At 70.8% G+C, this 55605-nt stretch carries 52 protein-coding genes, 1 tRNA gene and 3 pseudogenes (1 of these 56 only partly in view); 21 read left to right on the top strand and 35 right to left on the bottom strand.

The window, feature by feature from the left end; translation table 11 throughout:
* Positions 1-479, top strand: partial view of an ABC transporter permease gene (locus UW392_RS02605; RefSeq protein ID WP_320773179.1) — the 3' portion only. The gene continues 316 nt to the left of window position 1, outside the view; 479 of the gene's 795 nt are visible here — the last part of the coding sequence; its start codon lies off the left edge, out of view; it ends in the stop codon at positions 477-479.
* Positions 480-555: 76 nt separating this feature from the next.
* On the opposite strand, the gene UW392_RS02600 is transcribed toward UW392_RS02605, so the two are convergent.
* Both UW392_RS02600 and UW392_RS02595 read right to left on the bottom strand, forming a co-directional pair.
* Positions 556-3822 (bottom strand): ATP-binding protein, encoded by a 3267-nt coding sequence (locus tag UW392_RS02600; protein WP_320773178.1) that lies wholly within the window; start codon positions 3820-3822, stop codon positions 556-558.
* Between the two features lie 9 nt (positions 3823-3831).
* Positions 3832-4413, bottom strand: coding sequence for a helix-turn-helix domain-containing protein (locus tag UW392_RS02595; protein ID WP_320773177.1), 582 nt, complete (start codon positions 4411-4413; stop codon positions 3832-3834).
* 82 nt (positions 4414-4495) lie between these two features.
* Here UW392_RS02595 and UW392_RS02590 point away from each other — a divergent pair, with 82 nt between their 5' ends.
* Both UW392_RS02590 and UW392_RS02585 read left to right on the top strand, forming a co-directional pair.
* Entirely contained in the window at positions 4496-5413 is a 918-nt protein-coding gene (locus tag UW392_RS02590) for an alpha/beta hydrolase (RefSeq protein ID WP_320773176.1), read from the top strand.
* Positions 5414-5484: 71 nt separating this feature from the next.
* Complete coding sequence (locus tag UW392_RS02585) at positions 5485-6387, top strand: type II CAAX endopeptidase family protein (protein ID WP_320773175.1); 903 nt, start codon at positions 5485-5487, stop codon at positions 6385-6387.
* Here the strand turns inward: UW392_RS02585 and UW392_RS02580 are convergent.
* Positions 6329-6673, bottom strand: coding sequence for a MerR family transcriptional regulator (locus tag UW392_RS02580; RefSeq protein ID WP_320773174.1), 345 nt, complete (start codon positions 6671-6673; stop codon positions 6329-6331). The genes UW392_RS02585 and UW392_RS02580 overlap by 59 nt on opposite strands.
* A 134-nt stretch (positions 6674-6807) precedes the next feature.
* Here UW392_RS02580 and UW392_RS02575 point away from each other — a divergent pair, with 134 nt between their 5' ends.
* A complete protein-coding gene (locus UW392_RS02575) occupies positions 6808-7179 on the top strand; it encodes a hypothetical protein (RefSeq protein WP_320773173.1) in 372 nt (123 codons plus the stop codon).
* Between the two features lie 79 nt (positions 7180-7258).
* On the opposite strand, the gene UW392_RS02570 is transcribed toward UW392_RS02575, so the two are convergent.
* From UW392_RS02570 to UW392_RS02560, 3 genes are all read right to left on the bottom strand, one after another.
* On the bottom strand, positions 7259-8740 hold the full coding sequence (locus UW392_RS02570; protein WP_320773172.1) for a DEAD/DEAH box helicase: 1482 nt from the start codon (positions 8738-8740) through the stop codon (positions 7259-7261).
* 245 nt (positions 8741-8985) lie between these two features.
* Positions 8986-9189 carry a cold-shock protein gene (locus tag UW392_RS02565; RefSeq protein WP_320773171.1) on the bottom strand — a complete coding sequence of 68 codons (204 nt, stop codon included), beginning with the start codon at positions 9187-9189 and terminating at the stop codon, positions 8986-8988.
* Positions 9190-9815: 626 nt separating this feature from the next.
* Positions 9816-12146, bottom strand: a complete 2331-nt coding sequence (locus UW392_RS02560; protein WP_320773170.1) for an esterase-like activity of phytase family protein — start codon at positions 12144-12146, stop codon at positions 9816-9818.
* 171 nt (positions 12147-12317) lie between these two features.
* On the opposite strand from UW392_RS02560, the gene UW392_RS02555 reads away from it, so the two are divergent.
* Entirely contained in the window at positions 12318-13283 is a 966-nt protein-coding gene (locus tag UW392_RS02555; RefSeq protein ID WP_320773202.1) for an ion transporter, read from the top strand.
* A gap of 195 nt (positions 13284-13478) precedes the next feature.
* Here UW392_RS02555 and UW392_RS02550 read toward each other — a convergent pair whose 3' ends face one another.
* Positions 13479-14780, bottom strand: coding sequence for an LCP family protein (locus UW392_RS02550; protein ID WP_320773201.1), 1302 nt, complete (start codon positions 14778-14780; stop codon positions 13479-13481).
* 231 nt (positions 14781-15011) lie between these two features.
* Here UW392_RS02550 and UW392_RS02545 point away from each other — a divergent pair, with 231 nt between their 5' ends.
* From UW392_RS02545 to UW392_RS02535, 3 genes are all read left to right on the top strand, one after another.
* On the top strand, positions 15012-15278 hold the full coding sequence (locus UW392_RS02545) for a GlsB/YeaQ/YmgE family stress response membrane protein (RefSeq protein ID WP_320773169.1): 267 nt from the start codon (positions 15012-15014) through the stop codon (positions 15276-15278).
* 122 nt (positions 15279-15400) lie between these two features.
* Positions 15401-15976, top strand: coding sequence for a TerD family protein (locus tag UW392_RS02540; RefSeq protein ID WP_320773168.1), 576 nt, complete (start codon positions 15401-15403; stop codon positions 15974-15976).
* 199 nt (positions 15977-16175) lie between these two features.
* A complete protein-coding gene (locus UW392_RS02535) occupies positions 16176-17453 on the top strand; it encodes an acyltransferase (protein ID WP_320773167.1) in 1278 nt (425 codons plus the stop codon).
* 124 nt (positions 17454-17577) lie between these two features.
* On the opposite strand, the gene UW392_RS02530 is transcribed toward UW392_RS02535, so the two are convergent.
* From UW392_RS02530 to UW392_RS02515, 4 genes are all read right to left on the bottom strand, one after another.
* Positions 17578-18270, bottom strand: a complete 693-nt coding sequence (locus UW392_RS02530) for a response regulator transcription factor (protein ID WP_320773166.1) — start codon at positions 18268-18270, stop codon at positions 17578-17580.
* Positions 18267-19457: a sensor histidine kinase gene (locus tag UW392_RS02525; protein WP_320773165.1), complete on the bottom strand. Its 1191-nt coding sequence runs from the start codon at positions 19455-19457 to the stop codon at positions 18267-18269. The genes UW392_RS02530 and UW392_RS02525 overlap by 4 nt, the downstream gene beginning before the upstream one ends.
* Positions 19454-20287 carry a type II CAAX endopeptidase family protein gene (locus tag UW392_RS02520; protein WP_320773164.1) on the bottom strand — a complete coding sequence of 278 codons (834 nt, stop codon included), beginning with the start codon at positions 20285-20287 and terminating at the stop codon, positions 19454-19456. The genes UW392_RS02525 and UW392_RS02520 overlap by 4 nt, the downstream gene beginning before the upstream one ends.
* 236 nt (positions 20288-20523) lie before the next feature.
* Positions 20524-22170 carry a CocE/NonD family hydrolase gene (locus UW392_RS02515; protein WP_414495462.1) on the bottom strand — a complete coding sequence of 549 codons (1647 nt, stop codon included), beginning with the start codon at positions 22168-22170 and terminating at the stop codon, positions 20524-20526.
* A 100-nt stretch (positions 22171-22270) separates the two neighbouring features.
* On the opposite strand from UW392_RS02515, the gene UW392_RS02510 reads away from it, so the two are divergent.
* The gene (locus UW392_RS02510; protein WP_320773162.1) at positions 22271-23185 is read left to right on the top strand and encodes an MBL fold metallo-hydrolase; all 915 of its coding nucleotides are present in this window, start codon (positions 22271-22273) and stop codon (positions 23183-23185) included.
* Positions 23186-23250: 65 nt separating this feature from the next.
* Here the strand turns inward: UW392_RS02510 and UW392_RS02505 are convergent, their stop codons facing one another.
* The 6 genes from UW392_RS02505 to UW392_RS02480 form a co-directional block, all read right to left on the bottom strand.
* Entirely contained in the window at positions 23251-24189 is a 939-nt protein-coding gene (locus tag UW392_RS02505; protein ID WP_320773161.1) for an alpha/beta hydrolase, read from the bottom strand.
* Positions 24190-24193: 4 nt separating this feature from the next.
* Complete coding sequence (locus tag UW392_RS02500) at positions 24194-25312, bottom strand: NAD(P)/FAD-dependent oxidoreductase (RefSeq protein ID WP_320773160.1); 1119 nt, start codon at positions 25310-25312, stop codon at positions 24194-24196.
* A gap of 12 nt (positions 25313-25324) precedes the next feature.
* Positions 25325-26281, bottom strand: coding sequence for a phosphotriesterase (locus tag UW392_RS02495; protein ID WP_320773159.1), 957 nt, complete (start codon positions 26279-26281; stop codon positions 25325-25327).
* Positions 26282-26286: 5 nt separating this feature from the next.
* Positions 26287-27378, bottom strand: coding sequence for a phosphotriesterase (locus tag UW392_RS02490; RefSeq protein WP_320773158.1), 1092 nt, complete (start codon positions 27376-27378; stop codon positions 26287-26289).
* 307 nt (positions 27379-27685) lie between these two features.
* Positions 27686-28429 (bottom strand): GntR family transcriptional regulator, encoded by a 744-nt coding sequence (locus UW392_RS02485; protein ID WP_320773157.1) that lies wholly within the window; start codon positions 28427-28429, stop codon positions 27686-27688.
* Between the two features lie 93 nt (positions 28430-28522).
* Positions 28523-29176 (bottom strand): hypothetical protein, encoded by a 654-nt coding sequence (locus UW392_RS02480; protein ID WP_320773156.1) that lies wholly within the window; start codon positions 29174-29176, stop codon positions 28523-28525.
* On the opposite strand from UW392_RS02480, the gene UW392_RS02475 reads away from it, so the two are divergent.
* Both UW392_RS02475 and map read left to right on the top strand, forming a co-directional pair.
* Positions 29175-29858 (top strand): hypothetical protein, encoded by a 684-nt coding sequence (locus UW392_RS02475; protein ID WP_320773155.1) that lies wholly within the window; start codon positions 29175-29177, stop codon positions 29856-29858. The genes UW392_RS02480 and UW392_RS02475 overlap by 2 nt on opposite strands.
* A 54-nt stretch (positions 29859-29912) precedes the next feature.
* Positions 29913-30686 carry a type I methionyl aminopeptidase gene (gene map / locus UW392_RS02470; protein ID WP_320773154.1) on the top strand — a complete coding sequence of 258 codons (774 nt, stop codon included), beginning with the start codon at positions 29913-29915 and terminating at the stop codon, positions 30684-30686.
* 73 nt (positions 30687-30759) lie between these two features.
* On the opposite strand, the gene UW392_RS02465 is transcribed toward map, so the two are convergent.
* The gene (locus tag UW392_RS02465; protein WP_320773153.1) at positions 30760-31212 is read right to left on the bottom strand and encodes a hypothetical protein; all 453 of its coding nucleotides are present in this window, start codon (positions 31210-31212) and stop codon (positions 30760-30762) included.
* Between the two features lie 156 nt (positions 31213-31368).
* Between UW392_RS02465 and UW392_RS02460 the strand changes: the two genes are divergently transcribed.
* Complete coding sequence (locus UW392_RS02460) at positions 31369-32436, top strand: Yip1 family protein (RefSeq protein ID WP_320773152.1); 1068 nt, start codon at positions 31369-31371, stop codon at positions 32434-32436.
* Between the two features lie 219 nt (positions 32437-32655).
* Complete coding sequence (locus UW392_RS02455; protein WP_320773151.1) at positions 32656-32982, top strand: hypothetical protein; 327 nt, start codon at positions 32656-32658, stop codon at positions 32980-32982.
* 20 nt (positions 32983-33002) lie between these two features.
* On the opposite strand, the gene UW392_RS02450 is transcribed toward UW392_RS02455, so the two are convergent.
* From UW392_RS02450 to UW392_RS02440, 3 genes are all read right to left on the bottom strand, one after another.
* Positions 33003-33509: a phosphoribosyltransferase gene (locus UW392_RS02450; RefSeq protein ID WP_320773150.1), complete on the bottom strand. Its 507-nt coding sequence runs from the start codon at positions 33507-33509 to the stop codon at positions 33003-33005.
* 60 nt (positions 33510-33569) lie between these two features.
* Positions 33570-34145, bottom strand: a complete 576-nt coding sequence (gene dcd / locus UW392_RS02445) for a dCTP deaminase (RefSeq protein WP_320773149.1) — start codon at positions 34143-34145, stop codon at positions 33570-33572.
* Positions 34146-34226: 81 nt separating this feature from the next.
* Positions 34227-34433, bottom strand: a complete 207-nt coding sequence (locus tag UW392_RS02440) for a hypothetical protein (RefSeq protein ID WP_320773148.1) — start codon at positions 34431-34433, stop codon at positions 34227-34229.
* A 249-nt stretch (positions 34434-34682) separates the two neighbouring features.
* On the opposite strand from UW392_RS02440, the gene UW392_RS02435 reads away from it, so the two are divergent.
* The 3 genes from UW392_RS02435 to UW392_RS02425 all read left to right on the top strand — a co-directional run bounded on the left by UW392_RS02435 (position 34683) and on the right by UW392_RS02425 (position 38412).
* Positions 34683-34756, top strand: a tRNA-Gly gene (locus tag UW392_RS02435).
* Positions 34757-34853: 97 nt separating this feature from the next.
* On the top strand, positions 34854-37043 hold the full coding sequence (locus UW392_RS02430; protein WP_320773147.1) for an McrB family protein: 2190 nt from the start codon (positions 34854-34856) through the stop codon (positions 37041-37043).
* 4 nt (positions 37044-37047) lie between these two features.
* On the top strand, positions 37048-38412 hold the full coding sequence (locus UW392_RS02425; protein ID WP_320773146.1) for a 5-methylcytosine restriction system specificity protein McrC: 1365 nt from the start codon (positions 37048-37050) through the stop codon (positions 38410-38412).
* A 327-nt stretch (positions 38413-38739) separates the two neighbouring features.
* Here UW392_RS02425 and UW392_RS02420 read toward each other — a convergent pair whose 3' ends face one another.
* The 5 genes and pseudogenes from UW392_RS02420 to UW392_RS02400 form a co-directional block, all read right to left on the bottom strand.
* The gene (locus UW392_RS02420) at positions 38740-39078 is read right to left on the bottom strand and encodes an XRE family transcriptional regulator (protein WP_320773145.1); all 339 of its coding nucleotides are present in this window, start codon (positions 39076-39078) and stop codon (positions 38740-38742) included.
* On the bottom strand, positions 39075-39461 hold the full coding sequence (locus UW392_RS02415; protein ID WP_414495460.1) for a type II toxin-antitoxin system RelE/ParE family toxin: 387 nt from the start codon (positions 39459-39461) through the stop codon (positions 39075-39077). Before UW392_RS02415 ends, UW392_RS02420 begins: the two co-directional genes overlap by 4 nt.
* Before the next feature lie 145 nt (positions 39462-39606).
* Positions 39607-39930, bottom strand: coding sequence for a hypothetical protein (locus UW392_RS02410; protein WP_320773143.1), 324 nt, complete (start codon positions 39928-39930; stop codon positions 39607-39609).
* Positions 39927-41144 (bottom strand): Shedu anti-phage system protein SduA domain-containing protein, encoded by a 1218-nt coding sequence (locus UW392_RS02405; protein WP_320773142.1) that lies wholly within the window; start codon positions 41142-41144, stop codon positions 39927-39929. Before UW392_RS02405 ends, UW392_RS02410 begins: the two co-directional genes overlap by 4 nt.
* A 654-nt stretch (positions 41145-41798) precedes the next feature.
* A pseudogene (locus UW392_RS02400) lies at positions 41799-42582 on the bottom strand (GntR family transcriptional regulator).
* Between the two features lie 108 nt (positions 42583-42690).
* On the opposite strand from UW392_RS02400, the gene UW392_RS02395 reads away from it, so the two are divergent.
* The gene (locus tag UW392_RS02395; protein ID WP_320773141.1) at positions 42691-43098 is read left to right on the top strand and encodes an NUDIX hydrolase; all 408 of its coding nucleotides are present in this window, start codon (positions 42691-42693) and stop codon (positions 43096-43098) included.
* Positions 43099-43131: 33 nt separating this feature from the next.
* Positions 43132-43527: an ATP-binding protein gene (locus tag UW392_RS02390; protein ID WP_320773200.1), complete on the top strand. Its 396-nt coding sequence runs from the start codon at positions 43132-43134 to the stop codon at positions 43525-43527.
* Between the two features lie 845 nt (positions 43528-44372).
* Here UW392_RS02390 and UW392_RS02380 read toward each other — a convergent pair.
* A complete protein-coding gene (locus UW392_RS02380) occupies positions 44373-44684 on the bottom strand; it encodes a hypothetical protein (RefSeq protein WP_320773139.1) in 312 nt (103 codons plus the stop codon).
* Between UW392_RS02380 and UW392_RS02375 the strand changes: the two are divergent.
* Positions 44659-44940: pseudogene (locus tag UW392_RS02375) on the top strand (DUF1152 domain-containing protein); the annotation flags it as partial. The gene UW392_RS02380 and the pseudogene UW392_RS02375 overlap by 26 nt on opposite strands.
* Before the next feature lie 427 nt (positions 44941-45367).
* Here UW392_RS02375 and UW392_RS02370 read toward each other — a convergent pair.
* Both UW392_RS02370 and UW392_RS02365 read right to left on the bottom strand, forming a co-directional pair.
* The gene (locus UW392_RS02370) at positions 45368-45937 is read right to left on the bottom strand and encodes a flavoprotein (protein ID WP_320773138.1); all 570 of its coding nucleotides are present in this window, start codon (positions 45935-45937) and stop codon (positions 45368-45370) included.
* The gene (locus tag UW392_RS02365) at positions 45934-46878 is read right to left on the bottom strand and encodes a heavy metal transporter CzcB (RefSeq protein ID WP_414495444.1); all 945 of its coding nucleotides are present in this window, start codon (positions 46876-46878) and stop codon (positions 45934-45936) included. The genes UW392_RS02370 and UW392_RS02365 overlap by 4 nt, the downstream gene beginning before the upstream one ends.
* A gap of 527 nt (positions 46879-47405) precedes the next feature.
* On the opposite strand from UW392_RS02365, the pseudogene UW392_RS02360 reads away from it, so the two are divergent.
* Positions 47406-47726, top strand: a pseudogene (locus UW392_RS02360) (ATP-binding protein); the annotation flags it as partial.
* A gap of 233 nt (positions 47727-47959) precedes the next feature.
* Here UW392_RS02360 and UW392_RS66900 read toward each other — a convergent pair.
* From UW392_RS66900 to kdpF, 5 genes are all read right to left on the bottom strand, one after another.
* Entirely contained in the window at positions 47960-49216 is a 1257-nt protein-coding gene (locus UW392_RS66900) for a cytochrome P450 family protein (protein ID WP_414495442.1), read from the bottom strand.
* Between the two features lie 313 nt (positions 49217-49529).
* On the bottom strand, positions 49530-50216 hold the full coding sequence (locus tag UW392_RS02350) for a potassium-transporting ATPase subunit C (protein WP_320773135.1): 687 nt from the start codon (positions 50214-50216) through the stop codon (positions 49530-49532).
* Between the two features lie 23 nt (positions 50217-50239).
* On the bottom strand, positions 50240-52378 hold the full coding sequence (kdpB, locus tag UW392_RS02345) for a potassium-transporting ATPase subunit KdpB (RefSeq protein WP_320773134.1): 2139 nt from the start codon (positions 52376-52378) through the stop codon (positions 50240-50242).
* Positions 52378-54039 (bottom strand): potassium-transporting ATPase subunit KdpA, encoded by a 1662-nt coding sequence (kdpA, locus tag UW392_RS02340; RefSeq protein WP_320773133.1) that lies wholly within the window; start codon positions 54037-54039, stop codon positions 52378-52380. The genes kdpB and kdpA overlap by 1 nt, the downstream gene beginning before the upstream one ends.
* 8 nt (positions 54040-54047) lie before the next feature.
* The gene (kdpF, locus tag UW392_RS02335) at positions 54048-54137 is read right to left on the bottom strand and encodes a K(+)-transporting ATPase subunit F (protein WP_320773132.1); all 90 of its coding nucleotides are present in this window, start codon (positions 54135-54137) and stop codon (positions 54048-54050) included.
* A gap of 374 nt (positions 54138-54511) precedes the next feature.
* On the opposite strand from kdpF, the gene UW392_RS02330 reads away from it, so the two are divergent.
* On the top strand, positions 54512-54943 hold the full coding sequence (locus UW392_RS02330) for a hypothetical protein (protein ID WP_320773131.1): 432 nt from the start codon (positions 54512-54514) through the stop codon (positions 54941-54943).
* A 148-nt stretch (positions 54944-55091) separates the two neighbouring features.
* Here the strand turns inward: UW392_RS02330 and UW392_RS02325 are convergent, their stop codons facing one another.
* Positions 55092-55361 carry a winged helix-turn-helix domain-containing protein gene (locus UW392_RS02325; RefSeq protein WP_320773130.1) on the bottom strand — a complete coding sequence of 90 codons (270 nt, stop codon included), beginning with the start codon at positions 55359-55361 and terminating at the stop codon, positions 55092-55094.
* Positions 55362-55605 lie beyond the last annotated feature (244 nt).

Below are 55605 nucleotides of genomic sequence, written 5' to 3'. Positions count from 1 at the left end.
TCCACCGCGGCTCCGTGATCGTCGGCCATGTCATCGGCAGTGTGCTGCAGTCCGTCGTCAGCGTGGTCCTCGTCGGCGCGGTCGGCGTGGCCATCGGCTTCCGCTCCACCGACGCCACCGCCCTGGAGTGGCTCGCGGCGCTCGGCCTGCTCGTGCTCTTCGCCGTGTCGCTCACCTGGATCGCGGTCGGCATGGGACTGGTCAGCCCGACCGCCGAGGCCGCCAGCAACAACGCCACGCCGCTGATCCTGCTGCCGCTGCTGTCCAGCGCCTTCGTGCCGCTCGACACGATGCCGGGCTGGTTCCGGCCGATCGCCGAGTACCAGCCGTTCACGCCCGCCATCGAGACCCTGCGCGGTCTGCTGCTCGGCACCGAGATCGGCCACAACGCGTGGCTCGCCGGCGCCTGGTGCGTGGGCCTGACCGTCCTCGGCTACTTCTGGTCCAAGGCCCGCTTCGACCGCGAGCCGCAGCGGTGAGGGCCTGTGGATGACACGGGCTCCGCAGTCACGAGGCTCTGCGGTCACGAGGTTCCGCGGTCACGAGGTTCCGCGTTCACGACGTGGCCGGCGCGCCCCGCAGTATCCGCACCGCCGCGTCCCGCAGCTCCTCCCGTCCCAGGGCGGCGTACTCCGACCTCGCGTCGGCGTAGGCCGCCCTGTCGGCGTTCTCGGCGGCCTGGCGGGACCGGGCCGCCGACAGCGCCGGGAACTGCCGGATGACCGGCATCCGCTCCGCCAGCGCCACCAGCCGCACCGCCCCCGCGTCCCCGGTGCCCATGGCGTTCCCGGCCGCGATCCCCGCCAGCCCGACCGCCAGCAGCACCGTGCCGTACAACGGCAGGTCCACGGGACCGGCATCCGGGGCCGCGCCCCCCGCTTCCGGGGCCGCGCCCTCCGCATCCGGCCCCGGTCCCGCATCCGGCCCCAATCCCAGTCCCGGCCCCGGCCCCGACAACATCCCCAGCGCCCTCTCCCGCAACCCCTCCGCCAGTCCCGCCACCGGCTCCAGCCGCCCGTGGAACGCGTGCGCCGCCAAGGCCGCCGAGCGCAGCTCCAGCGACCAGGGGTCGAGGAACGGGTCACCGGCGTGGAGCGCGCCGTCCTGCCGGGACCGCTCCAGCGCCTGCCGCCACAGCCCGAGCCCCAGTTCGGTCAGTCCTCGGCTCAGCGCGATCTCCGCGCGGGCCGCGAGGTCGGGGGTGTAGATCAGGGTGGCCTCCGCCGGCTGGTCCAGGGCGGCGAGCCGCAGCCAGTGCTCCGCCTCGTCGACGGCCCCGCGCTGGAGGCAGGCCAGCACCAGTCCCCAGCGGACCCCGATCGCGTCGGACCAGCCCCCGGCCCCGGACTCGCCGATCGCGTCCAGCGCGGACCGCAGATGTCCGTACGCCTCCTCGCCGCGCTCCGCCTTGAGGCAGAGTTCGCTGATCCGCCCGTGGCTGAGCAGCCGTAGCGCCGGACTGCCGTGCGGCCCGAGGGCGTCCAGCATCCGGCGGGCGAAGGCGAGCGCCCGCTCCGGCTCGTGCCCGGCCTCCCACACGTAGCTGGCGACGCCGGAGGCGAGACACGCGAGCAGCGGCGCGTCCGACGCGCTCAACTCCGTGAGCTGCTCGAACTCCGGCGGCCGGACGTCCGGTACGGCGCACACGACGACGGCGAGCGCCCGCAGCGCCGTGTCCGGCGGCGCGGCCGGCAGCCGGCGCAGGACGGCGAGGTGGCGGCCGGCGCGCGGCCCGTAGCCCATGAAGTCGCTGGCCGTGCAGACCGCCGCCGCGCTGCGGACCGGTTCGACGTCCTCGGGTCCCGGCCGGAACCTGGAGAGCGGCGCGCCGGTGTCGGCGGTGAGCGAGGCCAGCCGTTCGTAGTGGTTGTCGGTGGCCCACAGGGAGGCCAGGACGGCGGTGACGGCGGCGGTCGCGGGCCCGTCGGACCGGGCGAGGGCGTACCGCAGGGCGAGGACGAGGTTGTCCTGCTCCGCCCGGATGTGGTGCCAGGAGGAGACCGGGTCGGTGCCGAACAGCATGTCGTGCCTGGCCCGCCCGAACTCCCGCGCCCACACCAGGAACCGGCCGGTCACCGCCTCCTCCTCACCGGCCTCCGCGCGCCGGGCGGCGCTGAACTCCCGCAGCGTCTCCAGCATGTGGAAGCGGACCCCGGCCGGTCCGTCGCCCACCTTCACCAGGGACTGCCCGGCGAGGCTCTCCAGCAGCGCCAGCGGATCGTCGTCGCCGTCCAGCAGGTACCCGGCCGACTCCTCGGTGAAGCCGCCGGGGAAGACCGACAGCGCGCGCAGCGCCGCCCGGCCGTCCTCCTCCAGCAGGTTCCAGCTCCAGTCGACCACCGCGCGCAGGGTCCGGTGCCGCTCGGGCGCGTCACGGGCGCCGCCGCGCAGCAGCGCGAAGCGGTCGCGCAGGCGCCGGGATATGTCCGCGACGGAGAGCACCCGGACGCGGGCGGCGGCCAGTTCGACGGCGAGCGGCAGTCCGTCCAGGTGGCGGCAGAGGTCGGCGACGGCTGCCGGGTCCAGCGCCACGCCGGGCCGCGCCGCCCGCGCCCGCTGCTCGAACAGCTCGACGGAGGTGGCGAGGGAGAGTTCGGGCAGGGCGTAGAGGGCCTCGGAGGTCAGGCCGAGCGGCGCGCGGCTGGTGGCCAGGACACGGAGGCCCTTCGTACGGGAGACCAGCGCCTGGACGAGGGCGGCGGCGCCGGCGACGACCTGTTCGCAGTTGTCAAGGACCAGCAGGACCGGTCCCGGGCCGAGCGCCGCGACGATGCCGCCCACGACGTCCGCGCCGCCGCCCGCGAACTGCCGTCCCTCGCCCGTGCCCACCGCCGAGGCGACCTCTCCGGCCACGTCCTCGTCGGCGGTGACACCGGCGAGCGGCACGAAGTGCACCACGGGCTGCGCCGCCGCCCGGCCCACAGCGTGGGACAGCCGTGTCTTGCCCAGCCCGCCGGGTCCGACGACGGTGACGACGCGCGAGGTGCCGAGGAGCCCGGTGACGGCGGCGATGTCGGCGTCGCGGCCGAGCAGTTCGTTGGCGTCGTGCGGCACCCCGTGGCGCACCGCCGGGCGGTCCGCGCTGAGCAACTCCTGCTGTACGGCCTTGAGCGCGCGGCCCGGGTCGGTGCCCAGCTCTTCGCGCAGGCGCCGGCGGTGGGTCTCGTAGCGGGTGAGCGCGGCGGCCCGGCCCGCACCGGCCGCCTCGCAGCGCAGCAGCTCCGCCAGCACCTCCTCGTCGTACGGCGCCCCGTCGGCCAGTTCGGTCAGCGGCGCCGTCGCCTCCGCGCGGCGCCCGGTCCGCGCGAGGGCCAGCGCGCGCAGGCGGACCAGGGACCGGTACGGGGCGAGGCGTGCCGTGCGCAGCGCCGCCACCGGGTCGTGGAGGTCCTCGCCGGCCCCGGTGTCCACGGTGCCGTCCCAGAGCGCGAGCCCCGCCTCGGCCTCCCGCAGCGCGCCCGCGTGGTCGCCCGCGGCGGCCCTCTGGGCGCTCGCCGACTCGTGCAGGGCGAGCGCGGCGGCGTCGATCAGGGTCTCGTCCAGCGCCAGCCGGTACCCGGTCGGGGTGCTCGCTATCAGGTCGGCGCCGAGCTGCGACCGGAGCCGTGACACGAGGACCTGCACCGCCTTGCCCGGCCGCTCCGGCTGCTCGTCCGGCCAGAGTCCCGCCACCAGCCGGCCGGTGCTGCACCCGGTGCGCGGCTCGGCGGCGAGGAGCGCGAGCAGGCCGCGCAGCCGCGGTGCGGTGATCTCCCGGCCGCGGCAGGCGACTTCGGACAGCAGGATCAGCTCGGTCGTCGCGCGGGCGGACTCGGTGGTCATGCGGGCAGACTAACCAGCGGCGGGCGGAGGGGTGTCTTCCGTGTCTTCCGCCCCATCGGCGGTGTGCGCCTTGTCGGGTACGAGGGCGAGGCTGATGATGTGCCGCGTCCGGCCGTCGCCCGCGCTGTGCCCGGTGCGGCGCGCGACGACGGCCTCCAGCTCCTCCACCAGTTCGGTGAACTCCTCCGGCGTCACCCACACCGCGCCCTGCCGGTACAGGACACCCTCGCCCGGGGGGTCGGCGTCGTCGCGGGAGAGGTAGCGGTCGAAGTCGGCCATCATCGCCCCGGTGAAGACGGTGAACGCCTGCCGGTGGTCGTCCTTGGTCATGGCGGCGCGGGCGTCCTGGTCGACGAGGGCCTCGTCCTGCCGGACCCGGTAGCTGCGCTCGACGGTGCCGCGGACGCGGCGTTCGTGGACCACTTCCAGGATGCCCGCCTGGGTGAGCGTGCCCACGTGCCGGTACATGCTCGCGGCCGAGACGTCCGGGAGCCGCTCGCGCAGCTGCGCGGTGGTCAGTTCGCCGGCGCCCACCAGGGTCTGGAGGATGCGCATCCGGACGGGGTGGAGGAGGAGGTTCGCGGTGGCCATGAATCCAATGATCTCACATCTGATAACGTTCTCGCAGTTGAGAGCAATCGCTGCTCGAAAGCGACCGAGAGAGGCGACAGCTGTGCCCGAGATCGACATGACGGTCACCGCGGACGACGGGACCCCCCTGGCCGGGACGCTGACGCTGCCCGCCGGCCCCGGCCCGCACCCGGCCGTCCTGCTGCTGCACGGCTCCGGGCCGCTGGACCGCGACGGCAACACCCCGAAGCTGCCGGTGGACCTGGCGCACCCGGTGGCCGGGGCGCTCGCGGCCCGGGGGATCGCCACCCTGCGCTACGACCGCCGCGGCACCGGCGCCACCCCCGGCGACTGGCGGACCGCCGGGTTCACCGACAACCGCCGGGACGCCGCGGCGGCCGTCCGCGCCCTGGCGGCCAGGACCGACATCCGCGAGGACGGGATCGGCGTGGTCGGCCACAGCGAGGGCGCGCTGCACGCCATGGCCCTGGCGGCCCGGACCGACGTACGGGCGGTGGTCCTGCTGGCCGGGTTCGCCGGGCCGGGTGAGGACGCCTTCCGCCGGCAGGGCCGCTCGATCGTGTCGAGTCTGCCCGCCCCCGTCCGGCTGCTGCGCCGTCCGCTCGCGGGGATCGGCGACCGGGTCCTCGCCCGGGTGAAGCGGACCCGTACGGACGTGGCGCGCGTGGCCGGGGCCAAGGTCAACGCCCGCTGGATGCGGGAGATGCTCGTCCACGACACCCGGGACGACCTCGCCGTCATCGACGCCCCGGTCCTCGCCGTCACCGGCGACAAGGACCTCCAGGTCGACCCGGAGGACCTCAAGGAGATCGCCCGGCTGGTCCCCGGCGGCGCGGAGACCCACAGCGTCGACGGCCTCACCCACGTCCTGCGGCGCGATCCCGGGCGCCCGTCCCTGAGCGGCTACCGCCGCCTGCTGCGCGAGCCGGTCGACGCGGGTCTGCTCGACCTCGTGGGCGAGTGGCTCGCCCGCCACCTGACCGCGACGACCCGGGTGTGACCACCCCCTGAGTCCCCCCTGAGTCCCTCCTGAGCCCGCCCTCCCGGACCTCCGACGAAGGATGCTTTGGCATGCCCACATCAGAAACGGCACTGACGGCCCCCGCGCCGCACCCGGCCCCCGTGCCGCACCCGGCCCCCGCCCCCGACCGCCGCCGCGCCGACCTGATCCTCTTCATGGTCGTCGCCTTCGCCGTCAGCTGGGCCTCCTGGGGCGCGGCCATCGCGATCGGCGGCGACGCGAAGGCCGGCGAGGCCGCCTACGCGCCCTTCCTCCTCGGCGCGTTCGGACCGCTGATCGGCGCCCTGGTGATCCGGATACGCCGCCGCCGGCGCGGCGAACCCGTGCCGCCGCACGCGGTCCGGTTCCGGGCGGCGACGGCGCTGCGCTGGACGCCCCTGCTGCTGGTCGTCGCCTCGGCGACCGTACTGGCCGCGGGCGCCCTCGGCCAGGCGGCGGGCGGGCCCGCGCTGAGCTGGGCGGACGCCCGGGACGTCATGGACGGCATGGGCGGCCCCGCGGCCTTCCTCGTCAGCATGCTGGTCTCCGGACCGCTCTCCGAGGAGCCCGGCTGGCGCGGCACCGCGTACCCGAGGATGCGGGCGAAGGCGGGCAGCCTCCAGGTCGCCACCGCGCTGGGCGTGATCTGGGCGGTGTGGCACCTGCCGCTGTTCTTCATCGACGGCACCGTCCAGAACGGCCTCGGCCTCGCCAGTCCCAGCGGTGTCCTCTTCGCCGCCGCCAACATCCCGATGGCCATGCTCGTCACCTGCGCCTACGAGCGGGCCGGTGTCGTCGCCTCGATCGCCGTGCACTTCGCCGTCAACACCACGATGGTGCTGCTGGGGGTGGAGACCCCCGCCGTCCAGGCACTGATCATCGGGATTCAGCTGATCGCCGTACTGGTGCTGTGGGCTACGGGCCCGGGTCGGGCGCCGTCCCGTCCGCCGCGCGCCGCCGGTACTCCTCGTTGATGCGCTGCGCCTCCTCCAGCTGGTCCTCCAGGATGACGATGCGACAGGCGGCATCGATCGGGGTGCCCTGGTCGACGAGTTCTCTGGCCCGCGCGGCGATCCGCAACTGGTACCGGGAGTAGCGGCGGTGGCCGCCCCCGGACCTGAGCGGTTTGATCAGGCGGGCCTCGCCCAGGGCCCGGAGGAACCCGGGCGTGGTGCCGGTCATCTCGGCGGCCCTGCCGATGGTGTACGCGGGGTAGTCGTCGTCGTCCAGCCGTTCGCTGAGCGGATTGCCTGCTGTCATGTCACCTCGTAGCGCAACGCGTCCAGGGGCCCCGGTGCCGTACGGCACCGGGGCCCCTGGACGATTCAACACCATCCGCCCCGGCCGTCGCTGCGGTGGCCGGGGTGCGACAGGCGCACCATAGACTCGCTCCCATGCCGAACCCTGATGAGCTGCTCGTCTCCATCGCCGCCATGGTGGAGTCGGAGCCGAGCAATCAGATGTCACTGACCGTGGTCGCTCAAGGAGCCGTCATCACGGGCCGACTGGCCCCGGAGGACACCTGGCGGGAGCGGGTGGCGGAGGTGCTGCGGTCCTCGGACCGGCTGAGCCCGTTCTCCGACACCTTCGTACGCCGGCGGAAGCGGGACCGGCCCGACGACCAAGACCCCACCCACCTCCACTTCCATCTGGCGCGCATCCTCCAGGGCAGCGTCGGCATCCCGGACACGGGAGGCATGTTCCGCGTGGCGATCACCGACGTCAGCGCGTGGACCGTGGGGGACTTCAGCTACTCCGACCAGTAGGCACCGACCGCAGAACGAGCAGAACGAGAAGGCCCCGCCGCCCGGACCGGGCGGCGGGGCCGTGCTGTTCCGCTGGGGATCAGCGCGTGCCGCCGGTCCCCTGGCGGCGGGGCGCTCCGCCGCCGGTCCGGCCGGACGCGGGACGGCGGCGCCGCTTGCCCGGGTTGCCGGACGCGGACGCCGAGCGCCGCGGGCGCTCCGGGGCCGCCGGGGCGGGGATGACGACGGGGACGCCGGAGGGCTCCTGGGCGCCGGTGATCCGGGCCAGCTCCTCCTCGCCGGGACGGACCCGGGTGACCTGCGGGACGATCCCGGCCGCCGACAGCAGCCGGTTCACGCCGCGCCGCTGGTCGGGGGTGACCAGCGTGACGACGCTGCCGGACTCGCCCGCGCGGGCGGTACGGCCGCCGCGGTGCAGGTAGTCCTTGTGGTCGGCCGGCGGGTCGACGTTCACGACCAGGTCGAGGTTGTCGACGTGGATGCCGCGGGCGGCGACGTTGGTCGCGATCAACACCGTCACCTGCCCGTCCTTGAACTGGGCGAGGGTGCGGGTGCGCTGCGGCTGGGACTTGCCGCCGTGCAGGCCGGCCGCGCGGACGCCGTTCTTCAGCAGGTGCTTCACCAGCCGGTCCACCGCGTGCTTGGTGTCCAGGAACATGATGACCCGGCCGTCGCGGGCGGCGATCTCGGTGGCCGTGCGCTGCTTGTCGTCGTCGTTCACCTGGAGCAGGTGGTGCTCCATGGTGGTGACGGCGCCCGCGGACGGGTCGACGGAGTGCACCACCGGGTCGGAGAGGTAGCGGCGGACCAGCAGGTCGACGTTGCGGTCGAGGGTCGCGGAGAACAGCAGTCGCTGCCCGCCCGGACGCACCTGGTCCAGGAGGCCGGTGACCTGCGGCATGAAGCCCATGTCGGTCATCTGGTCGGCCTCGTCCAGGACGGTGATCTCCACGTCGTCCAGCCGGCAGTCGCCGCGGTCGATGAGGTCCTTCAGCCGTCCCGGCGTCGCCACGACGACCTCGGCGCCGGACCGCAGCGCCCCGGCCTGCCGGCCGATCGACATGCCGCCGACGACGGTGGCCGCCCGGACGCCCACGGCGCGGGCGAAGGGCTTCAGGGCGTCCTCGACCTGCTGGGCGAGTTCCCGGGTGGGGACGAGGACGAGGGCGAGGGGGCGCTTCGGCTCGGCCCGGCGGCCCTGCGTGCGGGAGACGACCGCGAGGCCGAAGGCGAGGGTCTTGCCGGAGCCGGTGCGGCCGCGGCCGAGGACGTCACGGCCGGCCAGCGAGTTGGGCAGCGTCGCCGCCTGGATGGGGAACGGGACGGTCATGCCCTCGGCTTCGAGCGTCGTCAACAGCCGGGCGGGCAGGTCCAGTTCGGAGAACTTCTCGACCGCGGGCAGCGCGGGCGTCACCGTCTTCGGCAGTGCGAACTCGCCGCCCTGCGGCGCGGACGGACGGCGACCGGAACCACCCTGGGGGCGGCGGCGGGGACCGCCGGAGCGCTTGGCGGGGGGACGGCCGGAACGGTCGTAGGGGCGGTCGGCACGTGCACGGTTCATACGGAACCTTCCTTGACGCGGCACGTGTCAGGGAATTCCCGCAGCGGTGAAGCGGCGCAGAGAATCGCGGATACGAGCCGGGAATGGCGGGCCGGGGAGAGGCGGTCATATGCGCATCGCGCATCGATGCGCTCCCGCTCGACGGTGAACGGGAGAAACTCAAAAACCCCGGAAAGCAATGAGCTGGGGCCCGCACCCCACGGTGCGGGCCCCAGCTGTGAAGTACGCGTCGGTGGCGACGACGATCAGGCGGGAACGATGTTCTCCGCCGTCGGGCCCTTCTGGCCCTGCGCGATGTCGAAGGTCACCTTCTGGCCCTCGAGGAGCTCACGGAACCCCTGGGCGTTGATGTTGGAGTAGTGGGCGAACACGTCGGGGCCGCCGCCGTCCTGCTCGATGAAGCCGAAGCCCTTTTCCGAGTTGAACCACTTAACGGTGCCGGAAGCCATTTGAATCTCCTTCGGTACGGTGCTCGGAGCACACCCTTCGTGTACTCCGGTCGCCGCGATGATCACCCCGTCGGAAAGACTCCAGGCAACCAAAACTGCAACTGACGTCGACACTAGCACGGTGTGCTCGGCCGGGCGGGAGGTGATTTCCGATCCCGGCGCCGTTCGCGTAGCGTTCCCGGGAATATTCCCGGAGCGACGCCCTGATTTCTTACGTCGCGGGCACAGATATTGCTCCGCGGCCGGAGCAGGATCACCGCCCGGTCTCCCGTCCGCACCGCTGTGACCTCGTGGTACGGCCTCCGGGGCGCTCCGGGGCGGCGGACTCCCGGCTCATGCGCCGCATCCACCGAAGAGACGAACACCACAAACGCCCGTGCGAGTGACAGGCCGTCCACCCGGCCGCCGACACCGATCCGCGCGTACCGAGACGGGCCAGGCCGGTACCGCGCTCAGCCACCTCATCGACCGCGTCGAGTCCTCGCTCGCCGGCCGGCTGCGCAGCGAGGCGCGGATGCGGGAGATCACCGAGCACCTCGACGACACCTGGGTCACCTGGGCCGGGGGCACCGCCACCGACGCGGCAGCACTGTCTGACGTCGCCCCACCACCGCTGAGGCCGCCGGTCAGCCCCGGCCGAACACCGTCCGCGCGCGCCCCAGGTCCAGGAAGACCGTCTCGCCCGTGGAGTCGTTCAGGGCGTCGTTGTCGGTGACGGCGTAGACGCGGCCGTCGCCCGCGACGGTCAGGCCCTCCAGCTTCTCCTGGGTCCAGCCCTTCGTGGCCCGCAGGTCGGGCAGGACGTCGTGGGCGAGGGTCTTGGTGAGGACGGGGAGGGTGCCGGCCGGGGCGGCCTTCGCCGGGAGCGGGACGGTGTAGATCCGCTTGACCTTCGCGGCGGGGCCGTTGAGCTTGTCGCGCTCGATGACGGCCAGCCTGTCGCCGACGACGGTGATCTCGGAGAGGCCGATCCAGTCGCCGTCGGTAATGGTGGCGGAGAGCCGGTAGCCGTACCAGCTCCACGTCCCGGCCGTCACGTCGTAGCGGCCGAGGCGGACCACGCCCGTCGGGTCGCCCTTCACCTCGCGCTGGAGGGCGGCCCAGAGGATCTCGTGGCCGCGGGCGTCGGTGGTCGCGGTGACGCCCTCGAAGCCCTGCGAGCCGAGGCCCGCGGCGACGTCCGCCGGGAGGGGGACGACCTGGCGGGTGGTGCCGGTGCGGTCGAGGCGGACCAGTTGGTTGCCGGTGCCGGTCCTGCCCTCGACGGCCAGCCAGAAGCCGCCCTGGGGACGGGCGTACACGCCCTCGGCGTCGTAGCCGGTGGCCTTGCCGTCGGCGTCCTTGACGGCCAGCTCACGGGTGACGACCGGCTGCTCGCCGTCGGTGTCGATCGTCAGGACGCGGGTGGTGGCGTACGCCGAGTCGGTCACGGCGTACACCTCGTCGTCGCGGCCCGGGACGGCGGACAGCCCGCTGAGCGCGCCCCAGCCGATGGGGGCGCCGGAGGAGTCGTCGGCGGAGACGAGGGACGGGGCGGCGTCCGTGCCCTTGCCGAGGCGGAAGAGGCTCACCGAGGCGCGTACGCCCGCTTCCGCGTCGTCCACCTCGCTGGAGACGGCGAGCAGGCCGCGGGACGGGATCGGCAGCAGCCCCTCGGGCCCGTTGGTGGTCTGGAGGATCTGCTTGAAGACGGGCTTCGTGGGCTTGCTGACGTCGTACACCGCGACGAAGTTGCTGCGCTCGGAGCCGACGAAGGCGTACCGGACGCCGTCGTACGTGGCGACCGCGAGGCCCTCCGGCTCGGTGCCCTTGTTCTCGGAACGGTCGTCGTCGAGCAGGCCGTGGCGCGCGGCGAGGTGCTCGTAGGAGTTGCCAGCGTCCCAGACCACCTTCCCGGTGCGGCTGTCGAAGACGGTCCAGCCGCGGGTGCCGCCCTTCCAGTCGCCCTCGTTGGCGGTGGCGAGGTAGCGGTCGTCGATCCAGCCGACGGCGTCCGGTTCGCGCGGCACGTCGGTGATCGAGCCGGTCTGGTCGATGACGCCGTCCTCGACGGTGTCGATGCCGTCGAGGGAGGCGGTACCGGCGCTGAACGCCTTCGTGATCCGGCCCGACCTCAGGTCGACGGTGACGATGCCGTTGTTCTCCTGGAGCGTCACGACGAGCTGGCCGCGGCCGTTGACGGAGACGTACTCCGGCTCGGGGTCGGTGGGCTCGGTGATCCCGGCGGCGGTGAGGACGGGCAGCGCGGAGCCGTCGGCCTTCGTCAGGGCGACCTTGCGCAGCCCCCACTTCGCGGGCGAGGAGCCCTTCGCCCCCTTCAGATCGACGATCTGCACGAACCCGGCGGGTGCCTGCGGCAGGTCGCCCTCCTCGCCGCCCTCGGGGGTCGCCTCCTCGTCGCGCTCGTTCTCGATGGCGATCGCCGCGTACCGCTTGTCCTTGCTGAGCGCGATCGAGTCGGGCTGCCCGCCGAGGTCGTGGGACGCCACCCGCTTCCGGGTCTTCAGCGAGATGACGTCCAGGCGGCCGGACGGATCGGTGTAGCTCGCGCTGGTGTTGACCACGACGAGCACGTACTCGCCGACGACGGTCACCGAGGTCGGCTCGTCCTCGGCGTCGCCCAGTTCGGCCAGGGAGAGCGTGCCCAGGCCCTTCGGGCGGTCGGCGTCGGAGATGTCGAGGAACCCGATGCGCTTGCCGGCGGCGTCGGTGTGGACGAGGGTGCGGCCGTCCTCGCTGGTGGCCGATATCTCGGCGACGGTCTCGGCGGCGGCGTCGTCACCGGCGGGCCGGTTCTGGAACACCGGGTAGGTGGCGGTGCGCGCGAAGGCGGCGGTCCGCGAGCCGCGGTCCGCGCCCTTGTCCTTCTGGCCCGCGTGCGCCACGCCCGCGCCCGCCAGGGCGCCCGCGGTCACGGCGAGCGTCGCCAGGGCGGCGCTGGTTCTCTTCGGGAGCATGGTTCCTCCGGTACGTGCGGATACGTCCACTGCGGAGCCGGATCGTGCCACTCCCGGGCCGCGAGCGGCGGACGTCCCGGTGAACGGCGGACGAAGATCAAGTACCGCACTACAGTGCTGTAGAAAATGTCTCTGTCACGGTGGATCACGGTGAAGGAGACGGACGGCAGGATGCCCGAGCAGCACATACCCACGGCCCCTACGAGTGTGGCCGCTGCCGCGGCCCGTACGGCGCTGGCCCGGCGGTGCGGTGCCGTCGTCGAGGCGCGCTGGTTCGCCGGCACCGTCTTCGTCCTGATCCTCGCCAACGCCGCGCTGCTGGGCGTCGAGACGTACTCCGGTCTCGTCGCCGAGTGGCGGCACTGGTTACGGCTGGCCGAACACCTCTGCCTGGTCGCCTTCACCGCCGAGATCGCGCTGCGGCTCGGCGCGCACGCGGACCGCCCCCGGGACTTCCTCAAGGACCCCTGGAACCTCTTCGACCTCGCCGTCGTGGTCTGCGCGTTCCTCCCGGTGGTCCGCGAGAACACCACCGTCCTGCGGCTGCTGCGGCTCTCCCGCGTGCTGCGCACCGCCCGCTTCCTGCCCCAACTGCGCATCGTGCTCGTCGCGGTGGTCCGCAGCCTCCCCGGCACCCTGAGCTTCCTGCTGGTCGGCGCGCTGCTGCTGTACGTCTACGCCATGGTCGGCTGGGTCTTCTTCGGCACGCACGACCCGGGCCGCTACGGCTCCGTCGGCCGCGCCGTCCTCACCCTCTTCCTCCTGATGACCCTGGACGGCATCGGCGACGCGGTCCACTCCGGCCTGGACATCTCCCGCTGGAGCCTCCTCTACTACGGGTCGTACGTGCTGCTCGCGTCGTTCGTGCTGGTCAACGTCCTGATCGGGGTGGTGATCACGTCGCTGGACGAGGCCCGGGAGATGGACCGCGATGCCTCGTCCGCCGCGGAGCGGACGGCGCCGGGGGCACCGGACGAGGAGCGGCACCGGGCCGCGCTGCTGAGCCGGGTCGAGGCGGCGCGGCGGGCGTTGGCCGAGGTGGAGGTGGAGCTTGAGCGGGGGGTGGCGGGGCGGTCGGGACCGGTCGGTCAGGGGCCCGTCGAGTCCAGCGGGCCGGAGCCGAGGGTGCGGGCGTAGGCGGTCTCCGGCGGAGGCAGGGTCGCGGCCATGTCCATGAGCCCTTCCGCTTCCTCCACCATGCGCGAGGCCGTGTCGGACCTTCCCGTGCTTGGTTCACCGTCGAGGCCGGCCGCGACGAGCAGACCGTCAGGTACACCGCTCCGGACGGTACGGTCCGGCACTGGATGCTGTGACTGCCGAGGGCCGCCCCCGTCACCCGATGCCGTCGACGTCCAGATCCGTCCCCACCACCAGCGTCACCGTGTCCGACGCGTCCGGCGAGGTCTCCGTGGACGCCTTCAGGCGGGAGGCGAGGACCTCCGCGCGGGCGGCCAGGGACTCCGGGCGGCTGACCGTCGTCTTCGCGGTCTGCTCCGCGTTGCCCGTGCCGACGACCGTGAAGCCCGCCTCCTTCAGTTTCTCCGCGACCGCGGCGGCGCGGCCGTCGACGCCGGTGCCGTTGAGGACCTGGACGCGGACGGTGGAGGCGTAGACCGGGTCCGCCGCCTCGGCCTCGATCTTCTCCTTGTCGACCTCCTTGTCCTTGGCGAGGGCCGTGAACAGGTCGCCGGCCTGCGGGTACTGCCACACCACGTTCGCCTTGTCGGAGGCGACGTCCGCCTCGCGGGGATAGTTCGGCACGGTGAGGAAGGTCAACCGGTCGGCGGGTATGCCCTGGAGTTCGGAGGCGAGGCTGTACAGCGGCTTGATGCCCGCGAGGTCCTCGTCCGTGGTGAGGGAACTCGTCGCGGACTTGAGGAAGGCGTACAGGGACTTCGGACTGGTCAGCTTCGACTGCGCCTTCGCGACCAGCGACTCCATGAACTCCTGCTGGCGGCCTATGCGTCCGGTGTCGGAGCCGTCGCCGATGCTGTAGCGGGCCCGTACGTAGCCGAGCGCCTCCTCGTCCTTCACGGTCTGGCAGCCGGCCTCCAGGTCCAGGTGGGCCTTCTCGTCGTGGATGGCCTCCTCGGGGCAGACCTCTATGCCGTCCAGGGCGTCGACCATCCCCTTGAAGCCCTGGAAGTCGACGGACATGAAGTGGTCGATGCGCAGCCCCGTGGCGGCCTCGACGGTCTTGATGGTGCAGGCGGCGGCCTCCGCGACCTCCCCGCTCGTGCCGCCGATCGCGAACGCCTCGTTGATCTTGAAGTGGTGGGGCTCGGACGTGCCGCCGTTCCCCTTGTCGCAGGCCGGTATCTCCACCCACGAGTCACGGGGCAGGGAGACCACCGTCGCCCACTTCCGGTTCGCGGGGACGTGCAGCACCATCAGCGTGTCCGACTGCATGGTGGTCAGGCCCTTGCCGTACTTCGCGTTGTCGCCGTCGCGGCTGTCGGAGCCGACGACCATGATGTTCTCGGAGCCGGGGCTGAGGTTGTCCGGCCGGTCCCCGCCGAGCTTGTCGTCGAGGTCCGCGGCGTGGATGTTGCCGTTCAGGTCGCTGTAGAGCCAGGCGCCGACACCGGCCACCCCGAGGACGAGCACCGCGCACACGCCCGCGGTCCAGGCCAGGACCCGGCCCCGCCGCGTCAGCCGGCCCGGCCGGCCCGATCGGTTCGGCCGGTCCGGCCGGTCCGGCCTGCTCTCCGGCGCGCCGCGCCGCCGCTTTCCCTTACCGCTCACCGCTACCACTCACCGCTTCCGCTCGCTGATCACGCTCACCAATCTTCTACACAACTGTAGAAGCTAGGCTGTCGGGAATCGTCCCCCACGAGCGGGGCAGCCGAAAGGAGTGCTGGAGACATGAGCGTCATCGCCTGGCTGGTGCTGGGCCTCCTCGCCGGAGCGATCGCCAAGCTGATCCTGCCCGGACGGGACCCGGGCGGCTGCGTCGGCACGACGGTGATCGGCATAGCCGGGGCGTTCCTCGGCGGCTGGCTGTCGGCGACGTTCCTCGACCGTCCGGTGCAGCGGGAGTTCTTCGATGCGGCGACGTGGGGCTCAGCTATCGCCGGCGCCCTCGTCCTGCTGATCGGCTACCGCCTGCTGTTCGGCGACTCCCGCGACTGAAGCGACCGGAACGACCGGAACGACCGAAGCGGCCGACGGCTTATTTCTACATTGCTGTAGATTTGAACCGTTGTGCCGACCGCCACAACACATTCGAAACGCCTGCCGAGAAGGAGTACGCCATGGGAGTGACCCTGTCCAAGGGTGGCAACGTCTCGCTCAGCAAGGAGGCTCCGGGCCTGACCGCCGTCCTGGTCGGCCTGGGCTGGGACGTCCGCACCACCACCGGCACCGACTACGACCTCGACGCCTCCGCGTTGCTCCTCGACGCCGCGGGCAAGGTGCCGAGCGACCAGCACTTCGTCTTCTACAACAACCTCACCAGCCCCGACGGCTCGGTCGAGCACACCGGCGACAACCTCACCGGTGAGGGCGAGGGCGACGACGAGTCGGTCAAGGTGAACCTCGCCTCCGTCCCCGCGGACGTCGACAAGATCGTCTTCCCGGTCTCCATCCACGACGCGGAGAACCGCGGCCAGAGCTTCGGCCAGGTCCGCAACGCGTTCATCCGGATCGTCAACCAGGCGAACAACCAGGAGATCGCCCGGTACGACCTCTCCGAGGACGCCTCCACCGAGACCGCGATGGTCTTCGGCGAGCTGTACCGGCACGGCGCGGAGTGGAAGTTCCGCGCGGTCGGCCAGGGGTACGCCTCCGGTCTGGCCGGCATCGCCGCCGACTTCGGCGTCAACGTCTGACGCCGGCTCCCGACCCTTCCGGCCACCCCTTCGGCCGTCCCCCGGACGTCCCCCCGCCCTCCCCCGGCCTTCCCCCGTACGACCGGCTTCCGTCGGTCACACGAGGGACGGGCGGGGGACGGGAGGCATAGGAGCACGCTCCCTGGGCAGGTGCCACGGGTCACCGCCAGGCAGCCGGCAGAGGGGAAGCGTCCCGTTCATGGCCGAGGCACCGGAGTCGACGACGACGTCAGCCACCGGCCCGGGAGCGAAGGCGCCGACCCGCGCGCCGGCCGGCCGGCGCAGACCCGGCGCTCCGGCGTCGGGAGGCACCCACCGGGGTTTCCCGTCCGCGCTCGCGCGCCGCGGCCGCGTCGACGGCGTGGACGGACTGCGGACGCTCGCCGTCGCGCTGGTACTCGTCTACCACGTGGACCCGGGGCTGCTGCCCGGCGGCTCCATCGCCGTGGACCTGTTCTTCACCATCAGCGGCTTCGTCATCACCCGGCTGCTGCTCGCCGAGTACGCCCGTACCGGCTCCATCGCCCTCCTCGCCTTCTACCGGCGCCGCTGGCTGCGGCTCGTGCCCGCGCTGCTGGCGCTCTGCGCGGTCTGCGCCGCGCTCGACGCGACCACCACACTGTGGGGGTTCGACGGCGCGCGGAAGGCCGCGGCCCTGTCGGCGACGTTCGTCGTCAACCTCGTACGGGCCGCCGAGCCGGGTCCCTACTCCGACCTCACCGGGCCGCTCGCCCACACCTGGTCGCTGGGGGTGGAGGAGCAGTTCTACCTGCTCTGGCCCCTGCTCCTGCTGGCCCTGCTGCTCAGGTTCCGCGCCCGGACCGTGCTGCTGTGCACGGCGGTCCTGTGCGTACTGCCCGTGCTGTGGCGCTGGTTCCTGTGGAACCCCGACGCCGCGCACCGGATCTACAACGGCACCGACACCCGCGCCGACCAGCTCCTCGCCGGCGCCCTCGTCGCCGTACTCCTGGCCCGCCTCCGCGCGGACGACCCCCGGCTGGCGTCGCTGCGCACCGCGGCGGCCCGGCTGGCCTGGCCCGCGCTGGCCCTGCTCCTCCTCGCCGCCTGGCGGATGCCGGTCACCCAGGACGCCGGCGCGTGGACGGCCGCGTGGTACACCGCCGGGTTCCTCGCCGTGGCCGCCGTCTCCGCCACCCTCGTCACCGAGCTGGAGCTACGTCCCGACGGTCGGCTCTCCCGCCTGCTCTCCGTGGCCCCCCTCGCCTGGACCGGCCGCAACCTCAGCTACGGCCTCTACCTGTGGCACTACCCCGTCGTCCGCTTCCTGGCGTCCCTGGGCATGAAGGAGGGCCGCCTCCCGGCGACGGTCCTGCTCACGGGCGTACTGGCCCTGATCTCGTACTACGTGATCGAGTCACCGTTCCAGCGCCGGGGCCGCGCCTCCCGGCGGCCCGGACGAGCCGCACCGCGTGGGCCGCGTTCATCGGTTGACCGAGGACGGGCGCGCGGTGGTTGAACGCCGGCGGAAGCGCGGGGAACGGTGCTGAGGGACAGCAGTACAGAAGCGGTACGGCGTCAGGGGATCGCAGTCCCCGCGGTGACCGAGCCGTGCGGTCGCTCCTGAACCGAGGCCGGCCCGCCTAGGTCACCAGGCCATGGCGGTACGCGTACACCACGGCCTGCACCCGGTCCCGCAGGCCCAGTTTGGCCAGGATGCGGGAGACGAACGTCTTCACCGTCTCCCGGCTGATCAGCAGGGCCGCCGCGATCTCCGTGTTGGACAGGCCGTCCGCGATCAGGCGCAGGACCTCCAGTTCGCGGGCGGTCAGGGGGACGTCCGGCGCCGGTCCGTCCCCGGCGGGCCGGATACGGGCGGCGTACCGGCCCACCAGTTGCCGCGTCACCTCGGGATCGAGGAGCGCCGCCCCCGTCGCCACGGTGCGGATGCCGTGCAGCAGCCGGTCCGGCGGCGCGTCCTTCAGCAGGAACCCGCTCGCCCCGGCGCGCAGCGCGTCGTAGACGTACTCGTCGAGGTTGAACGTCGTCACCACGAGGACCTTCACCGGGCGCGGCACCCCCGCCCCCGCGAGCAGCCGCGTCGCCCCGATGCCGTCGAGGCCCGGCATCCGGATGTCCATCACGACGACGTCCGGGCGGACCCGGCCGGCCAGGTCGACGGCCGCCTCACCGTCCCCGCACTCGCCGGCCACCTCCAGGTCGGGCTGCGCGTCGATGATGGTCACCAGGCCGGTGCGGACGAGGACCTGGTCGTCGCAGACCACGACCCGGACCGGCGCCGCAGCGGTACGAGGTGCCGGCGGGGCCGCGGTCATGACGTGCCCCCCGCCGGTATGCGCGCCCGCACCGTGAACCCGCCGCCGGTCCGGCTGCCCGCGTCGAACTCGCCGCCCAGGACACCGACGCGTTCCCGCAGCCCGGCCAGGCCGCGCCCGCTCCCGCCGGGGGACACGGGGGACACGGGGGACACGGGGGACACCGCCCGGCCGTCACCGGGCCCCTCCGTGCTGACCTCCACGGTGATCTCCCGTTCGCCGTGGCGCACGCTGACCGAGGTGCGGCCGCCGCGGGCGTGCTTGAGGGCGTTGGTCAGGGACTCCTGCACCACCCGGTAGGCGACCAGGTCGGCGCTGCGGGCCGACTCGGGCGGGGCGCCCTCCTCGGTGAACTCCACCGGCTGGCCCGCCCGGCGGGTCTGCTCCACCAGGGCGAGGACGGTACCCGGGACGACGAGGGCCGCGCCCGTGCCGGCCCCGTGGTCCGGATTGAGCAGATCCAGCAGGTGCCGCAGGTCGCCGATGGCCTGCCGCCCCGTGGTCGACACGGCGCTCAGCGCCTCGTCCAGACGGTCCGGCGCCGCGGTCAGGTAGCGCGCCGCCTCCGCCTGCACGACCATCGCCGTCACGTGGTGGGTGACCACGTCGTGCAGTTCGCGGGCGATGCGGGCGCGCTCGGCGGTACGGGTCTCCTCGGCGACCCGGCGCCGCCGCTCCACCTCGGCGAGCCGCGCGGCGTGCAGCCACGAGCCCATGCCCCACACCAGGGCGGTCACCACGTAGAACATCGCGAACCCGGTCGCCGACTCGCCCCTGCCCAGGTGCGCGAGCGCGACGGCCAGCGGTACGTACGCCACCGAGAAGGCCAGCGCGGTCGCCCGCCGGTGCCGGGTCACCTGCGCGCTCGCGGCCAGCAGGGCCAGGGCGAGAGCCGTGCCCGCCAGGGAGTGGTAGCCGAGCAGCTGGTCGGCGGCGAACCCCGCCGACACCAGCGTCAGGCAGAGCACCGGCCGGTGGCGGCAGAGCATCAGCGGGAGGCTCTCCAGCGCGATGACCGCCACGGCGAGCGCGTCGAAGGGCCGGTCGGGCACCCCGCCCAGCCGCGTGCCGTGGCCCTGGAGCGACGGGAGCAACGCGCCGGCCAGCAGCAGCGGTCCGAGCGGCAGATACCAGGCCGTCACGTCGAAGCCGCGGACCCGGCGGCGGAGTCGGGAGAGAACCGTCACCGGACGAGCGTAGGCGCGGCGGCCGCACGGTCCGCACGGCGCGGCGGGACGACGTAACCGCGACGGTGGGCCAGCCACATGAACGCGATGGTCACGAGGACGCCGAAGAGGACCGAGTAGACGCTCGCCTCCGGGCCGAAGTCGCCGCCGGTCAGGAGTCGGGGGCCCGAGGTCGCGGAGTCGAGGAGGCCCTGCGGGGTGTCGTTGCCGGAGACCTCGGTGCTGAAGACGCCGGAGGCGGCGAAGTTCCAGCCGAAGTGGATGCCGATCGCCACCCACAGCCTGCGGGTGGCGACGTAGGCGGCGGTCAGCATAAAGCCGGCCTCGATGGCGATGGCGGCGGCGCCCAGCAGGCTCGCGTGCGGGTTGAGCAGGTGGGAGGCGCCGAAGAGCAGCCCGGTGAGGACCAGCGCGAGATAGGTGCCGGTCAGCTTCTCGACCCAGCGGAACAGCACGCCCCGGTAGAGCAGTTCCTCGGTCACGGCCGCGGCGGCCATGAAGCCGAACAGGCCCAGGGCGCCCTTCGGCGAGCCCAGGCCGTCGACGTCGTAGTAGCCGGAGGTGAGGAGGTTGACGATGACGGCCGTGAACATCGCGGCGCCGATCAGCAGGCCCCGGCCGAACGCGGACGCGGCTCCCTCCCGGGACACCTCCGCGGCGGGGCGGTGCTCGGTGCGCCGGACCACCCAGCCGTACAGGAACACCGCGAGCACGGCCGTCGCGCCGCCGAGGGTCAGTTGGAGGTACGGGTTGTCCGCCGCGGCGGCGAGTCCCTGCCCACCGGCGGCGGACACCGCCACGACCGTCAGGAGCTGCCAGACGAACTTCATGTGAACCACCCGGGACGCGTGTGTCGGTACCCGCCGGCGGTGAGGGCGCGGCGGCCGGGACGACGCTACGGACTCCGCGCCCGGAGATCGTCACCTCACGGAGCGCACTTCGGCGTAGCTCCCACGGGGGACGGCCGCCTCCCGGGGACGGCCGCTTCCGGGAGACGGCCATTTGCGGATGACGGCCGCTTCCGGGAGACGGCCATCTGCGGATGACGGCCGCCTGCGGATGACGGCTACTTCGTGAACGGCAGTACCAGCCGGGACGGGTGCGCCGCGTCGCGGTACAGCTTGTGGGTGACGGGGCGGCCGACCGGCAGGTGGAAGGCGTCCGGCGGCAGCAGCGCGTTGTGGTCGTCGGCGAGCGGCTCGGCGTTGGACAGTTCCGCGACCAGCCGGTGGCCGGGCAGGAACGTCGTCGCGAACGGGTAGATCCGCAGCACGTACTCCTCGATCTTCCCCGGTTCGACCGGCACGGCGCGGGTGTGCGGGTGGTACGGGTCGCCCTCGGTGGTGCGCTCCTCGTCCAGTTCGCGGTGGGACGCCTTGAGGTAGGCGGTCGTGACGAGCTGCCGTCCGCCGCCGGGGCCCTCGTCCCACAGGCGCAGCACGAGGTTGGTGTCGGGCTGGTCGATCTCCACGAAGAGGTGCGCCGCGCCCTGGCCCATCAGCCCGGTGGGCTCGGTGAACGGCGCGGTGGACCAGCGCAGGATCTCCACCTTGTCGGTGACGGTCAGCGGCGCCTGGTAGAAGCCGTCGGGCGCGGCGTACTCGGCGGCCATCGGCTCCGGCTCGGGGGACAGCTTGCGGCGCGGCCGGAAGTAGAGGGGCCGGAACTCGGTCTCCCGCGGCGGCCACTGCGCGCCGGTGACGGTCTCCCGGGAGCCCTCGACGTGGACGGTGACGGCGGGCTCGTCCATCACGCCGTTGTCGACGCCCTTCAGCCAGTACTCGTACCAGCGGAACATCTTGTCGTGTTCCTCGACGAAGGGGCGCGACTGCATCGGCGGGTACGGTCCGATGTCGAGTTTCTTCGGGCCCTTCAGGGCGTGGAACAGCTCGATGGTGCCGTCCATCGTCCAGCCGCGGCCCTGGTCTATCTGGAGCCAGACGGGGATGTCGATCTCCGGCGCGAGGGTGATCGGGTTGCGCTCCTCGTACCAGTCGCCGTCGACCTCGTTCAGGACGATGTCGAACCACGCCTCGTGGTTCTTCGGGTAGTTGAGGACATGGACGAGGTTGGGCCAGGCGGCCACGTCGGGGTCGGCTAGCCGCCGCGCGACGCGCTCCTTGATCTCTTCGGGGGAGTACGTCTCCAGCATCCGGGACTTGACGCGGTCGGTGAACGCCCAGCCGGAGTCGCCGCCGCGGCCCTCCCGCGCGGCGCGCGGCATGAACCACATGACGCCGCCGTGGTACGTCGTCTCGTAGAAGTCGTAGTGCCCGCCGCTGACGAAGATCGCCTTCAGGGACGGCGGCCGCTCGGCCGCCGCCAGCACCTGCATGGAGCCGAAGTACGAGATGCCGATCATGCCGACGTTGCCGTCGCACCAGGGCTGCGCGGCGACCCACTCGATGAAGTCGTGGGCGTCCTGGCCCAGCGGGACGCCGCCCGCGTTGTAGTTGCCGATGTGCTCGCCCTCGGAGCCGCCCGAGCCGCGCAGGTCGCCGATGACGTGGACGTACCCCTCCTGGACGACGCGGGTGATGTCGCCGGCCTCGATGCACCCGTCCCACATGGGGCTGGGGCGGCGCTGCGGCGGGGTGGTGAGGGCGAGGGCCTGGAGCTCCTTGCCGTAGGGGCTGAGCGCCACGAGCGCCGGGCGCGGGGCGTCGCCGGGGGCGCTGTAGGTGTCGGCCGCGAGCGTGACGCCGTCGCGCATCGGCACGCGGAGGTCCTTGCGGACGCTGATCTTCTCCAAGGCGTGGCCTCTTCCCGGTTAACTCATATTATTATGTTAATACTAGCGCAAGGAGAGACGCATGACGCAGGACGTCGGCATCCACCCGCTGTGGTCCCCCTGGGGCCGCTTCGGCCTCTACAGCTTCTACATCGACGCGCCCGAACCGGCCGTCGTGGACACCGGCATCGCCTCCTCCCCCGCCGACGGCATGGCCCCCGCCCTCGCGGAACTCGGCCGTGACGTCCGGGACATCCGCTGGATCCTGCTCACCCACGGCCACATCGACCACCTCGGCGGCGCGCACGCCCTGTGGGAGCTGACCGGGCGGCGCGCGAAGGTCGTCGTCCACGAGGCCGACGCCCATCTGCTGCGCTCCCGCCGCGCCCACGTCGACCAGTACCTGTCCGTACGGCAGGGCTACCTCGACGACCCCGACGGCGAGGCGGCGCAGACCCGTACGGCCGAGGCGGTCATCTCCGGCGAGATGGAGCCCGACGTGCTGCTCAAGGGCGGCGAGACCCTCTCCCTCGGCGGGGACGTCACCGTCACCGCCCACCACGTCCCCGGCCACACCGCCGGGTCGGTCGCCTACGTCCTCGACGGGCGGCGCGCCGCGTTCGTCGGCGACGCCGTGCAGATCCACGGCGCGGCCAACGGCTTCCCCGGCTACGAGGACCCGGCCGCCTACCGCGCGAGCCTGCGCCGGCTGCGCGACGAGATCCGCCCGCGCGAACTGTTCCTCGGCCACCCCTACCGGAGCGCCGACGGGGTTCCCTACGAGGTCCGGCTGGACGCCGAGGGGGCCCGCCGGGCGCTCGACGAGAGCCTGGAGACCGAGGCCCGGGTCGCGGACGCGGCGGGCCGCTGCCCCCGGGACGAGGGCAGCGGTTCGCCGTACGCGCCGTTCACGGCGGTGGCCGAGGAACTGGGCTACACGGGCGACCCGACCCTCGAACCGTCGCCCTTCTTCACGACGCTGCACGGCTACCGGTGACGGGAAGCCGGTGACGAGAAGGGGGGCGCGCAGGTGCGCGCCCCCCTTCCCGCCCCGTCCGCCGCTCAGCGTCGCGTCAGGAACTCCGCCGTCTGCGCGAACACCCGCCCGTACTCCGCGATCCACGCGAAGTTGACGACGAACCCGTGGTTCGCGCCCGCGTACCGGCTGACCGTCGTCTCCACCCCGGCCTCCGCCAGCCGCCGCCCGTACAGCTCGCCCTCGTCGCGCAGCGGGTCGTACTCGGCGGTGACGACCAGGGCGCGCGGCAGCCCGGTGAGGTCCGCGCGCCGGACGGGGGAGACGAGCGGGTCGGCCGGGTCGGCGCCGCCGTCCAGGAGGAAGGAGTTGAACGGCTTGAGGCCGGCCGTCTCAAGGCCGTACCCCTCCGCGTTCTCCCGCAGCGACGGGTAGCGGCCCTCGTCGAGCGCGCCGTCGAAGTCCAGGTCCACGGAAGGGTAGTAGAGGACCTGGTGGGTGATGCGGTCGAAGCCGTCGTCGTGGGCGAGGGCCGTCACGGCGGCGGCGAAGGTGCCGCCGGAGCTGTCACCGGCGACCGCCAGGTTCCCGCCGTCCCACTTCAGCTCCGCGCCGTGCTCGGCGGCCCACCGGACCACGCCGTAGCAGTCCCGGAGCCCGGCCGGGTGGGCCGCCTCGGGGGCGAGGCGGTAGCCGACGGAGACGACCTTGTGGCCGGTCTCCTTCGCCAGCGACCGGGCGACGGCGTCGTGCGTGTCCAGGCTGCCGGAGAAGAACGCGCCGCCGTGGAAGTAGACCAGCAGGCCGTACGCGTCCGCCGCGGCCGGCGTGTAGATCCGTACGGGCACGTCGCCCTCGGCGGTGGCGGCGGTGACGTCCTCGACGGCGTGCAGCGGCAGCCGGTCGGCCGGGGCCGGGACCCGCGCCGCCTCGGCCGCGCGCAGCGCGCCGGGGTCCGGCGGCGCGCTGTGGTCCTGCGGCGGGAGGGTGGCGAGGATCTCGGCGATCCGGGGGTGGATCGGCATGGTGTCACTCACCGTCCTGGGACTCGGTGGCCGGCTTCTGACCGGGGAAGACGTCGTCGATCTCCTCCTCGGTCCAGCCCTGCCGGGAGATGCGCTGCAACTCGTCGGTGACCGGCTTGCGGGTGGCCTGGAAGAGGGCGAGGGCCTCGGGCAGGGTGGCCGCGTCGCGCAGGGCGTCGGCGAGCGCGCCGGCGTCCAGGATGGCCGAGTTGGCGCCCTGGCCCTGGTGGTGGAGCATCGAGTGGGCGGCGTCGCCGATGAGGACGACGGAGTCGGAGTGCCAGGTGTCGACGGGGTCGATGTCGTAGACGGCGCGGCAGTTGACGGTGGCGAGGTCGAGGCCGCGGGCGATCTCCACGAGGCGCTCGTCGAAGCCCTGGACGGTCGCGAGGATGTCGTCCTTGGTGATGTCCGGGGCCCAGGTGCCGTCCGGGCAGAGCGCGGTGATGTCGAACGAGACCTGGCCGCGGTGGCGCAGCGGCAGCAGGTAGATCTTGGTGCCCTTGCCGATGTACATCCGCAGGTTGTCGTCGGTGACCATGGAGCGGGCGTCGTCGACGGAGATCACGGCGCGGTAGGCGTGCTCCCCGGAGAAGACCGGCTCCGCCTCGCTGAACAGCTGTGTGCGCACGACGGACTTGATGCCGTCGGCGCCGACGACCAGGTCCGCCTCGACGCTCTCGCCGTGGGCGAAGACGAGGGTGGCGCGGTCGCCGTCGTCCCGGACGGTCTCCAGCCTGTGGCCGAGCTTCACCATGCCCTCGGGCAGGACGCCGAGCAGGGCGTCGATGAAGTCGCCGCGGTGGATCAGGTGGGTCTTGGTGTGCTCGCCGTGGGCGGGCCAGGTCTCCCGCATGATCGGCTCGCCGGTGGCCGAGAGGATCTCGAAGCGGTCGCTGGGGGAGCTGACCCTCGCGATCGCGTCGAAGATGCCCCACTCGTGGAACCGGGCGACGGTCGAGGGGCGCAGACCGATGCCGGCGCCGACCTCGCGGATGCTGCTCGCCTGCTCGTAGACGCTCACGTCGGCGCCGAGCAGGGACAGGGCCTTGGCCGTGGCCGCCCCGCCGTACCCGGCTCCGACGACGGCGATCTTCAACTTCTTCAGCTCGGAGGACTGCATGGTCGTTCTCGCTTACTTGTGCAGGGAGAGGAAGTCGGCGGGGTTGTCGACGAAGACGGTCCTGATGGCGGCCTCGTCGAGACCGGCGGCCCTGAGGTCGGGGATGAGGTCCTCGAAGATGTAGTTGACGGTGTGGCCCTCGACCCCGGGCCAGCCGAGCGGGCTGCAGTTGGCGTCGGCGGAGGCGAGGACCTGGCCCAGCCGGCGGCCCCCGTCGAGGAACCGCAGGAAGTGGTCGAGGCGCTCCTGGCGGGGCCGGGCCCAGAACGGCGGGTCCGGCAGCTCCGTCTCGTAGCCGAAGGTGTCGAAGCCGATGCGGCCGCCCTGGTCGGCGATCCAGACGTCGCGGGTCTTGTCGGCGTTCACCCCGTCGTCCACATGCCCGAAGAGCACGCGGTGCAGGGGGAGCCCCTCCTCCTCGAAGATCGCGATCGCGTTCTCGGCGTCGATGGCGAGGTGGGTGAGGACCGGCACGCCGGTGGCGAGGGAGGCGCGGGCGGCGGCGCGGTAGATGCGCTTGTCCAGCTCGGTCATGCGGCCGCCGCGGCTGACGCCGACCTTGATGACACCGGCCCTGGAGCCGGTGTTCCCGATGCCCACGGTGATCTCGTGCGTGAAGTGCCGGGTCAGGTAGTCGACGCTCGCCCGCGCGAAGAACGGCAGGGCGGTGTCGCCGCCGACGAAGCCGGTGCAGGCGACGATGTGGACGCCGGTCTTCGCGGAGAGCGACTTGTAGTAGTCGACGTCACGGCCGTTGCAGATGCCGGTGACGTCGACGAACGTGCCGCCGCCGTACTCGTGGAACCGCCGCAGCTTCGGGACGGTCTCCTCGTAGCGCTGCTCGGGCGACTTCCACCACTTGGTGTCGAGTTCGGAGCCGGGCATGCCGTATCCGATGTGCTCGTGGACGGCCACGATCCCCAGCTCTTCCGCCGCGACCGTGCCCAGGACGGTGTTCACCTTCGACATGGGTCCTACTCGCCTTCTCGTGCGGGGGTGGCGGGAGCCGCGGGGGCTGCGATGGCGGGAGTCGCGGTGGCGGGGGCCGCGGGGGGCGCGGTGGCGGGGGTCGCGGTGACCGCGGGGGTCAGCAGGTCGCGCGGGTTGTCGACGAGGACGCGGCGGGCGTCGTCGTCGCCGAGCCCCAGGGACTTCGCCAGCGGGACGAACACCGAGGAGACGTGGCTGTAGGGAAGGTCGCGGGCGGGCTCGCCGACGGAGACGCCGGGCGAGCCGACCGAGAGCAGGACGCGGTCCGCGTGCCCGGCCGCGACGAGGTCGAGGAGGAGGGCGGCGCGCTCGCGGTCGGTGAGGTACGCGGGGTCGTCGTCGAGTCCCACGTGGTCGAGGGCGACGTAGGCGCCGCGGCGGGCGACGGCCGACGGGGCGCCCGCGTCCACGGCGTCCCTGCGGTCGAGGCCGCCGACTACGACGCGGTGGGCCGGGAGCCCCTCGTCGAGGACGACGTCGAGGTCGTGCGGGGCGTCGGCGCCGAACCGGACGGAGAGCGGGACGCCGGTGGCGAGCGCGGTGCGGGCGGCGCCGCGCAGGAGGCTCTCGTCGGTCGCGGTCATGCCCGCGCGGGTGGCGGTGGCGGCGACCAGCCCGGCGGGGCCGCGGCGCTCCACCCGGGGCACGACCATGCCCTCGGTGATCTCCCGGGTGAACAGGTCGGCGAACTTCTCGGCGGGCCAGGGCGCCGGCGGATCGGTCTGCGGCGTGAGGAAGTACCCGCCGAGCAGCTCCTCGGGTCCCATGCCGGTGGAGGCGACGATGTGCACGCCGGTCGAGCGCGAGAGCGCCTCGTACAGCCGCACGTCGCGGCCGTGGAACATCCCGGTGCTGTCGACGACGGTGCCGCCGCCGTGGGCGCGGAAGTCCGCCAGCTTCTTCGCCAGGGTCTCGAAGATCCCGGCCCGGTCGAGGGTGATGTCGTAGGCGTGCTCGGCGCCCGGGACCACGGAGAGCAGTGCCTCGTGGACCGCGACGACGCCCAGGTCGTCCGCGGGTACGGGGCCGAGGACGGTGGTGACGGTGCGGCTCGCGGCCGTCTGTGCGCCCGTCATTGGGCACGTCCTTTCATCGGCGTCAGGCCGGATGCGGCGTGACGCGGCAAGGCAGTGCACCGGGGGACCCGACGTCCGTGACGTCAGTGTCGTCCGTGACGTCGGCCGGGCGGGTCGTAGTCCACTGCTGTGCAGCCGTACGGGAGCGGCTGTCGCAGCAGCATATTGATATATTGTAATGTTAAAGTCAAGGGTTAACCGGAGATGTGGCCGACGGAACCGGACCCGACCCGACCCGCCCGGTTCCGTCCCTCCCGGACCTTCCCGTCCCTCCCGGACCTTCCCGGTCCTCCCGGACCTTCCGGTCTCAGCCGCGCGTCTCGAACCGGTACTTGAACTCCTCCGCCCGGTGCACCGCGGAGCGCCATCCCGCGGGCAGACCACCGACGGTGAAGAACGTCGTCTCGATGACCAGCAGCGGACTGCCCTCGCGGACCCCGAGCGTCGCCGCGTGCTCGGCGGTCGCCGCCGTCGCCCACGCCTCGTGCTCGGCCCGGTCCAGCGTGATCCCGAACCCGCGCTCCAGGAGCTGGAACGCCGACCCCTTGTCCTCCAGCTCGGCGGCGGCCGGAGCGAACTCCTCCGGCGCCCGGATGTAGACGACCGCCTCCACCAGCGGCTCGTCCTCCACCAGGATCAGCCGCGTGAAGCGCAGCAGTCGCTCGTCCGCTTCGATGCCCAGCCGGTGCCGGATGCGCGCGGGCGGCTCCACCCGCTCTATGCCGGACACGCGCGAGGCCGGATGCAGCCCGCTCTCGGAGAGGTACTCGTACAGCGCCCCCGGCCGCACATCGGCCGGCCGCTGCACCCGGGCACCGGGCACCGGGAACGTCCCCTTGCCCTGCCGCCGGTACACGAACCCCTCGTCGGCCAGCTCCTTGAGCGCCTGCCGGATGGGCGCACGGCTCACCTCGAACCGCTCCAGCAGCAGCGCCTCGGTCATCGGCGTCCGCGGGTCGGCGACACCGCCGGTGATCTCATCCCGCAGGATGTCCTTGATCTGCCGGTACAGCGGGACCCCGGACGAGAGATCGAGTTCGCCGTTCGCCATGGGTCTTCGGGCCTTCCGCACGCAATCCGACGGCCGGGTGACGCGTTCGACGGCCGAGTGACCGTGACATCTCATCATAGGGACGAGGGGGCCTCACACCGTCCGTCCGAGCGGGCAGGATGGGCCCATGAAGCCGAAGACGAAGTCGAAGGCACAACTCCCCGCATGCTCCTCCGCCACCTCGGTGCTGTCCCTCTGGTCGCAGGACTCCGTGCTGTCGATCGGCTCGGTGGGCTCGGTGCTGTCCGTGGGTTCCGTCGGCTCGGCGCTGTCGATCGGCTCGATCGGCAGCGCCCTGTCCGTCGCCTCCATCGGCTCCTCCCTCTCCTTCCTGTCTACGGGCTCCTGGCTGAGCACGGGGTCGTTGTTCTCGGCCCACTCGCGGTGGTCGGTGATGTCGTGGCGGGCGTCGGGCGGATTCATGGAGGCGCCGTCCGCGGCGAAGGTCCGGGCGGTGGGAGCGGCCGGGGTGGCGGTCGCGGGCTGCGCCCTGCTGGTGGCACGGACCCTGCGCACGACGTAGGCGGCGGGGACGGCCCCTTGTCGGTGGCGACGGCCCGCCCTCCTCAGGGCGGTGACGGCCGCGTGGTGCGCGGCGGAGGAGGTGGCGAGGTCGAGGTGCGTACGGTTCTTCACCGCCGGCTTCGGCTTCGGCTCCGGGACCGGCACGACATCGACGCGGACGGTCGCCGGGTCCGGCCAGACGAGCGGGCCGGGGAAACGGGGGCGGGGGTACGGTCCTGCCATGTCCGGATCAGCAGATGAGACGCGTCCCCGTTCGCGTCCCCGTACACATCCACCGGCCAGGGAGCCCGTCACCGCCGACGACTTGGACCGCGCGATACGGCTCGCGGTGGACGTCCTGCGCCGGGTGCCGTCGTCCGCGTGGGCGGAGCGGGCCGGTTCGCTGGAGTGGGACCGCTGGGAGACGGCCGAGCACCTCGCCGACGACCTCTTCGCCTACGCCGCCCAACTGGGCCCCCGTACCCCGCCGTCGGACCGCGAGGTCCCCTTCGTGTGGACGGCCCGGCGGCCCGGCGGACCGGCGAACGTCGTCCACGCCGACCGGGAGGCCGGTCCCGACGGCCTGCTGGAGGTCCTGGAGGCGAGCGGCGCGCTGCTGGCCGCCATGGTGCGCACCGCGGCGCCGGACGTCCGCGCCCACCACGTCTTCGGTGCCTCGGACCCGGAGGGCTTCGCCGCGATGGGCATCGTGGAGACCCTGGTGCACACGGACGACCTGACGCGGGGTCTCGGTCTCGGCTGGGACCCGCCCGCCGGTCTCTGCGCCCGGGTGCTCGCCCGCCTGTTCCGCTCCGCGCCGGCCGGCACCGACCCCTGGCCCACCCTGCTGTGGGCCACCGGGCGGGCCGAACTGCCCGGCCGGCCCCGGCTCACCGCGTGGCGCTGGCACGGAACACCATTCTAATACCGGTACAGTATGGCCGGTATAGTTATTGGTCGCGTCGAGGAAGGGCGCCACATGATCGAGATCCTGAACCCCACCCTGCTGTCCCGGGCGAAGGAGACCGGCGCCCTGGTCGCCGAGATCCTGCACTCGATGAAGGCCCGCAGCACCGTCGGCACCAACCTGCTCGACATCGACCGGTGGACCAAGGCCATGATCACCGAGGCGGGCGCGGTGTCCTGCTACGTCGACTACGCGCCGTCCTTCGGCCGCGGCCCGTTCGGCCACTACATCTGTACGGCCGTCAACGACGCGGTCCTGCACGGCCTGCCGCACGACTACGCCCTGGCCGACGGTGACCTGCTCACTCTCGACCTGGCCGTGTCCCTCGACGGCGTCGCCGCCGACGCCGCCATCAGCTTCGTCGTCGGCGACACCCGGCCCCCGGAGAGCGTCGCGCTGATCGAGGTGACCGAGCGCGCGCTGGCCGCGGGCATCGCCGCCGCCCGTCCCGGCGCCCGCGTCGGTGACCTCTCGCACGCCATCGGCACGGTCCTCGGCGCGGCGGGCTACCCGATCAACACCGAGTTCGGCGGGCACGGCATCGGCTCGACCATGCACCAGGACCCGCACGTCGCGAACACCGGCCGCCCCGGCCGGGGCTACAAGCTCCGCCCCGGCCTGCTGCTCGCCCTGGAACCCTGGGTCATGGCCGACACCGCCAGGCTCGTCACCGACGACGACGGCTGGACCCTGCGCAGCGCGACGGGCTGCCGTACGGCCCACAGCGAGCACACGATCGCCATCACGGAGGACGGGGCGGAGATCCTGACGCTGCCGAGGACGTAGCGACGCGACCGCTCGGGCCGCTCACCGCACGCGCTCACCGCACGCCATCACCGCACGCGCTCACCGCACGCGCTCACCGCACGCGGTCCCCGTGATCGGTGCACAGCGACCAGATCACGAACACCCCGACCGCGATGGAGATGATCGCCCAGATCGGCTGGTACGGCAGCCAGACGAACTGGAGCACCACCACCACACTCGCCAGCGCGACGCCGAGCCCCCGCGCCCAGGCGGCCCCCTTGAGGATGCCCCAGCCGGTCACGGCCACCAGCACGCCGAGGACCAGGTGGATCCAGCCCCAGGCGGTGAGGCTGAACTTGAACACGTAGTCGCCGATGTCGGTGTAGACGTCGTCGGCGGCGATGGCGGCGATGCCGTTGAAGACGCCGAAGACGCCCTCGATCAGCATCAGGACACCGGCGAAGACGACCCCGCCGGACGCCCAGGCGTCCGTGCCGCCGCCCGAGAGGCGGGAGGGCCGTCCGCCGCTGTGCGGGGCGCCGTTGGGATTGTGCGCGTCGGTCATGGTCGACTCCGATCTCCATGGACACGGCAGAGAGTCCGAGCGTCGGGGGAGGGGGCGGGGGCGGCGAGCCGGTGGGGGCCGTCCGGGTGAAGGACGGGGTGGGCTCGGAACACCCCTAGGGGAGAGGCCGACGCTTCCGTCCCGTACCCGTAGGGGATGTCACAGCTCGGCCGCAAAGGCCGGTCCCGGGGCCCGGGTCCGGCACGTCACTCTCAGGGACCAGGTACGTTCGTGTGCGTGGCTGGATTCAGGATCGGACGCGGCCGGGACAACGGCGGCGCTCCACAGACGCGACCGCACCACCCCCCGCACGGGCAGCAGACGCCGCAGGGACAGTCGTACGGCTATCCCGCGGCGCCGCAGCCGTACCCTCCGCAGCAGTCGTACGGCGCACCCGGCGGACCCGGCGGCGGCCAGTGGCCGCAGGCGAACGGCGGCGGCTACGGCGGCCAGGGCGGTGGCCCCGGCGGCTCCGGCGGTCATGGCGGCGCCGGCGGGCACGGTGAACCGGAGTACTTCGGGGACCCCGGCTACCCGCAGGGCGGCCCGCACGGCGCCCCGCACGACCCCTACGCCGCCAACAACCCGGGGCACACACAGGCGTTCTCGGTCGGTGAGGACCCGTACAACCAGGGCGACACCTACCGCGCGGGCTCGGCGGCCCCGCCGGCCGGCCCGATCGGCCCCCGGCTGCACTGGAAGGACCTGCTGAAGGGCATCGTCACCGCCCCCAACCGCACCTTCCTCCAGATGCGCGACTACACGATGTGGGGCCCCGCCCTCGTCGTGACGTTCGTCTACGGTCTGCTGGCCGTCTTCGGCTTCGACGGCGCCCGCGAGGACGCCATCAACGCCACCCTCTCGAACGCCATACCCATCGTGCTGGTCACCGGCATCGTGATGGTGCTGTCGGCGTTCATCCTGGGCGTGGTCACCCACACGCTGGCCCGCCAGTTCGGCGGCGACGGCGCGTGGCAGCCCACGGTCGGCCTCTCCATGCTGATCATGACGATCTCGGACGCGCCCCGTCTGATCGTCGCGATCTTCGCCGGGGGCGACGCGCCGTTCGTCCAGATCCTCGGCTGGATCACCTGGGTCGCCGGCGGCGCGCTGCTGACCCTGATGGTCAGCCGCTCCCACGACCTGCCCTGGCCAAAGGCGCTCGGCGCGTCCGCGGTCCAGCTGATCGCGCTGCTGTCCCTGGTGAAGCTCGGCACGTTCTGACCCACGTCGTACACAGCCACGAGAAACCCCCGGCGCGCGAAAGCGCCGGGGGTTTCCGTATGCGGTACGGCTGTAAACCCGTATGGCCGTGCCCCGTAACGAATACGGCCATCCGGCCACAAACCACGTCCCCGGCCCATCCGCCCTTGCCGAGCGGCAGTGCACTGGTGGCTACGAGGCGCCGCACCGACGCCTCACGGCCCGTACGGGGGACACATCATGTACGCCGCAGCGAACGACGTGGACGTCGAAGAGATCAAGACCTTCATCCACGACCTGGTCATGGATTTCGCGCACGCCCTGAAACCAGAGGTGACGGTCAATTTCGCGGTGACGGTGGCGCTCACCTTCATCGGTGGCTACACGCTCTTCAAACTGGTGCTGAACCTCCGCCGCCCACGCGGCGGAGGGGGCCGCAGGAGTGCCCGACGAGGCAGTCCACGCACTCGCCCACCTCACCACCACGACCACGACTACTGCCATGAACACGGGGTCTGCCATGCGTGCCACGGCACACACGGCGCCCATCACGGGGCCCGTTGGTGACGCGGCCCCGCGGTCGCGCCCTACGCCTCGGTGTTGGGCGCGACCGGCACACCGGCCGGACGTACCGGAGGCAGGACACTCCACGGGAAGTTGATCCAGTCGTCGGTCCGCTTCCACACGTACTCGCACTTCACCAGCGAGTGGGACTTCTCATAGATCACCGCGCTGCGCACCTCGGCGACCGTGTCGAGGCAGAAGTCCCGCACCAGCTTCAGCGTCTTGCCGGTGTCGGCGACGTCGTCGGCGATGAGGACCTTCTTGTCGGAGAAGTCGATGGCGTTCGGAACGGGCGCGAGCATGACGGGCATCTCCAGCGTCGTGCCGACGCCGGTGTAGAACTCGACGTTCACGAGGTGGATGTTCTTGCAGTCGAGCGCGTAGGCGAGCCCACCCGCGACGAACACGCCGCCCCGGGCGATGGAGAGCACGATGTCGGGCTCGAACCCGTCGTCGGCGATCGACTGCGCCAGCTCACGCACGGCGGTGCCGAACTCCTCGTAGCCCAGGTTCTCCCGTACGTCACTCATGCGCTGTGTCCTCGTGGTCTTCGTATCGGTGGTGCGGGGTGGTACGCGGGTAGCGGTGGCTCAGACCTGGGTCCGGTGGAAGTTCAGATAGGACCGGGAGGCGGTCGGCCCCCGCTGCCCCTGGTACCGCGACCCGTACCGCTCGCTGCCGTAGGGGTGCTCGGCCGGCGAGCTGAGCCGGAACATGCACAGCTGCCCGATCTTCATGCCGGGCCACAGCTTGATGGGGAGCGTGGCGAGGTTGCTCAGCTCCAGCGTGACGTGCCCGGAGAAGCCGGGGTCGATGAACCCGGCGGTGGAGTGCGTGACGAGCCCCAGCCGCCCGAGGGAGGACTTCCCCTCCAGCCGCGAGGCGAGGTCGTCGGGCAGCGAGATGACCTCGTACGTACTGGCCAGCACGAACTCACCGGGGTGCAGGATGAACGGCTCGTCGCCGTCAGGCTCCACCAGCCTCGTCAGATCGACCTGCTCGACCGACGGGTCGATGTGCGGGTAGCGGTGGTTCTCGAACACCCGGAAGAACCGGTCGAGGCGCACGTCGACGCTGGACGGCTGAACCATGGAGTCGTCGTAGGGATCGATCCGGACCCGTCCGGCGTCGATCTCGGCCCGGATGTCCTTGTCTGAGAGAAGCACGCCCCGAGGATACGCAAAGCGCGCGGAGCAGCCACAATCGGCCGCACCGCGCGCTTCGACGAGCCCGTTTGGTGTCCTCCGCTAACGCTTCTCGTAACTCATGCTCACCGGAACGACGCTCCGCAGCCGCGCACACCGCGGACAGCGAAGCAGCCGGCCGGGGCCGAGCCGCTCGGCCTGCTGCATCGGGAACGAAGAGGTGCTGAACACGTGCCCATCGGCACAGCGGACGACGGTGCGCTCCATCAAGTCCTTCAAGTCCCTTCCCCAAGAGCCGCGTCTGATCATGTCTACCTGACGACATAGACGACAAAAGCCACAGTACGGGATAGAAGGAACGACTCTCCAGGCGGCACTCCGCTCCCGCCCGACCCCTCTCCGGCGCCCCACACCGTACGCCCCAACTCGGCACGCCCGCAGCCCCGTACCACCCCCCGAACACGACTTCAGGCCCCTCGGATCGAACACCGGGGGCCTGGCATGGGGTAGAGTGACCGAGCATCCGGACACCGGTTCCGACCGGGGTCCGCTCGCTGTGCGGGTGTAGTTTAATGGTAGAACATCAGCTTCCCAAGCTGAGAGCGCGAGTTCGATTCTCGTCACCCGCTCCATGAAGAAGGCCCAGGTCAGAGATCTGGGCCTCTTTTGTTGTCCGCGGTTCTCCGCAGCGGTACATCGCCTGCGGCGGAAGGACGGCAGAATGCTCGCATGGCTGACGGTGGGGATCTCTGGGACGGCTTCGAACAGCGCATCGCAACCTTCGATCGGAAGGCGGCAGGGTTTGCCGCCGACAAAGCTGAGGAAGAACGGCAGCGGGTACTGGGGGAGTTTCCACTGGCGACCTGGCCTGACCTTCCGCTGGAGCGATACGCGTTAGGTCCCTCGGCCTACGACAACCCTGGGCGCTCCTTCTGCCGTCTGATGGAGTACGGCACCAACGAGATCGGCAGCATCCGCGGCGGTAGTGCGAAGAAGCACATCGTCTATCAGCACCGGACGGGTGAGTGGCGCATCGCGCCCAGTGCGCTGCGCGGGCTTGACGCGCGTGAGGCGTGGGCGGAGATCCGCACCGAGTTCGTCACCGCTTTCGCAGCAGCATCCGCAGGAGCCTACGAGCGTATCGACGAACTCAGCTCGCTCACGTACGGGCAGGCGCTGGCCACCAAGGCGCTGGCGGTCTACTTCCCCGACGAGTTCCTGCCCATCTTCTCCGCCGCACACATCCGTCACTTCACCTCGCTGCTGGGAGGCCGACCGCGTGACGCCTACTCCGCCGGCGTACCGACCTGGCGGGCCAACCGTGAGCTGCTCGCTCTTGCGCAGAAGGCACAGGAGTTCGAAGGGTGGCGCCTCCATGAGGTGATGCAGTTTCTGTACGCCTTCCATGACCCACGGCCAAGGAATCGCCAGGTCTGGAAGATCGCACCGGGGGCGGGTGCCCGCCTGTGGGACGACTGCCTCGCGAACCGCCGTATCAGGGTCGCCTGGGACGAACTCGGCAGCCTTGGCCAGTACGACACTGACCAGGATCTCAAGGAAGCGCTGGACCAGTACTGGCCACAGAGCACCGGGGGGAACCTCCGGCTTGCCCGGCAATTGCTCGCCTTCCGCGATGTCGAACCGGGGGATCCGATCGTCGCCAACAGAGGGAAGTCGGAGGTGCTGGCCTTGGGGACCGTCACTGACGGTTATACCTACAATACGGAGCTGGAGACACATCAACACGTTGTAGGAGTGGACTGGGATACCTCGTACTCCCAGCTTTTCGACTCGCCCCGACACGCCTGGCAACAGACTTTCGCGAAGGTGCCCGACACTCTATGGCGGGAAATCCGGCGAGGACGTGAAGTGCCGTCCGCCGAGGTCGGCGCTCCAGATGCAGGGACCGACGCCGAACTTTCCGGCATGGTACGCACGGTGATGCATCTGCTCGACCACAAGGGCCAGGTCGTACTCCAAGGCCCGCCCGGTACCGGAAAGACGCGCCTGGCGCTCAGCGTAGCGCTGGCCCTGGCAGGACACGCAAATCAGATCGAAGCCCCACCGGAAGACCGTGCGGCAACACTCTCCGCGCTGTCCAGTGTTCCCGAGGACGCCGATGCGGCTCGTCTCACCATGGTGACCTTCCACCCATCCTACGGATATGAGGACTTCGTCGAGGGTTTCAAGCCCGATCCGTCGGCCGATGGGTCTGGACTCAACCTCACCATGACGGACGGGTTGTTCCGTCGGGTCTGTACAGCGGCCGAAAAGGCACCCGACGACACTTTCCTGATCGTCGTGGACGAGATCAACCGAGGTGATCTGCCACGCGTCCTGGGAGAGCTGATCACTCTGCTGGAGCTCGACAAACGAGCTTCCGTCTCCGTCACCTTGCCGACCAGCGGCCGACAGCAGACGGTGCCGCCGAACGTCCGCCTCATCGGCACCATGAACTCCGCCGACCGCAGCGTGGGCCACATCGACGCGGCGATCCGTCGCAGATTCGCCTTCGTCGACGTTCCGCCGGACCTGGATGTCCTGGACGGCGAGATCGAGGGACTCGGGCTCGCCGACTTCCTTGAGGGCCTGAACGCAAAACTGGACGTCGCCTTCGGACCCGACCATCTACTCGGCCAGGCATACCTACTGGCCGGCGACCAACCGCTCGTCACCGCGGAGCAGCTTTCATACGCGTTCCACCATGAAATGGTGCCGCTCGTGTCGGACTACTGCCTGGGACAGCCCGAACTGCTGAGGAGCGTGCTGGGCACTCTGGTGGATGACCTCACAGGCCGGGTCGTCCAGACGAACCCTCAAGATCTTCCCGGTCTTCTGGCCGCCGAGTTCGGGACTGCGGGCCCCACTTCAGGAGGGCAGAGCGGCAATCAGGAGCTAGACGTCCAGCCGGGGGCATGACGCGATGGGCAGGAACGCTACTCAGCAGGAAATTCCTCTTGGAGAACACGAGAACGTCACTGTCCCGTACACATGGCTGTCCGAGAACGACGTTGACCGGCTTCGCGCGACCAGGGCGGTGACCGTGACCGAGGGCCGTCACGGCTATCTCCTCAAGGCCCGCGCACTCACTGGTGTACTGCAGCTCGACCGCGTGCGGTTGGTACTGCGGCCGAAGTTCGCGGTGCCGGGCACGCGGCTGATCGACTGGCTCTGTTACGCAGGCGGCCAGCGCGAACCCGACGAAACGCTGCGGCGCTGGCCCCTCGGCCGTGACGGGTACGCCGGGCTGGTGCCCACCGCCCTGCTGCACGAGTGTCTTGTGCTGCTCCGTCGCGGGCTGCGCCGGGACTACGTGCGCCGACAGCGCATCGACACATCCCTGCGCGGACGACTCGACGTGGAGGAACAGGCGACCCGTTGCTTCGGGGCAGTCGACCGGCTGCACCTGCGCACCTTCGAATATGAGGATGGCGGCTGGGAAAACCTGGTGTGCGGGGCCGCACTCACTGCGGCCGCCCAGCGGTCGACCGACGCCGGGCTGACACGTCGGCTGCTCGACGCGGCGACCCGGTTCCCATGCCCCCCGCGGCCACTGGACGCCCTGCCCCTGCTCGCGCGAGGGCAGTACACCACCCTGAATCATCATTACCGAGCCGCGCACGCATGGGCCCGGATGGTGCTCGGTGGTGGCGGAGTGACCGACCTTCTGAATCCATACGGTTTCGGGGCGAAGAGCCTGCTGCTCAATTTGAATGTCTTGTGGGAGAGAGTCGTGCGGCGTATGGCCGTCGAGGCGGCGGCCGGCCTGGGTGGTCGGGAAGCCCGACCTGCTGAGGGAGCCATCCGGACCATGGCCGACGTTGCACTCGACGGCTCGCTCGGACCTTTCCGACCCGACGTACTGCTCGCGTTCCCCCCTTACTCGGGGGCGACCACGACTGCACGGTTCCTGGCCGTGGACGCAAAGTACAAGCGGTACGCGACGAAGGAGCTCTCGGCCACCGACCGCCACCAGCTCCTCACATACATCGCCGGTTACACGGACCCTGAGACGCCACTCGCCTTGGTGATCCATCCCTCGCCGGACGGCCCTACGCAGCGCGTCCTGCATGTCGAAGGCCCTCGTGGACGGTTGGGTCTCATCAAGGTACTGGGCATTGATACCGGGACCGCCCCGAGCGACGCGGTGGGGCCCTTACGGGAAGCGATCGCCGCATTCTCCGGTTCCCTCGTACCCCCGGAGCCGCATTCTCCGGTTCCTCCTCAGCCCGACAGCCACACACCCGCCAGCTGCGTCATCCCCAGCCTGCCGGGACAACACACCTGACACGTTCAAGCGGCACAATCGGCCGACACGGTGATTCGCGACCGGCCTGGACGCTGCTGCAGGCCACGGCTTGGACGCCGAGACGGACTTCGGCGTTCTCCCAGTGGCTTAGCCGGTGTCACGGGGCACGCGCGACGACGGGCACAGCGCAGATGCGTACGCACCAACCCGACCCTGGGAAGGGGACGTGTCGACTGGTGTCCCCAGGCGCCCCCCCCTGGTGGGGGAGATCGGCCTCGGCCAGGTCATGCGAGTAAGTTGTTCGTCACCCACTGCACACAGAAGAGGGCAGAGAGCCGAGCCAGGCAGGTAAAAGCGGCAGCCTGTTCAGGCCACGATGTACTCCGCGTCTCCGAAATCCGCGACCACGCGTAGCCGGCCTCCAAGTGCCTCCACATAGGCCCTGAGCGTGGCCACCTCGGCACGGTCCAGCTCGCCGTGCTCGATGGCGGAGACACGGGGAGCCGAAACTCCCATGGACGCGGCGACCTGGCGCTGAGTCAGCTCCTGTTCACGCCGGATCTCCGCCAGCTTGTGGGCACGCACCTCCGCGGTCAGCCTGGCCATGGCTTCCTGCTTCTGCGAAGAAGAACGCACCGGCAGCCCAGCGGCTTCGCGCCGCTCGCGCGCCCTGCGCTTGGTCTCCTCCCAACCGACTGCGCTCATTCGTACTCCCTGATCTCAAGATCGATCACATGCGTCTGGTAGCGCTTCTCAGCGATCGGGATATTGGCGTCGTACCAGCGCTGCCAGTCCCCAGCCTTGTCACCGGCCACCAGCAGCACGGCCCGGCGTACTGGATCGAAAGCGAAAAGGATCCGGATCTCGCTGCTTCCGGACGAACCCGGTCTCAGCTCCTTCAGGTGATGGCTGGCAGCACCCTTGATTCGGTCGACCAGCGGACGCCCCAGAGTCGGACCTGTGGCCGCCAGCATGTCGATGGCGTCTTCCACCTGCTCGGCACTGTCCCAGTCCTCTTCGGCCAGCGCTTCGAACCATGCCGCTACCTCCGCGACCAGGACCACTTCCCATTGAGCCACGAGGCCGATATTAATGCAAGCGTTAACATGAACCGACACTCAAGCGACTCGGTCCCCGGACAGGGCGGCACGAGTGCGGTCATCCCGGGCAGGGCAGGGCTCACGTGGGGGGCCTGGCCGCCGACCCTGACCCAGGCCCCGCCCGCTGACGTGGTCAGGCCCGTCCCTGCCGTAGATGGCGCGAAGCGGCGAGGCAGGAGGACAGCCATGTCGCCTCCTCGCGGTTGATGATCAGACCCGCAACGGTGATCATCCCGTCCATCGGGCCGTCGAGCCGAATCGAGTGGTCACCGACCAGGAACATCTCCCAGTCCGCGTCGCTGTGCCAGAGCCGAGCGGTTGCCTCGCCCCGGCGCTGGGCGAACACGAGTTCCTCTCCATGCTCGTTCATGAAGTACCCGACGTAGTCCTTGTCAGTGATCTCACCGCCGCACAAGCGGGCCAGGAGCGGTTCGATCGCGGGTGATGTGTCGCTCATGCGGCGGGCTCCTCGTCCGGGTCGGGGCCTGCGTCCTGCCGTGCCGACGACAGAGCCAGCATGCGGGAGGCTGAATCCAGCAGGGTCTCGTACGTGATCACTTCTATGCGCGCCTGGTGCGTGTTGTAGGTTCGCAGCGTCTCCGCGATCTCTCGGGAGGTGACGTCCCCAGTCACGTACCGAGGGTGTCCGATCACTACCGTCGCCGAAGCCCGGCGGGTGTCGACTCCGTGCTCGGCCAGGATGCGCGGGCGGTTCTCGTCCATGGCCCGGAGGTAGTTCTGCGCTTGGGAGACCGCGCGGTGCGCCGGGGCGCCCAGCATGAGATGGCCGGAGCGTCGTACGACCAAGTCCTTGATGTTGGAGCGCTTGAGCTCCACCACGTGCAGGGAGCCGTCGCCGCGCAGGAGCGGGATGTCGAGGATGGCGTCCGGGGTGTACTGTCGGCGCGCCAGCTCGGCCACGAAGGCCCCGCCGAAGATCCATTCCTGGTTCTTCAAACAGTCGTGGAGGGCACTCTCGGAGCTGTCCGGGTCCTCCACTGCGGTGCGCAGGGCCGCCAGTCCGACCTGCCGGGCCCGCAGTTCGAGCAACTGGGCCAGCAAGCCGGCGTCGACATCGGCAAGGACGTCGCTCATCATCCGGGCGGCCTCGGCGGAGGCGGGTCGGGGCAGGTTACGAAGAACCATCTCCATGTGTCCGTATTCCTGGAGTCGCCTCGCCTCCTTGCTGGAGAGCCGAACCCCGCCCTCTCCGTCCCCGAGGCCCAGGTAGTCGACGGACTGGGCTATGCCGCGAAAGAGGTTACGGGCGTCGGCGGCGCTTGCGCCGGGCTTGTCGCGGCACAGGACATCCAGAGCGGCGACCGCCCTGTCCGCACCCAGCGCGGCCATCCTGCGCATGTACTTCTCGCTGCGCTGCCGGGCTTTGTCGTCGTAGTAGTTCTCAAGGATGTCAAGGAACAGATCGCCTCTGGCATAGGCGGCGAAGCGCTGGAAGCGCTGGGCGAATACGAAGTCGCCGTGTAGTACAGCCTCTTGGGCCACGTCCTCCAGGGCGTTCACCAGCGCCTTCCCCTTGCCGTACGTCCCCCCGAAGTCGCCCATGATGTGTAACACCGCATCGACGCGCTCGCGGACCTGCGCGTCCTCACTCAGTTCCCGTGCCGCCTGGACCAGTTTCCAGAGCGTGAAGCCGGATCGAAATGTCGTCACGCGGGCACACTAGGTCCAGCCACTGACAACCATGCGGCAGCAGTCTCTGTGCGCGCGTGGAGGCGTTTCCCGACTGACCGTCCGGCCTAGTCCGGCTCGGTACCGTGCCCGTCCGAGAACGCACTCTGCCCACCAGTCTTCGCGCCCCGTGCCCATAGCGTGCCCGTAAGGGCGGACAACCACGGTCAACAACGGCGGGATCTGCCCCGTACGACCGCCCCAGCGATTGCCGCCTGCGCAGGTCACGCGCACGAGGCTCAGTCGAGCGCCAACGCTTCCCAAGCTGAGAGCGCGAGGTCGTTTCTCGTCACCCGCTCCAACACGAACCCCCAGGTCATGGACCCGGGGGTTGTGCGTTGTCTAGACCGGTGGGTGGGTTGCGCACGACAACCGCACCAGAAGGTCGGGCTGCCCGTCCGCAGCCCTGTCGTTGTCGTGCGGACGGCCGTCGGGACAGCCAGATCTCAGTGTCCTTCTTGGTCGCGAAGGTCTCTTCAGGGCGGATGCGCTCGCTGGCGCCGGGACCGATGGAGTCAGCCGTCCAGCACCCCGAACGGCACTGCCGCGCGGAATCGAGGCGACGACGTCTGCCCTTCTTGTTCTCCATCAGGCAGCCCTCCGGCAGGTCGCCCGCGTGGCCTCGCGCACCATCGGTCAGGTCGCCGGGAGCTGGTAGGAGGGGACGTACGCATCCGCCGCCATCACGGTGTCGCAGACCTCCACGGCCCGCTTCTCGGTGTCGTAGGCGGTGCGGATCAGGTGGATCACGGGGACGCCGGGAGCCAGTTGCAGCGTCTTGACCTCGGAGGGGGAGGGCATCCGGGCGCGGATCTCTTCCTCGAAGTGGTCGAGGCGGTGACCGAGTTCTTCGAGGCGGGCGTAGATGCCGCCGGGGCCCGGGTTCGGCTCGGCGATGAGTGTCCCGCGGGCGATGTCGAGCGGAAGGTAGGAGGCGGCGCACTCCACAGGCCGGCCGTCGAGGAGATAGCGGCGACGACGGGCGAGGACGCGGCGCACCGAGCCGAGGCGGGTGGAGACGTCCTGGCTGGCCTTCTCCTCCTTGACCTCCAGGCTGTCCACCTGGGGGTGACTGCCGACGGCGTCCGCCTCCACGATGAACGCGGACTTGCCCTGCTCGCGGTGGCGCCGGGCGAACCGGTCGGAGGCGAGCCGCCGCACAGGTGGGCGGGGGCGGACGAAGACGCCCTTGCCGTGCTCGGCGTGGACCAGGCCCTCACCCTGAAGGATGGAGAAGGAGTTCCGGACGGTCATCCGGGAGACGCCGTAATGCTCGACCAGCTCGGCCTCCGAGGGAAGCTTCTGCCCTTCCGCGAAGCGCCCACGGTCAATTGCCTCCCGCAACAGATCGGCGATCTGCCGAAAAACGGCACGATCGCTTGGGGTCCAGGCCCTCGAGGACGCTCGGTAGAGACGTCACGGTGTACTCCTTTAGATATCTAGACGAGTGGGCAAGTGATGTTGCTACGGTGAGAGGCCTAGTCAGCCGAGAGGGCCGAGGAACGTGCGTACAGAACGCCCGCATTCCGTGAGCGTCGCCGGGGTCATAGTCGACGACCGGGGCCGGGCCCTCTTGATCAAGCGCCGGGACAACGGGCACTGGGAGCCCCCGGGCGGCGTCCTCGAACGCGAGGAGACCATCCCCGAGGCGCTTCAGCGGGAAGTCCTCGAAGAGACCGGCCTCAAGGTCACACTTCCCGCGACCTTGACGGGCGTCTACAAGAACATGACGGGTCTCATCGTTTCCCTCGTCTTCCGCTGCGAAGCGGTCGACGGCACGCCTACCACCGGGGACGAGACGCGTGCACTGCGTTGGGCCACCCGCGAAGAAGTTACCGAACTCGCCGACGAGGCGTACGCGATCCGCGTCCTGGATGCACTCGACGCGGCCTCCCCGCCGGCCGTCCGCGCCCACGACGGCGTGAAACTTCTCTAGCTTAATCCCGCTGCACATGGCGGCCTACCCCGGCTGACCCCTTCCGGGACACCGGGGCAACTGAGTCCCCAGGCCCGCCGCTGGACGCGGGACATCCTGCGCGGCTCACCCGTGGCCGAAGACGCCGAGCTGATCGTGAGCGAGCTGAGCGCGAACGCGGTCCTGCACACGGCCAGCGGCGGAGCGGACGGCAGCTTCTACCTGGTGCTCGCCGTCTCCACACGGATTGTCGCCCTGTCGGTGACGGACGGCGGGGGCACGGACACCGCACCCGTGGTTGAGTCCCAGGACCAAGACGCCGCGCACGGCCGGGGGCTGGGGATGGTCAGCCTGATCGCGGATCGGGTGGCGGTGCACCACACCGAGGAGGGTCACACGGTGACCGCCCACCTCTTCGCACACAGCAAGCGGGGAGCCCACCCATGCTGACGCCGCAGCCCACTCACGGTTTCTGGTGCGAGTACTGGACGGAGGACGTCGGGGACCCGGAGAAGGCGCCGGCCATACGCGGCTCGGGCGAGCCCTGCTCCGCCGGAAATCCTGCACGGTCACCATCACCCACGCCAGCACCCGCATCACCTGGGCGATCCGCCCAGTCGTCTTCCTGCCACTCGCCCACCGACAGGCGCCAGGCCGTAAAATCCCTGCGGAGCTGTGCTCAGCTCGGCGCTGCCGAGTCTCGCACTGTCCCTCTCCGCAGCCGTCATCTGCAAGGTTCTGGCATCGAAGTTGAGCAACGACGACCGGACCATGGAGACGAACGACGAGGAGAACCGTATGGCTGATGAACCTGAGTCGAGCAGGATGAAGCAGTGGGTGAGCGCCCTTTGTGACGTACTGGGAGACCTTGCAGTCGGCTTCGCGGGCGGGGCAGTGTCGAGCTGAGCACAGCTCCTCTTGCTTCACAGCATCGGAACGATCGCAGCGTGAAGGGGGCGGTCCGTGGGCGGCAGACGGCGGTACGTCGCGCGAGGCGTGCCAGGCGGCTACCGGATATGGGACAACCACGGCCGTCGTTGGTGGGGAGACCTCTACGAACTTTGCCCGGACGACCTCTTGGTCGAGTTGAACGGCAAGGCGGACAGCGGCCGGATCACCGTACTCATGAAGCGGTATCGGGCGCAGAAGCGGTGAGAAGCGCCGGCGGTGAACGCCCAGCAGTGCACCACAAGCGCACGTCGTGCCCTCACCGATGACGACATGGAGTGGGTCGTCAGAACCATGCCCTCGCGGTCGCACTGAAGTGGGGCACCGTCTTTGCGAGGCGCCTCGGTTCAGACCTTCTCCGTACTTATGCGTGGGTGCTCGGCAGTGAGCAAGGCGAGGTGTTCGACATCGGCAGTCAGGAGCGTCACCTGGCCGGGATGTTGTAGGGCGGTCGCGCAGAGCATGGCGTCGATGGCGTACCCGTGGCCGTGCAGTTCCGCTGCGCGCAGCAGAGCGGTAGCGGATTGCGCGACGGCCTGGGTCACCGGCTCGGCACTCAGGCGGGACAGGGTCCACTTCAGTGCGCCCTGTGATCGGCCATCGAGGGATCTCCCGACGTGGAGGATGGTGGGCGCCCGCGGCGATGAGTCGACCCTCAAGAGCCCGCTGGCCGACGCGGTGGCGCCTGTGGCGTGCTGCCAGGTGAATGCTCCGGTGTGACTGCTGGTCGCCGGCCCTGGCCTCGGCGGGGAGCTGTCAGTGGCGGATCTCCGCCCACTGCTCGGCCCTGTGGTCCACACCCTCACGGCGGACGGTGCGGCCTCGATCGACAACGTCCTGGGGGGGCGCCCGTCGGAGGCCAAGGGGATGCCGGCGGCGACGGCCCGGGGGACGCGCGGCATCTGCGGGGTCCGGGCGTAGGCGTCGGCATGGATGTGTGAGACTGCCGTGCCGAGCCAGCCTGCTGATCTGCCGGGAAACCGATCATGTCGCCGTCATTTGCGATCTTCCTCCTGCCGTTCGTACTGCTGGTAGGAGCCTTCTGGCTTGCCTGTGCCGTGCTCGGCATACACGGCCTACTGCTCGGCCGAACGCCGGGCAGGTGGTTACAACACCACGTTCGGCATCCGAGGCTCTGGGGCACGGGGGCGCTGCTCGTAGCGTGTGGTGGTGTCACGAATCCCTCGTTGACCGCCGTTGGTATCGGCCTCATCGCCTTGGGGCACGTCGGCAGACTGACACCGTGACCACCCGCAGTCGACGGATCGTGCCAGTCACGGTCAGCCGCGCGGTGGCCGGTGAGTCGCCTCGGTTTCCCAAGCTGAGACCGTAGTAGCGGAACTCACGGGCTCCCCGACACGGGTCGTCGCCCAAGTCGTGGCTCCAGGAGGTCGAGTGCCTCGTGCCAGGGGAATCGATGTGCTCCACCGCCGGCCTTCGGCCGGTGTGGCTCGTAGGTGCCGATCAGGACGCCCGTCTCGCGCAGCAGTTCCAGGCTCCGCCGGTAGGCGGGGTGGGCCGCGAGGGCGGAGTTCACGTACGGGAGGACGGCTGTGGGAGTGCCCAGGCCGTGCGATTCGCAGAGGACGGACAGGGCGAGCGTGTCGCAGATGCCGGCTGCCCACTTGTTGACCGTGTTGAAGCTGGCCGGGGCCACGGCGATGGCGTCCGCGGGCGGGAAGGAACGTGCGTCGCCGGGTGCGTGCCAGGCCGAACGGACCGGGTAGCCGGTCAGTGTCGCGATCGCCTCGGCGTCGATGAAGCCGAAACCCTGCGGCGTGGCGATGACCCCGACATCCCAGTGCCGCTTCTGGGCGGCGTCGATGAGGGTGCCGATGTCACCGGCGTTCCCGCAACCGCAGACTATGACGTAGAGGAACGGGGTGAGGTCGGAGCTGATCGGCACGGTCATGCGGCGGCCCCCAGCCGACGGCCGAAGGCGTGCAGTCCCGGCACCGTACGGTGCCGGTCACGGGCGACCATTTCCGCCACCAGGTCACGGACCTCGGGACGGTGTACTTCCTGGGCGGCGCACGTCTCGGCGACGCGGAGAGCCCGGTACGCGTCTGCCGGTCGGTCCAGTTGGCTGTGGGCTCGGGCCGTCTCCACCCACACGGCCGCTCTGCGCTCCGCCACGAGGGGGCGGTGCCTCAGTGAGCGCGCCGTCCGGAGCGCCGTTCCCGCGTCTCCGAAGGCGACGAGGGCACTGACCTCGTGCACGGCGACGTTGGCCTGGTCGAAGTTGGCCCAGGCGTCCGGTCGGTCGACGGAGACGTACCGGGCGACCTCCTTGGCCTCGCTGAGGAAGCCGTCCGCGCTCGCACGGTCTCCGCCGGCACCGGCCGCGGTCACGCCTCTCAGGAGCAGCAGTCCGAGGGCGGCGAGGTAGGCCGGGGACCGGCGGTCGTAGGAGCCGGTCATCTGGCCGGCGGTATGGCGGACGAGCGTGACGGCTTGCGCGGTGTGCTTCTCCCGTGCCAGCACATGCGCCTGTACGCGAATGCTGGACGCGAGGATCACCGGGTCGCCGGAGCGCTCGGCCTCGGCCATCGCGCGGCCGGCGGCGAGCCACGCGTGACCTTGGTCGCGCTGCTTGACGAGCAGGCTGGTCGCGGTCTGGTACGCGGTCGCCAGCAGCCCCGCGAGCACCTCCGTAGCCTCGGTGGCATAGGCGGCGGCGTGCCGCAGGTCACCGATGAGGTGGGGCAGCGTCTGTTCGAGGGCCGCGTAGTCACATGCGTAGAGAAGTCGTCGCGCCGTGTCCACCCGTCCGCTGAGCACGGTCCTGCCGGGCTGACCGCCTGGGCCCGGTGGCGCCGAGAGCGGCAGGTCCGGCAGGAGAGAGAGCGCCAACTCCTCTTGTGTGGACGTCGTTGAAGATTTGGGAGACGGCGTCGGGGGAGTGGCCAACGCTCCTAGACCGGCGGCCAGGAAGGTACGGCGCTGCATCGCGACGGTCTCCTCTCCGGCCGAGGAACTCGTGGTATCGGCCGACAAGCCCAATTGCGCACACGGGATATGAAGTTCACGCGCCACAGCGCGCAGCACGCGTACGTCCTCCGTGCCGCGACCGCATTCCAGCCGACTCATCTTGGACTGGTGATATCCGAGTGACGCGGCGACGTCCTTCTGCGACCGCTGCTGCACCAGACGGGCCCGCCGGATCAACGCACCGATCCGTTGCCCCTCGCTCTGCTCTCCGACCATGCGTCACGACTCCCTCCGCCGTCGGCGCTCCTGCCGTTCTCAACGGACCTGGAGCAGCGGTGTTCCGATGTCATGCAGCATCCGCATACGCGATGCGACACCGGCACAGGCCGAAGACCCGATGCCTGACATGTTGGTTGCGTTGAGTGGCCGAATCAACCGAAAGGTCACTCATGGCGACGCAGCAGTTCACTCTTCCCGTGCCTGGCCTGTCCACCGGTGCGACGACTGTCCGCCGGCAGGCAGTCGCAGCCATACGAGCGTGGAAGGCCGGGCCGGCGGACACCGACCTCGACATCGCCGAGTTGCTGATCAGTGAGCTGACGACAAACGCGCTCCGACACGTCGACGAGGGGCCGGTCGTCCTGTGGGTACGGCTCACCGAGCGATGCCTCCGTATCGCTGTCCACGACACCAGTCCCGTACTGCCCCTGCCGAGCTGTCCGGACGACGACAGCGAAACCGGCCGTGGCCTGCTGCTTGTCACCGCACTGGCCACTCGGCACGGCGCCGAGCCCGGCATCCATGGGAAGTGGTGCTGGGCGGAGATGACCTTGCAGGCGTCGACGACTTCGATGGAGACCGCCGATCCCTGCAAGGCTCGTTCGACGCCTGCTCGGCGTCTCAGGCGGACAGGTGGGTAGCGATCGCGCTGCGTACGATCTCGCCGGCTCTGGACTCGGGCGCCGCGTCACCTGGACGATCCGCCCAGTCGCCTTCCTACCGCTCAGGTGGATGTCGGCCCGAGGACGACCGGCAGAGCGGCGTAGCCGTTCATCGCTGTCGAGATCACGGGCACCAGCTCGGACTCGGGTACGGCCAGCCGCATGGCCGGGAACCGGGTGAAGAGCCTGGAGAGGCCGATTCCGCTCTCCAGGCGGGCCAGGGCCGCGCCCAGGCAGTAGTGCGGGCCGGCGCCGAAGGCGAGCTGGCGGTCGTAGTGGCGGGAGTCGCGGATGTCGAAGCGTGTGGGAACCGTTCCGCGTCGCTCGCGGTTGGCGGCTGCCACACCTACGGCGATCGGCTCGCCGCGGCGCACGGTCACTCCGTGCAGGACGGTCTCCCGCACCGCGTAGCGCATGAACAAGGTGCGCAGGGGGGCGTTCCAGTGCAGGCCCGCCTCCACGGCGGACGGCCAGTCCAGTTCGCCGTCGAGGAGCGCGGTGAGCTGGTCGGGATGGGTGAGCAGGGCGTGGATGGTGCTGGTCAGCGAGTTGACCGTGGTCTCGTGGCCGGCGAGCAGAATGATCTCCAGGGTGTCGATCAGCTCTGTCTGCGTCAGTTTGCCGTGCTCGTCGTCCAGCGTTTCGATCAGCGCGCTGGTCAGATCGCCGAGCGGGGCCGCGCGCCGTTCGTCGATCAGACGTGCCAGCACCTCGCGCTGCCCGGCTGCGGCCGCCTGCCGCTCGGCACCGCTCACCTCGACATCCAGCATCGTCCGGTAGTTGTCACGCAGTCGGCGCTGCTGGTCGGCGTCGGTGAGACCGAACAGTTCGCAGACGATCAGCAGGGGAAGTGGGTAGGCGAAGCCCTCCTTGAGGTCGGTCATCTTCTCCGGGCCCCTGGACTCCAGGCCGTCCAGCAACTCCTCGGTGATCTCACGTATGCGGGGCGCGAGCGCGTCGACGCGCCTGGGGGTGAAGGCGCGGCTCACCAGCTGTCGGAGCCTGCGGTGGTCGGCTCCGTCCGCGTTGAGCATCGACTCCGCGACGATCAGGTGGAGCAGCGGCCATCCGGCCGGTATCTCCCCGCGCGCGTACGCGCCCCAGTGCCGTGGATCGCTGGAGAGGTCGGGGTGGGCGTCCAGCACCGTCTGGGCGGCCTCGGCCGACATGGCCGCCCAGGCGCGGACGTCGTCCGGCAGCGCCACCGGCACCAGGGGCCCGTACCGCAGCCACTCGGCTGCTTCGTCGTGGGTCGCGCGGTGGGGATCGAGCGAGGAGACGGGGTGGTCGAGCGACAGCTTCGAACGGTCGATGCGCATGGACAGCTCCAACCGATGGACGGCTCCATCTGCACGTGGGCTACGTTGCCTTGCGTCCGTCTGCGTGCGTCTGCGTGCGCGGCCGTACCGCGGGGAAAGCCGTACCGGGTCCGGGCCGACCGCGCGGCAGGGCCGGACACGCCACCGGGTACGAGCCCCGGAGCCGACCCCACCCCCGCCATCGTAACGACCCGCCCCCGCAACGGTCTTGGGCCTGCGTCGGCCGACGCGCGGGAACACCGACGGGCCGCTCCGTCAGCCCGTCGTCCTGCCGACCAGCTCCTTCAGGGCGACGTCTTGCCGACCAGCTCCTTCAGGGCGTCGTCTTGCCGACCAGCTCCTTCAGGGCGACGTTCAGCTCCAGCACATTGACCCGCGGTTCCCCGATGAAGCCGAGGGTGCGGCCCTCCTCGTGCCGGGTGACCAGCTGCCGTACCTCCGCCACGGACAGGCCGTTCCGCTCCGCGACCCGGTGGACCTGGAGTTCCGCGTACGCAGGGGAGATCGCCGGGTCGAGGCCGGAGCCGGAGGACGTGATCGCGTCGGCCGGGACGTCGGCGGGGTCCACCTTGTACCCCGGTACGGAGTTGTCCTCGACGACCGCCGCCTTGGCGTCCTCGACCTGCCGGACGAGGTCGGGGCTGTCGGCGGCGAGGTTGGTGGCGCCGGAGAGGACCAGGTCGTACCGGGTGTTGAGGCTGTTGGTGCCGAGGCCGTTCGCCGGGCGGCCCTGGAACCACCTCAGGTCGGGCTCGGGGGTCTCCTGGCCGTCCTGGCCGGCCTTGAGGGGGAGGTCGTAGGACTGGCCTATGAGGGACGAGCCGACGGTCCTGCCGTCCGCGTCGCTCACTTCCGAGCCGTTCGCCTTGGCGGGGAACAGGCCCTGGGCCAGGCCCGTGACGACGAGGGGGTAGACGACGCCCGTCACCAGGGTGAGGACGAGCAGGGCGCGCAGGCCCGCGCCGAGGAGGCGGACGGTGGCGGATACCGAGTTGTTCATGGCGGTCAGCACGCTTTCGGGAATCACAGTCCGGGGACGAGGGACAGCAGCATGTCGATGAGCTTGATGCCGACGAAGGGGGCGATCAGGCCGCCGAGCCCGTAGACGGTCAGGTTGCGGCGGAGCATCCGGTCGGCCGTCATCGGCCGGTACCGCACGCCGCGCAGCGCCAGCGGCACCAGCGCCACGATGATCAGCGCGTTGAAGACGACCGCGGCGAGGATCGCGGAGTCCGGGGAGGACAGCCGCATGATGTTCAGCTTGTCCAGGCCCGGGTAGACCGCGGCGAACAGCGCCGGGATGATTGCGAAGTACTTGGCGACGTCGTTGGCTATGGAGAACGTCGTCAGCGCGCCCCGCGTGATGAGGAGCTGCTTGCCGATCCCGACGATCTCGATGAGTTTCGTCGGGTCGGAGTCGAGGTCGACCATGTTGCCGGCCTCCTTGGCGGCCGACGTACCCGTGTTCATGGCGACACCCACGTCGGCCTGCGCGAGCGCGGGCGCGTCGTTCGTGCCGTCGCCCGTCATCGCGACCAGCTTGCCGCCCGCCTGCTCCCGCTTGATGAGGGCCATCTTGTCCTCGGGGGTGGCCTCGGCGAGGAAGTCGTCCACGCCGGCCTCGTCGGCGATGGCCTTCGCGGTCAGCGGGTTGTCGCCGGTGATCATGACCGTACGGATGCCCATGCGGCGCAGTTCCTCGAACCGCTCGCGCATGCCCTGCTTGACGACGTCCTTGAGGTGGATGACGCCCAGCACGCGGGCGCCGTCCGCGTCCTCGACGGCGACGAGGAGGGGGGTGCCGCCCGCCTGGGAGATCTCGTCGGTCAGGTGCTGGGTGTCGGGGGCGACCGTGCCGCCGCGCTCGGTCACCCAGGCGACCACCGAACCGGTCGCGCCCTTGCGGACCCTGCGAACCTCTCGATCGTTCACGGTCACGTCCACGCCCGACATCCGGGTCTGCGCGGTGAACTCGATCCACTCGGCGTGCGCCGGCTCGCCCTGGTGGCGTTCGCGCAGCCCGTACCGCTCCTTGGCGAGGACCACGATCGAGCGGCCCTCGGGGGTCTCGTCGGCGAGCGAGGAGAGCTGGGCGGCGTCCGCGAGTTCGGCCTCGGTGGTGCCGCGCACGGGCACGAATTCGGCGGCCTGGCGGTTGCCGAGGGTGATGGTGCCGGTCTTGTCGAGGAGCAGGGTGGAGACGTCACCCGCCGCCTCGACCGCGCGGCCCGACATGGCGAGCACGTTGCGCTGCACCAGCCGGTCCATGCCCGCGATGCCGATCGCGGAGAGCAGCGCGCCGATCGTGGTGGGGATCAGGCAGACCAGCAGCGCGACCAGCACGATCATCGTCAGGTGGGTGCCGGCGTACGAGGCGAACGGCGGGAGGGTGGCGCAGGCCAGCAGGAAGACGATGGTCAGTGAGGCGAGCAGGATGTTCAGCGCCACCTCGTTGGGCGTCTTCTGCCGGGCCGCGCCCTCCACCAGGCCGATCATCCGGTCGATGAAGGTCTCACCGGGCCTGGCGGTGATCCGGACGACGATGCGGTCGGAGAGGACCTTGGTGCCGCCGGTGACGGCGGACCGGTCGCCGCCCGACTCGCGGATGACGGGTGCGGACTCGCCGGTGATCGCCGACTCGTCGACGGAGGCGACGCCCTCGACGACGTCGCCGTCACCGGGGATGACGTCCCCGGCCTCGCAGACCACCCGGTCGCCGACCTTCAGCTCGGTGCCGGGCACCACGGTGCCGTCGGTCAGCCGCGCCACCGTGTCGGTCTTGGCCTTGCGCAGGGTGTCGGCCTGCGCCTTGCCGCGCCCCTCGGCGACCGCCTCCGCCAGGTTGGCGAAGACCACGGTCAGCCAGAGCCAGACGCTGATGACCCAGCCGAACCAGTCGCCGGGGTCGGTGACGGCGAAGACGGTGGTGAGGACCGAGCCGATCCACACCACGAACATCACGGGTGACTTGGCCTGGACGCGGGGGTCGAGTTTGCGCAGTGCCTGCGGTACGGCCTTCAGCAGCTGCGCGGGGTCGAAGAGACCGGCTGCTGTCTTCGTGCGGTCGGACTCCGTGCGGTCCGAGTCTGTGCGGTCCAGCTCTGCACGATTCGGCTCTGCACGGTCCGGCTCTGCAAGATCCGACTCTGTACGGGTGGTCATCACGCCAGTCCTTCCGCGAGCGGTCCCAGGGCGAGCGCCGGGAAGTAGGTGAGGCCGGTGACGATGAGGATCGCGCCCACCAGCAGGCCGGTGAAAAGGGGTTTCTCGGTGCGCAGGGTGCCCGTGGTGACGGGTACGGGCCGCTGCTCGGCCAGCGAGCCGGCCAGCGCCAGGACGAACACCATCGGCAGGAACCGGCCGAGCAGCATCGCCAGCCCGGTCATGGTGTTGAACCAGTCGGTGTTCGCGTTGAGCCCGGCGAACGCCGAGCCGTTGTTGTTGGCGGCCGAGGTGAAGGCGTAGAGCACCTCGGAGAACCCGTGCGCGCCGGAGTTGAGCATGGAGTCCGGCGGGGTGGGCAGCGCCAGCGAGGCGGCGGTGAAGACGAGTACCAGCGCCGGGGTGACCAGGATGTAGAGGGCCGCCAGCTTGATCTCGCGGGGGCCGATCTTCTTGCCGAGGTACTCCGGGGTGCGGCCGACCATCAGACCGGCGATGAAGACCGCGATGACCGCCATGACGAGCATGCCGTAGAGGCCGGAGCCGGTGCCGCCGGGCGCGATCTCGCCCAGCATCATCCCGATCATGGTGATGCCGCCGCCGAGCCCGGTGAAGGAGGAGTGGAAGGAGTCCACCGCGCCGGTCGAGGTCATCGTCGTCGCCACCGCGAAGATGGACGAGCCGCCGACGCCGAACCGCAGTTCCTTGCCCTCCAGCGCGCCGCCGGCCGCCTGCAGCGCCGGGCCGTGGTGGGCGAACTCGGTCCACATCATCAGGGCGGTGAAGCCGAGCCAGAGGGCGGCCATGGTGCCGAGGATCGCGTAGCCCTGCTTCACCGAGCCGACCATGAGGCCGAAGGTGCGGGTCAGCGCGGAGGGGATCACCAGGATCAGGAAGATCTCGAAGAGGTTGGTGAAGGGGGTCGGGTTCTCGAAGGGGTGGGCGGAGTTGGCGTTGAAGTAGCCGCCGCCGTTGGTGCCGAGTTCCTTGATGACCTCCTGGGAGGCGACCGCGCCGCCGTTCCACTGCTGGGACCCGCCGGTGAACTGGCCGACCTCGTGGATGCCGGAGAAGTTCTGGATCACGCCGCAGGCGACGAGGATCAGCGCGCCGACGACGGCGATCGGGACCAGGACGCGGACGACGCCGCGGACCAGGTCGGCCCAGAAGTTGCCGAGTTCGCCGGTGCGGGCGCGGGCGAATCCCCGTACGAGGGCGACCGCGACGGCGATGCCGACGGCGGCGGAGACGAAGTTCTGCACGGCGAGACCGGCGGTCTGGACGACGTGGCCCATGGTCTGCTCGCCGTAGTACGACTGCCAGTTGGTGTTCGCGACGAAGGACGCGGCGGTGTTGAAGGACTGCGCCGGGCTGACGGAGTCGAAGCCGAGCGAGCCGGGCAGGACACCCTGGAGCCGCTGGAGGAGGTAGAGGAAGAGGACACCGGCGACGGAGAAGGCGAGGACGCCGCGCAGGTACGCGGGCCAGCGCATCCGCACGTCGGGGTCGGCGCCGATGCCCCGGTAGATCCATCGCTCGACCCGCAGGTGCCGGTCGGAGGAGAAGACCCGGGCCAGGTAGGTGCCGAGCGGTATATACGCGAGCGCGAGTGCCGCGATGAGGGCGAGCAGCTGGAGCACGCCGGCGGTTACGGGACCCATGGCGGCGCTCAGAACCTCTCGGGGTGGATCAGGGCGACGACGAGGTAGCCCAGCAGGGCGACGGCCACGACCAGGCCGACGACGTTCTCGGCGGTCACAGCTTCGTCACTCCCTTGGCGACGAGGGCCACCAGCGCGAACACCGCGACGGTGGCGAGGACGAAGGCCAGATCGGCCATCGCTAGCTCCTAGATCTCCGGGACACCCGGCTACGGCACATCCGGCTCCGGGACATCCGGCGAGCGGATCGGACGCCTTGAAGGAAACAGCCACGGATGTCCGGTTACGAGCGTCGTTGACGGCTTCCTGACGTCCGCGTGCCCGCCTTTGACGGCTCTCTTACGGATGGAGCCGGGAGGGAGGCACCTTGCTACTAGTCACACAAATACCTCATTCGTGTCGAACAGTGTCTATGCACTTGAACCGGGCATGCAAAGAAGTAACCAGTCGGAACGACACAGAAGGGTGCGCTCATGGCAGCCATCACGAAGATCACCGCGGAGATCACCACGGCCGACGTCGACGAGGCCGGCACCGACAGCTGGCTCTATCTCGGCATCGCCGGGCGCGAGTTCGTCCTGGACCTCGCCGGGGCCAGCGACGCCGACAGGGGGCAGGGCGACACCTACGTCTTCGGCACCGACTCCAACGTCGAGGAGGCGGAGTACAACGACCCGCGCCACCCGCAGCTGGACACCGCCGCCGTCGCCCGGAACCCCGTCTACGTGCGCATGGAGCCCGAGGGCAGCGCGCCGGGCTGGTGCCTTGAGCGTGCCACCGTCGTCGTGAACCCCGGGGGCGAGGACAGCTCCACCTACGACAACGAGGCCCTCGTCGGCGGCTCCAAGCTCTGGCTCGGCCAGTCCTACGGCAAGATCGTCTACCTGGACCGCTGGAACGCCTGACCCGGCCTCCGGAACGCCTGACCCGGCCTGCGCGGCCGCGGCCGACCGAAAAGGGGGCCGGAGCCACACCAATTGGCTCCGGCCCCCCCGGTCAGGGTACGGGGTGGGCGCCGCGTGCCGGACCGGCGGAACGCGGGTGTCCCGGCGGCTACTCGGCGGGCTTCTCTTCCGTACGCCAGGAGACGAAGGAACCGAGGCCGGGTTCGGTGTAGGTCAGTCCCTCCTCGCGCAGGGCGCGCAGCACCTTGTGTGCCGTCGCGTTGGCGATGCCGAACTCCGCCGTCAATTGCACGACCGAGGGCACACGGGTCCGTGGACCGTAGGTGCCGTCGGCGATGCGGGTACGGATGATCTTGGCGACCTGACGCCAGCGGGGAATGTCGGGGGCGAACTCCATCACATGCACCATCATGCGCATGCCTGCACATGCGTGCGATGCCCAGGAATCTAGGAAGCCCTAGCATGCCTAGAGTGCTGGAGCTATGGTGGAACAACGCAAGACCCCGGCGACGGGAATCAGCCGCCCCGGGGCACGGTCACCAGTTGGAGCTGATGACATGACCGACCTTATCCGCCCGCCCCGTCTCCTCCCCTGGTCCCACGGGGAAGGCAAACCCTGTTACCTCCTCACCGACGACGACCGCGGCCCCGTCTCCCGTATC

This window comes from Streptomyces sp. CRN 30 (assembly GCF_034105845.1).
The sequence above is the reverse complement of the archived record's forward strand: the minus strand, read 5'-3'. Positions and strand labels throughout refer to the sequence as shown.

What these genes read in the sequence shown, in the direction of transcription:
- UW392_RS02495 (WP_320773159.1), bottom strand. Translation starts at nt 26,281, where the DNA reads ATGTCGAAGGTGAACACCGTCCTGGGCACGGTCGCGGCGGAAGAGCTG.
- UW392_RS02455 (WP_320773151.1), top strand. Translation starts at nt 32,656, where the DNA reads ATGTACGCCGCAGCGAACGACGTGGACGTCGAAGAGATCAAGACCTTC.
- kdpB (WP_320773134.1), bottom strand. Translation starts at nt 52,378, where the DNA reads ATGACCACCCGTACAGAGTCGGATCTTGCAGAGCCGGACCGTGCAGAG.
- UW392_RS02585 (WP_320773175.1), top strand. Translation starts at nt 5,485, where the DNA reads ATGCCCACATCAGAAACGGCACTGACGGCCCCCGCGCCGCACCCGGCC.
- UW392_RS02450 (WP_320773150.1), bottom strand. Translation starts at nt 33,509, where the DNA reads ATGAGTGACGTACGGGAGAACCTGGGCTACGAGGAGTTCGGCACCGCC.
- UW392_RS02425 (WP_320773146.1), top strand. Translation starts at nt 37,048, where the DNA reads ATGGGCAGGAACGCTACTCAGCAGGAAATTCCTCTTGGAGAACACGAG.
- UW392_RS02505 (WP_320773161.1), bottom strand. Translation starts at nt 24,189, where the DNA reads ATGCCGATCCACCCCCGGATCGCCGAGATCCTCGCCACCCTCCCGCCG.
- UW392_RS02430 (WP_320773147.1), top strand. Translation starts at nt 34,854, where the DNA reads ATGGCTGACGGTGGGGATCTCTGGGACGGCTTCGAACAGCGCATCGCA.
- UW392_RS02410 (WP_320773143.1), bottom strand. Translation starts at nt 39,930, where the DNA reads ATGAGCGACACATCACCCGCGATCGAACCGCTCCTGGCCCGCTTGTGC.
- UW392_RS02555 (WP_320773202.1), top strand. Translation starts at nt 12,318, where the DNA reads ATGCCCGAGCAGCACATACCCACGGCCCCTACGAGTGTGGCCGCTGCC.
- UW392_RS02530 (WP_320773166.1), bottom strand. Translation starts at nt 18,270, where the DNA reads ATGACCGCGGCCCCGCCGGCACCTCGTACCGCTGCGGCGCCGGTCCGG.
- UW392_RS02500 (WP_320773160.1), bottom strand. Translation starts at nt 25,312, where the DNA reads ATGCAGTCCTCCGAGCTGAAGAAGTTGAAGATCGCCGTCGTCGGAGCC.
- UW392_RS02490 (WP_320773158.1), bottom strand. Translation starts at nt 27,378, where the DNA reads ATGACGGGCGCACAGACGGCCGCGAGCCGCACCGTCACCACCGTCCTC.
- UW392_RS02600 (WP_320773178.1), bottom strand. Translation starts at nt 3,822, where the DNA reads ATGACCACCGAGTCCGCCCGCGCGACGACCGAGCTGATCCTGCTGTCC.
- UW392_RS02480 (WP_320773156.1), bottom strand. Translation starts at nt 29,176, where the DNA reads ATGGCAGGACCGTACCCCCGCCCCCGTTTCCCCGGCCCGCTCGTCTGG.
- kdpA (WP_320773133.1), bottom strand. Translation starts at nt 54,039, where the DNA reads ATGGGTCCCGTAACCGCCGGCGTGCTCCAGCTGCTCGCCCTCATCGCG.
- UW392_RS02420 (WP_320773145.1), bottom strand. Translation starts at nt 39,078, where the DNA reads ATGAGCGCAGTCGGTTGGGAGGAGACCAAGCGCAGGGCGCGCGAGCGG.
- UW392_RS02570 (WP_320773172.1), bottom strand. Translation starts at nt 8,740, where the DNA reads ATGAACCGTGCACGTGCCGACCGCCCCTACGACCGTTCCGGCCGTCCC.
- UW392_RS02465 (WP_320773153.1), bottom strand. Translation starts at nt 31,212, where the DNA reads ATGACCGACGCGCACAATCCCAACGGCGCCCCGCACAGCGGCGGACGG.
- UW392_RS02560 (WP_320773170.1), bottom strand. Translation starts at nt 12,146, where the DNA reads ATGCTCCCGAAGAGAACCAGCGCCGCCCTGGCGACGCTCGCCGTGACC.
- UW392_RS02545 (WP_320773169.1), top strand. Translation starts at nt 15,012, where the DNA reads ATGAGCGTCATCGCCTGGCTGGTGCTGGGCCTCCTCGCCGGAGCGATC.
- UW392_RS66900 (WP_414495442.1), bottom strand. Translation starts at nt 49,216, where the DNA reads ATGCGCATCGACCGTTCGAAGCTGTCGCTCGACCACCCCGTCTCCTCG.
- UW392_RS02475 (WP_320773155.1), top strand. Translation starts at nt 29,175, where the DNA reads ATGTCCGGATCAGCAGATGAGACGCGTCCCCGTTCGCGTCCCCGTACA.
- UW392_RS02350 (WP_320773135.1), bottom strand. Translation starts at nt 50,216, where the DNA reads ATGAACAACTCGGTATCCGCCACCGTCCGCCTCCTCGGCGCGGGCCTG.
- UW392_RS02535 (WP_320773167.1), top strand. Translation starts at nt 16,176, where the DNA reads ATGGCCGAGGCACCGGAGTCGACGACGACGTCAGCCACCGGCCCGGGA.
- UW392_RS02325 (WP_320773130.1), bottom strand. Translation starts at nt 55,361, where the DNA reads ATGCGCATGATGGTGCATGTGATGGAGTTCGCCCCCGACATTCCCCGC.
- UW392_RS02595 (WP_320773177.1), bottom strand. Translation starts at nt 4,413, where the DNA reads ATGGCCACCGCGAACCTCCTCCTCCACCCCGTCCGGATGCGCATCCTC.
- UW392_RS02515 (WP_414495462.1), bottom strand. Translation starts at nt 22,170, where the DNA reads ATGCGCGACGGCGTCACGCTCGCGGCCGACACCTACAGCGCCCCCGGC.
- UW392_RS02485 (WP_320773157.1), bottom strand. Translation starts at nt 28,429, where the DNA reads ATGGCGAACGGCGAACTCGATCTCTCGTCCGGGGTCCCGCTGTACCGG.
- UW392_RS02580 (WP_320773174.1), bottom strand. Translation starts at nt 6,673, where the DNA reads ATGACAGCAGGCAATCCGCTCAGCGAACGGCTGGACGACGACGACTAC.
- map (WP_320773154.1), top strand. Translation starts at nt 29,913, where the DNA reads ATGATCGAGATCCTGAACCCCACCCTGCTGTCCCGGGCGAAGGAGACC.
- UW392_RS02440 (WP_320773148.1), bottom strand. Translation starts at nt 34,433, where the DNA reads ATGATCAGACGCGGCTCTTGGGGAAGGGACTTGAAGGACTTGATGGAG.
- UW392_RS02370 (WP_320773138.1), bottom strand. Translation starts at nt 45,937, where the DNA reads ATGACCGTGCCGATCAGCTCCGACCTCACCCCGTTCCTCTACGTCATA.
- UW392_RS02460 (WP_320773152.1), top strand. Translation starts at nt 31,369, where the DNA reads ATGTCACAGCTCGGCCGCAAAGGCCGGTCCCGGGGCCCGGGTCCGGCA.
- UW392_RS02330 (WP_320773131.1), top strand. Translation starts at nt 54,512, where the DNA reads ATGGCAGCCATCACGAAGATCACCGCGGAGATCACCACGGCCGACGTC.
- UW392_RS02565 (WP_320773171.1), bottom strand. Translation starts at nt 9,189, where the DNA reads ATGGCTTCCGGCACCGTTAAGTGGTTCAACTCGGAAAAGGGCTTCGGC.
- UW392_RS02520 (WP_320773164.1), bottom strand. Translation starts at nt 20,287, where the DNA reads ATGAAGTTCGTCTGGCAGCTCCTGACGGTCGTGGCGGTGTCCGCCGCC.
- UW392_RS02575 (WP_320773173.1), top strand. Translation starts at nt 6,808, where the DNA reads ATGCCGAACCCTGATGAGCTGCTCGTCTCCATCGCCGCCATGGTGGAG.
- UW392_RS02510 (WP_320773162.1), top strand. Translation starts at nt 22,271, where the DNA reads ATGACGCAGGACGTCGGCATCCACCCGCTGTGGTCCCCCTGGGGCCGC.
- UW392_RS02540 (WP_320773168.1), top strand. Translation starts at nt 15,401, where the DNA reads ATGGGAGTGACCCTGTCCAAGGGTGGCAACGTCTCGCTCAGCAAGGAG.